At 42.2% G+C, this 48,117-nt stretch carries 39 protein-coding genes, 1 other RNA gene and 2 pseudogenes; 27 read left to right on the top strand and 15 right to left on the bottom strand.

The genetic code is table 11. The annotated features are described in order from the left end of the window. On the top strand, positions 1 to 281 hold a 281-nt coding region (locus E0D70_RS16765), incomplete at its 5' end, for an IS30 family transposase (protein ID WP_133013422.1). 122 nt (positions 282 to 403) lie between these two features. Here E0D70_RS16765 and E0D70_RS16760 read toward each other — a convergent pair. Continuing rightward, positions 404 to 754, bottom strand: a pseudogene (locus tag E0D70_RS16760) (IS66 family transposase); the annotation flags it as partial. 596 nt (positions 755 to 1,350) lie between these two features. Between E0D70_RS16760 and E0D70_RS16755 the strand changes: the two are divergent. From E0D70_RS16755 to E0D70_RS16735, 5 genes are all read left to right on the top strand, one after another. Continuing rightward, complete coding sequence (locus E0D70_RS16755; RefSeq protein WP_133013420.1) at positions 1,351 to 1,827, top strand: hypothetical protein; 477 nt, start codon at positions 1,351 to 1,353, stop codon at positions 1,825 to 1,827. Between the two features lie 45 nt (positions 1,828 to 1,872). Further along, complete coding sequence (locus E0D70_RS16750; protein ID WP_133013419.1) at positions 1,873 to 2,799, top strand: tripartite tricarboxylate transporter substrate binding protein; 927 nt, start codon at positions 1,873 to 1,875, stop codon at positions 2,797 to 2,799. Positions 2,800 to 2,882: 83 nt separating this feature from the next. After that, positions 2,883 to 3,350 (top strand): tripartite tricarboxylate transporter TctB family protein, encoded by a 468-nt coding sequence (locus E0D70_RS16745; protein WP_133013418.1) that lies wholly within the window; start codon positions 2,883 to 2,885, stop codon positions 3,348 to 3,350. Beyond that, positions 3,343 to 4,812, top strand: coding sequence for a tripartite tricarboxylate transporter permease (locus tag E0D70_RS16740; RefSeq protein WP_133013417.1), 1,470 nt, complete (start codon positions 3,343 to 3,345; stop codon positions 4,810 to 4,812). The genes E0D70_RS16745 and E0D70_RS16740 overlap by 8 nt, the downstream gene beginning before the upstream one ends. A gap of 430 nt (positions 4,813 to 5,242) precedes the next feature. Next, the gene (locus E0D70_RS16735; RefSeq protein WP_133013416.1) at positions 5,243 to 5,854 is read left to right on the top strand and encodes a uridine kinase family protein; all 612 of its coding nucleotides are present in this window, start codon (positions 5,243 to 5,245) and stop codon (positions 5,852 to 5,854) included. 35 nt (positions 5,855 to 5,889) lie between these two features. Here E0D70_RS16735 and dnaJ read toward each other — a convergent pair whose 3' ends face one another. The 3 genes from dnaJ to grpE form a co-directional block, all read right to left on the bottom strand. After that, complete coding sequence (dnaJ, locus tag E0D70_RS16730) at positions 5,890 to 7,023, bottom strand: molecular chaperone DnaJ (RefSeq protein ID WP_133013415.1); 1,134 nt, start codon at positions 7,021 to 7,023, stop codon at positions 5,890 to 5,892. 213 nt (positions 7,024 to 7,236) lie between these two features. Continuing rightward, positions 7,237 to 9,165, bottom strand: coding sequence for a molecular chaperone DnaK (gene dnaK / locus E0D70_RS16725; protein ID WP_133013414.1), 1,929 nt, complete (start codon positions 9,163 to 9,165; stop codon positions 7,237 to 7,239). 102 nt (positions 9,166 to 9,267) lie between these two features. Further along, the gene (gene grpE, locus E0D70_RS16720) at positions 9,268 to 9,834 is read right to left on the bottom strand and encodes a nucleotide exchange factor GrpE (protein ID WP_133013413.1); all 567 of its coding nucleotides are present in this window, start codon (positions 9,832 to 9,834) and stop codon (positions 9,268 to 9,270) included. Positions 9,835 to 10,019: 185 nt separating this feature from the next. On the opposite strand from grpE, the gene recN reads away from it, so the two are divergent. After that, complete coding sequence (gene recN, locus E0D70_RS16715; protein ID WP_133013412.1) at positions 10,020 to 11,690, top strand: DNA repair protein RecN; 1,671 nt, start codon at positions 10,020 to 10,022, stop codon at positions 11,688 to 11,690. A gap of 60 nt (positions 11,691 to 11,750) precedes the next feature. Here recN and fur read toward each other — a convergent pair whose 3' ends face one another. Continuing rightward, complete coding sequence (fur, locus tag E0D70_RS16710; protein WP_133013411.1) at positions 11,751 to 12,161, bottom strand: ferric iron uptake transcriptional regulator; 411 nt, start codon at positions 12,159 to 12,161, stop codon at positions 11,751 to 11,753. A gap of 69 nt (positions 12,162 to 12,230) precedes the next feature. Between fur and E0D70_RS16705 the strand changes: the two genes are divergently transcribed. Next, the gene (locus tag E0D70_RS16705; protein WP_133013410.1) at positions 12,231 to 12,548 is read left to right on the top strand and encodes an outer membrane protein assembly factor BamE; all 318 of its coding nucleotides are present in this window, start codon (positions 12,231 to 12,233) and stop codon (positions 12,546 to 12,548) included. Here the strand turns inward: E0D70_RS16705 and E0D70_RS16700 are convergent. From E0D70_RS16700 to E0D70_RS16690, 3 genes are read right to left on the bottom strand one after another with little or no spacing between them, the layout of a single operon-like run. Then, a complete protein-coding gene (locus E0D70_RS16700; RefSeq protein ID WP_240537179.1) occupies positions 12,545 to 12,838 on the bottom strand; it encodes an RnfH family protein in 294 nt (97 codons plus the stop codon). The genes E0D70_RS16705 and E0D70_RS16700 overlap by 4 nt on opposite strands. Continuing rightward, positions 12,831 to 13,262, bottom strand: coding sequence for a type II toxin-antitoxin system RatA family toxin (locus E0D70_RS16695; protein ID WP_133013408.1), 432 nt, complete (start codon positions 13,260 to 13,262; stop codon positions 12,831 to 12,833). The genes E0D70_RS16700 and E0D70_RS16695 overlap by 8 nt, the downstream gene beginning before the upstream one ends. Position 13,263: 1 nt before the next feature. Beyond that, positions 13,264 to 14,622: a sodium-dependent transporter gene (locus E0D70_RS16690; RefSeq protein WP_133013407.1), complete on the bottom strand. Its 1,359-nt coding sequence runs from the start codon at positions 14,620 to 14,622 to the stop codon at positions 13,264 to 13,266. A 182-nt stretch (positions 14,623 to 14,804) separates the two neighbouring features. On the opposite strand from E0D70_RS16690, the gene smpB reads away from it, so the two are divergent. From smpB to E0D70_RS16630, 12 genes and pseudogenes are all read left to right on the top strand, one after another. Next, positions 14,805 to 15,284: an SsrA-binding protein SmpB gene (gene smpB, locus E0D70_RS16685; protein WP_133013406.1), complete on the top strand. Its 480-nt coding sequence runs from the start codon at positions 14,805 to 14,807 to the stop codon at positions 15,282 to 15,284. A 90-nt stretch (positions 15,285 to 15,374) separates the two neighbouring features. Beyond that, positions 15,375 to 15,736, top strand: a transfer-messenger RNA (tmRNA) gene (ssrA, locus tag E0D70_RS16680). A gap of 414 nt (positions 15,737 to 16,150) precedes the next feature. Further along, positions 16,151 to 16,297: pseudogene (locus E0D70_RS16675) on the top strand (tyrosine-type recombinase/integrase); the annotation flags it as partial. Beyond that, complete coding sequence (locus E0D70_RS16670; RefSeq protein ID WP_133013405.1) at positions 16,290 to 17,078, top strand: DUF2971 domain-containing protein; 789 nt, start codon at positions 16,290 to 16,292, stop codon at positions 17,076 to 17,078. The pseudogene E0D70_RS16675 and the gene E0D70_RS16670, both read left to right, overlap by 8 nt. A gap of 643 nt (positions 17,079 to 17,721) precedes the next feature. Next, on the top strand, positions 17,722 to 18,366 hold the full coding sequence (locus E0D70_RS16665) for a hypothetical protein (RefSeq protein WP_133013404.1): 645 nt from the start codon (positions 17,722 to 17,724) through the stop codon (positions 18,364 to 18,366). Between the two features lie 131 nt (positions 18,367 to 18,497). After that, complete coding sequence (locus E0D70_RS16660) at positions 18,498 to 19,109, top strand: Yip1 family protein (RefSeq protein WP_133013403.1); 612 nt, start codon at positions 18,498 to 18,500, stop codon at positions 19,107 to 19,109. Positions 19,110 to 19,782: 673 nt separating this feature from the next. Then, positions 19,783 to 22,581: a monovalent cation/H+ antiporter subunit A gene (locus tag E0D70_RS16655; protein ID WP_133013402.1), complete on the top strand. Its 2,799-nt coding sequence runs from the start codon at positions 19,783 to 19,785 to the stop codon at positions 22,579 to 22,581. A 1-nt stretch (position 22,582) separates the two neighbouring features. Further along, positions 22,583 to 22,948 (top strand): Na+/H+ antiporter subunit C, encoded by a 366-nt coding sequence (locus E0D70_RS16650; protein WP_133013401.1) that lies wholly within the window; start codon positions 22,583 to 22,585, stop codon positions 22,946 to 22,948. Continuing rightward, on the top strand, positions 22,949 to 24,460 hold the full coding sequence (locus tag E0D70_RS16645; RefSeq protein ID WP_133013400.1) for a monovalent cation/H+ antiporter subunit D: 1,512 nt from the start codon (positions 22,949 to 22,951) through the stop codon (positions 24,458 to 24,460). Next, on the top strand, positions 24,457 to 24,942 hold the full coding sequence (locus tag E0D70_RS16640) for a Na+/H+ antiporter subunit E (protein WP_133013399.1): 486 nt from the start codon (positions 24,457 to 24,459) through the stop codon (positions 24,940 to 24,942). Before E0D70_RS16645 ends, E0D70_RS16640 begins: the two co-directional genes overlap by 4 nt. Continuing rightward, complete coding sequence (locus E0D70_RS16635) at positions 24,936 to 25,205, top strand: K+/H+ antiporter subunit F (RefSeq protein WP_133013398.1); 270 nt, start codon at positions 24,936 to 24,938, stop codon at positions 25,203 to 25,205. Before E0D70_RS16640 ends, E0D70_RS16635 begins: the two co-directional genes overlap by 7 nt. Positions 25,206 to 25,213: 8 nt before the next feature. Then, positions 25,214 to 25,576 carry a Na+/H+ antiporter subunit G gene (locus E0D70_RS16630; RefSeq protein WP_133013397.1) on the top strand — a complete coding sequence of 121 codons (363 nt, stop codon included), beginning with the start codon at positions 25,214 to 25,216 and terminating at the stop codon, positions 25,574 to 25,576. Positions 25,577 to 25,677: 101 nt separating this feature from the next. Here the strand turns inward: E0D70_RS16630 and E0D70_RS16625 are convergent, their stop codons facing one another. The 3 genes from E0D70_RS16625 to ppx all read right to left on the bottom strand — a co-directional run bounded on the left by E0D70_RS16625 (position 25,678) and on the right by ppx (position 32,971). Beyond that, positions 25,678 to 27,702, bottom strand: a complete 2,025-nt coding sequence (locus E0D70_RS16625) for an FtsZ/tubulin family protein (RefSeq protein ID WP_133013396.1) — start codon at positions 27,700 to 27,702, stop codon at positions 25,678 to 25,680. Between the two features lie 260 nt (positions 27,703 to 27,962). Further along, positions 27,963 to 31,013, bottom strand: a complete 3,051-nt coding sequence (gene amt / locus E0D70_RS16620; RefSeq protein WP_133013395.1) for an ammonium transporter — start codon at positions 31,011 to 31,013, stop codon at positions 27,963 to 27,965. 440 nt (positions 31,014 to 31,453) lie between these two features. Continuing rightward, positions 31,454 to 32,971 carry an exopolyphosphatase gene (ppx, locus tag E0D70_RS16615; RefSeq protein WP_133013394.1) on the bottom strand — a complete coding sequence of 506 codons (1,518 nt, stop codon included), beginning with the start codon at positions 32,969 to 32,971 and terminating at the stop codon, positions 31,454 to 31,456. Positions 32,972 to 33,480: 509 nt separating this feature from the next. On the opposite strand from ppx, the gene rho reads away from it, so the two are divergent. Then, complete coding sequence (gene rho / locus E0D70_RS16610) at positions 33,481 to 34,746, top strand: transcription termination factor Rho (RefSeq protein WP_133013424.1); 1,266 nt, start codon at positions 33,481 to 33,483, stop codon at positions 34,744 to 34,746. Positions 34,747 to 34,880: 134 nt separating this feature from the next. Then, on the top strand, positions 34,881 to 35,609 hold the full coding sequence (locus E0D70_RS16605; protein ID WP_133013393.1) for an NAD(P)H-flavin reductase: 729 nt from the start codon (positions 34,881 to 34,883) through the stop codon (positions 35,607 to 35,609). 78 nt (positions 35,610 to 35,687) lie between these two features. Here E0D70_RS16605 and E0D70_RS16600 read toward each other — a convergent pair whose 3' ends face one another. Next, positions 35,688 to 35,960, bottom strand: coding sequence for a hypothetical protein (locus tag E0D70_RS16600; RefSeq protein ID WP_133013392.1), 273 nt, complete (start codon positions 35,958 to 35,960; stop codon positions 35,688 to 35,690). Between the two features lie 85 nt (positions 35,961 to 36,045). After that, complete coding sequence (gene mqo, locus E0D70_RS16595; protein ID WP_240537178.1) at positions 36,046 to 37,524, bottom strand: malate dehydrogenase (quinone); 1,479 nt, start codon at positions 37,522 to 37,524, stop codon at positions 36,046 to 36,048. Between the two features lie 416 nt (positions 37,525 to 37,940). Between mqo and E0D70_RS16590 the strand changes: the two genes are divergently transcribed. Then, positions 37,941 to 38,342 carry a CBS domain-containing protein gene (locus E0D70_RS16590; RefSeq protein ID WP_133013391.1) on the top strand — a complete coding sequence of 134 codons (402 nt, stop codon included), beginning with the start codon at positions 37,941 to 37,943 and terminating at the stop codon, positions 38,340 to 38,342. A gap of 1 nt (position 38,343) precedes the next feature. Here the strand turns inward: E0D70_RS16590 and hslO are convergent, their stop codons facing one another. Next, the gene (hslO, locus tag E0D70_RS16585; protein WP_133013390.1) at positions 38,344 to 39,219 is read right to left on the bottom strand and encodes an Hsp33 family molecular chaperone HslO; all 876 of its coding nucleotides are present in this window, start codon (positions 39,217 to 39,219) and stop codon (positions 38,344 to 38,346) included. A gap of 232 nt (positions 39,220 to 39,451) precedes the next feature. Here hslO and E0D70_RS16580 point away from each other — a divergent pair, with 232 nt between their 5' ends. From E0D70_RS16580 to E0D70_RS16565, 4 genes are all read left to right on the top strand, one after another. Then, positions 39,452 to 41,377 carry an ABC-F family ATP-binding cassette domain-containing protein gene (locus tag E0D70_RS16580; RefSeq protein WP_133013389.1) on the top strand — a complete coding sequence of 642 codons (1,926 nt, stop codon included), beginning with the start codon at positions 39,452 to 39,454 and terminating at the stop codon, positions 41,375 to 41,377. 102 nt (positions 41,378 to 41,479) lie between these two features. After that, complete coding sequence (gene hemB, locus E0D70_RS16575) at positions 41,480 to 42,475, top strand: porphobilinogen synthase (RefSeq protein ID WP_133013388.1); 996 nt, start codon at positions 41,480 to 41,482, stop codon at positions 42,473 to 42,475. A 180-nt stretch (positions 42,476 to 42,655) separates the two neighbouring features. Beyond that, the gene (gene ppk1 / locus E0D70_RS16570) at positions 42,656 to 44,878 is read left to right on the top strand and encodes a polyphosphate kinase 1 (protein WP_133013387.1); all 2,223 of its coding nucleotides are present in this window, start codon (positions 42,656 to 42,658) and stop codon (positions 44,876 to 44,878) included. 346 nt (positions 44,879 to 45,224) lie between these two features. Further along, the gene (locus tag E0D70_RS16565; protein ID WP_133013386.1) at positions 45,225 to 46,463 is read left to right on the top strand and encodes a uracil-xanthine permease family protein; all 1,239 of its coding nucleotides are present in this window, start codon (positions 45,225 to 45,227) and stop codon (positions 46,461 to 46,463) included. 608 nt (positions 46,464 to 47,071) lie between these two features. Here E0D70_RS16565 and E0D70_RS16560 read toward each other — a convergent pair. Further along, a complete protein-coding gene (locus E0D70_RS16560) occupies positions 47,072 to 48,037 on the bottom strand; it encodes a transposase (RefSeq protein ID WP_133013385.1) in 966 nt (321 codons plus the stop codon). Positions 48,038 to 48,117 lie beyond the last annotated feature (80 nt).

The raw sequence follows: 48,117 nt of genomic DNA, 5'->3' as shown, positions 1-48,117 counted from the left end.
TCACAGCAGATAATGGTCGAGAGTTCGCGTATCACGCTGAGATAGCCGAAGCATTAGAAACGACAGTGTATTTTGCTCATCCATACAGTTCTTGGGAACGTGGAGCAAACGAAAATAGCAACGGACTCCTAAGGCAATATGTGCCCAAAGGTACTGATTTAAGGCGTGTTACAGAAGAGAGAATACACTTCGCAATGAGACGAATAAATAATCGTCCAAGGAAGTGTTTAGGGTTCAAGCAACCAGCCGTAGCATTTAAAGAAATGTGCTTAGTTGCTTGAAGTGAAAAGTGTCGCACTTCGGACTTGAATTCAGGTGTAATGCTGTCACAGATTGCCTGTATTAAGCCTTCAGGATGATCTCCGCGCGTCAAGGATACCCTAAAGAGTCCTTTTATTTGTCTCTATTTGATGTTCCATGGCAGTAAGCTGTCTATTTCTTTCTGGTCACTTTCATCAGCCAATAACGGCAGTTTTTCAAACAAGATCGCCAGATAGTCGTATGGGATCAGCCCATTCGCTTTGCCTGTCTCGATAATACTGTAAAGCATCGCGCTGGATCGGGGGCCATTGCCGGTGTTAGAGAACAACCAATTTTTACGGCCAATCACGAAGGGCTTGATCGCACGTTCTGCTCGGTTATTGTCGATATTAATTTCACCGTCTTGGAGATAAGTGGTGAGTTTGTCCCATTAATTCAGATTTAATTGGATCGCTTTTCCAAGCAAAGAGGTCAGCAGGACCTGTTGTGCAGATTTGTCTAACTATATTTTATAATCCGTCAGCACTTGGGAGCTTTTTTCTGTCGGATCTTAAAAGCGTGTCCATCAGCTATTAGAAGTGACCTTTTTTAAGTCACTTGTAATAAAGCCAAAAGCAATTATTTGACCATTGAAGAATCTTTCCTTTATTGAGAGTTCGGCCACAAAAGACAACAATCTGCTAGCTATATGACTCTTTTTCAAGATCATACGCGACGATATTACATAGACTGACAGAGGCTTAACACATATCCATAGGTCCACAGATCTGGGTGACATGGCTCTGAGAAGATGGTGTAAACATAAGTCTGATACTCCTATTGAGAAAACAACAGAGTCTATTGGATTTGGAAAATATTACTATGTAGGGGTTAACCAACTATTAAACCAACGGCTAATCTGCTAAAAGCCCTTTATTTGTAGTATTATATTATGCTAAATTGTAAATTCTTTAATCAACGGCTTAGTAAACACTAGCCTACTTAGAAAGAATCATTAGCGTAGCTCTCTAGAGTTTAAAACTCGGATATCTAACGAGAATATTGGCAATGAATGCGTTTTTTATGGTCGTCTAAGAATAGGAGTTTGGCATGGCGAGAAATCATAAACAGCTGGCTATAGATGCAATTGAATTGGTTAAACCAGCGATAGAAAAGTTGTTTGACCAAACCAATCGAAAAGAACTGCATATTGTAGTTATGGACCCCAGAATTAAACCTTGGGAGTCAACATTTGAAGACGCGATTTTATATCAAGAATCTATCAAGAATTTAGAATGGACTATCCCTTTCGAGGTTCTTGCTAGGAAAAAAGCAGCTCAAGCTTGGCGAGATCGAAGTTCTAATATTAATCATCAAGCAATACACCCTTCTTCACTACGTGATGAAGATGTTCTGTTCTATGGATCCTTTGTTTATGGCGATATTGTTGTAGCCTGCAGCGGTGTCCAACAATGGTTTGATATGTTGGTGAGCGGGTGGGTTGCTCTAGCATTTGAGCAATTGGCCATGAATGACTACCAACAATCTAAAATAGATACTCCTACTAAAGCTTACAAAAACAGTTAAAGAAGAAATAAATACAAAAATAAATACAAAAATAGGATTGATTTTATGAACAAGATAATTAAAAGTGTCATTTTTATGGCGGGGGTTTTAGCCTCTGTATCTGCTTTTTCCGCTGACTACCCCACCAAAAATATCCGTTTGATAGTGCCATTTGGTGCCGGTGGTGGCACAGATTCAGTTGCCCGTGCTATTGCAAACAGCGCAAAAGATATACTTGGAACAAGCATTTCAGTAATGAACCGGACTGGAGGCTCGGGCGCAGTAGGCATGAGCTACGGAGCACAACAGCGCGGAGATGGTTATACCTTAACCGTTGTCACTCGCGAAATCGCCTCGCTACCGCAAATGGGCTTGATGCAAAATGATGTAAATGACTTCAAATTAATTCGTATGATAAACCTAGATCCTGCTGTTGTTCTGGTAAACAAAGACAGCCCTTTCAATAACATTAATGACTTAATCACTGAGGCAAAAGCACATCCCGGTGAAGTAAAATTCGCATCAACAGCCGCTCCGAACTTTTATTTAATGGCGCTTGAAAAAAACCAAGGAATTAAATTGAATGCCATCCCCTATAATGGCTCTTCAGAAGCAATTCCGTCGGTATTAGGTGGACATACTGCTGTCACAATGGTTACTCCTGGAGAGGCAATTTCTCAACTTAGATCAGGGCAGTTAAAAGCCTTAGGCGTTATGTCTAAGAAACGTATTTCATACATTCCCAATGTCCCTACCCTAATAGAGCAAGGCGTTAACGTGACCACGGGGACATGGCGTGGCATTGCTGCACCCAAAAGCACTCCAGACAAGATCATTAAAACGTTAGGCAAAGCATTTGACCAAGCAATGGCGTCAGATAATTTTAAACACTTCATGACGAAAGGAGCGATGACTATTCATAATATGAACGCTGTCGAGTTTACTCAATTTGTTAAAGACGATACTAAATCTTTAAGCACATTGATTCAGTAATTACAAACTAGGTGGGGTCGTCTTCGCAATATAGTGACCCCTTGTCATTACTAGTTTTGTTTATCTCAAAAGGGTTTCATTATATGTTTAACAGAGGCGTCGTTTTCCCTGTATTAATGATTGTCGTCAGCGCGATAATCTTAGCAGTAATACCTCAATTCTCAGTACCTTCTTATGGTCAGCAAGATGCAAGTGTGGGGGCTAAATTCTTTCCTACTGTGTTAGCCATCGCTCAAATTTTAATTTGTATTGCATTACTAATACAACAAAGAGCAAAGAAGATCGAAGCGATTGAATCCGAAAAGATATTTTCAAAAATGTCATTGTTTGGCTTATGCTTCTTAATCACCTACGCAGTTCTTATTCACCTTCTTGGTTACCTCGTTGCTAGCTTAATAGCCTTCACGTTGTATTTGGCCTATTTGAAAACTAAGAAACCTTCTTACTATCTTTTTGCTTATGTTTTTGTTGTCGCTATCTATTACCTATTCGGCCATGTTTTTGTAATTTCACTCCCTGAAGGTGTTTTTTTTAGAGGCTTTTATGATTGATTATTTGTTAGGTGGCCTTGGTGCTGCGTTTAGTTTAAGCATATTTCCTGTACTCGTCTTTGGGGTTTTAGGCGGTATCATTCTCGGTGCCTTACCTGGTTTAACAGCCACTATGGGGGTTGCAATATTACTGCCTTTTACTTTTGGAATGGCGCCAATTGCAGCAATGGTTATGCTTATTGGGGTATATATTGGTGGTATATATGGCGGCTCTATCGCTGCCATATTATTAAAAACGCCTGGCACACCCGCTTCAGCAGCATCAGTTCTAGACGGCTATGCTCTGACGCTAAAGGGTGAAGCTGCTCGCGCATTAAGCATATCTGTTGTAGCCTCATTCATTGGTGGTTTAATTAGTACCATTGTTTTAATCGCCATAGCACCTATGCTAGCGAAGTTTGCGCTTCGATTTAGTGCACCAGAATATTTTGCACTAGCATTATTTGGTTTAACCATCATTGCAAGTGTGTCGTCAAATAACATATTGAAAGGGTTGTTGGCTGGCACTATTGGATTGCTGGTTTCTACAGTAGGTCTTGACCCTATAACCAGTGTACCTCGCTTCACATTTGGTATAATGGACCTTTACAATGGCATAAATGTCATACCAGTATTAATTGGATTATTTGCCATTTCAGAGGCCTTAAATCAATTAGAAAACCTAAACTTAAAAACAAAGGTGGCGGAGAAATTTAACAGTAAATTAATGAGTTTAAAAGATTTAAAAAATATCCTTCCCACTACAATAAAGAGCGCTTTACTTGGCACATCTATTGGAGCTGTTCCGGGGGCAGGTGCTGATATATCGGCCTTTGTTTGTTACAACGAAGCTAAGAGAGCATCTAAAAATCCTGAAGAATTTGGCAATGGATCTATTAAAGGACTCGCTGCAGCTGAATCTGGAAACAACGGGGTAACTGGCGGTTCATTAGTCCCCCTACTAACATTAGGTGTGCCAGGTGATGCCGTTTCAGCGGTACTATTAGGTGCATTGATTGTTCAAGGTTTAACACCTGGCCCCCTTCTATTCACTCAGAATCCAGAAATCGTCTACGGTATTTTCAGCTCCATGCTCGTTGCTAACATTGTCATGTTACTGATAGGTTTGTTTGGCATTAGATTTTTCTGCCAAATAACTAAAGTTCCAAAATTATTGATGATTCCCATTATTATTTTCTTGTCTATCGTTGGAGCCTATGCGATCAATAATTCTATGTTTGATGTTGGCATTGCCATAGTATTTGGGGTTTTAGGCTTTATTCTAGGTAAGTTAAAGATCCCAACCTCGCCAATCTTACTCGCTATCATACTGGGTCCTATGGCTGAAACAAACTTAAGAAGATCATTGCTTATGTATGATGGAAGTTGGTCATTTCTCTATGAAAGACCTATCGCATTAGCATTTATAGCCATGGCGATATTCTCACTTTGGTCAACGATAAGAAGAAACAAAAAAGGTTAAGTTGCGAGCGTTTAATTTAGATACCACAGCACCTAGCGAATCAAGGAAGGTATTTATAATTTCAGTGTGCAACTAAAAAACGCTTAGGATGGGAAGAAGCAACAGAAAGCTGCGTTTCTATATCTAGAATCGCGGCTTTTTCAACCCAATTTTCTTGAGTTATTCTAAACACAGTAGCGTGAGCTTTCTAGTTTTAGCTATTAAGCAGACTTAATTTAGGTAAATTGACTAATGAATTATCTGGTTTTGAATAACAATAAAAAGCAGTATGTACGTATCTAAACAGCAAAAAATTAAACAAAGAACCTTAGATGATACACCGAATTTTCTAGATTCAAGACAAGCAGAGGCTAGGAAAATCTGCTAATATCCTCCGCCATTCAAGCCTCTCATATTGAGAGGCGCATCAATTTATTGACTGAGGTAATACATGGCGCTTGTTATTGGCATCACAGGGGTATCTGGTAGTGGAAAAAGCCGACTTTGTTCACTATTAGCCGAAGGCCAAGGTGATAAAATCACTGTTTTATGCCAGGACAGTTTTTATAATGGATGCGGCAGTATAGACCCTGATGTCTACAATTTTGATGATTTAAGCTCATTGGACATAGAGAGCTTAACGTTAGCCATTCATAATTGCAAAAACCGACAGCAGCCAAATGAAATCCCTGAGTATGACCATTCACAGCACAAACGCGTAGGTTACCGAAACCTTGAGCCAACACATATCGTCCTCGTCGAAGGTCACATGATGTTCCAAGATGCAGGTATTCGTGATGCTGTAGACTATCTGTTTTATGTCGATACTGACATGGACATTGCCATTGTTCGTCGCCTTAAGCGTGACATCGCTGAGCGCGGTCGCAATGTAAATGAAGTGACAAGTCGCTATATGCGTCACGTCCGTCAAGCGTCATTAAAAACCATCGATATTCGGGGAAAAGCAGACTTTATTATTCCGAATAATAAAAGCTTCACCAATGCGGCTAACCTATTACGCAGTCATATCGATTTTTTACTCAAAGAAAAAGGCGCTAAATAAGCGCCTTTTTAATACTTTTAAGTAAGATCAAACCATTACTTTTTAATATCATCAAAGAAACGTTTTACACCATCAAACCAGCTCTTCTGCTTAGGAGAGTGATCCGTTTCATCGCCCATACTATCAGCAAGTTCAGTAAGTAATTCTTTCTGGCGTGCCGTCAAATTCACGGGCGTTTCCACTGCAACCTTACAAATCAAGTCACCTTGTGGACCACCACGAACAGGCTTAACACCTTTATTTCGCAGACGGAACAACTTCCCACTCTGACACTCAGCCGTCACTTTCAGTCGCACACGACCGTCTAAAGTAGGAACATCAATTTCGCCACCTAGTGCCGCTGTTGTAAAGCTAATCGGTACTTCGCAGTACAAGTTGGCACCATCGCGTTCAAAGATGCTATGCGGCTTAACAGAGACCTGAACAAACAAATCACCCGCTGGGCCACCATGTGCTCCGGCTTCTCCTTCTCCAGAAAGACGAATACGGTCACCCGTGTCAACACCCGCTGGAATTTTAACATTAAGCGTTTTGTATTCTTGAATACGACCTTGACCATGACACTCAGGACAAGGGTTAGAAATAACCTGACCTTGACCGTGACATTCAGGACAAGCCTGTTGTACAGAAAAGAAGCCTTGCGACATACGAACTTGACCAGCACCACCACAGGTATTACAGGTCTTCGGTTTCGAGCCCTTCTTGGCGCCAGAACCATCACAAGGTTTACAATTAACCAAAGTAGGAATACGAATTTTTTCATCGCAACCCCAAACGGCTTGCTCAAGATCCAACTCTAATGTGTAACGTAAATCGGAACCTCGACGTGTACGGCTTTGACCACCGCCACCGCCTCCTCCGCCAAAAATATCACCAAATACATCACCAAAAATATCACTAAAACCACCAGCGCCAGCACCACCACCGTAGCCGCCGCCTTGGCCATTCACGCCTTCATGACCAAAACGGTCATACGCTTCACGCTTATCATCAGACGATAAGATTTCGTAAGCTTCCGCGACTTCTTTAAATTTTTCTAATGATTCGGCATTGTCTGGGTTTTTATCTGGATGGTACTTATTCGCTAAAGAGCGATAAGCTTTTTTGATGTCTTTTTTATCCGCGCCTTTGGCCACCCCAAGAACGTCGTAATAGTCTCTTTTGCTCATCGCTGGCATTCCTGAATTGATAAAGTCTGAATTAAAAATTTGAAAGAAAAACTTGTCGTTAATAACTGGATAAAAGATTCTCAGTTAAAAGAGTCATAAAGCTTTTATAGACCTAACTTTATTCACTGGTTTACAAATAGCAAAACACGGTCCTAAAACCGTGTTCGCTATATCAACCCATAAAGTTAGGGTAACCAAAACAAGCGTTACGGCTTATTTTTTATCTTCTTTTACTTCTTCGAATTCAGCATCTACTGCATCGTCCTGAGCTTTACCAGAAGTAGCTTCTTCAGCACCTGGTTGAGCGCCAGCTTGAGCACCTTCAGCTTCTGCATACATCTTCTGAGCCAAAGAGCCAGACGCTTGAGTCAACGCATTGGTTTTCTCTTCGATTTTCTCTTTGTCGTTAGATGTTAATGCTTCTTCAAGTTCAGTAATCGCAGTTTCAATCGCTGTTTTCTCTTCTTCTGTTGCTTTATCGCCAGCATCAGTCAAAGTTTTGCGAGTTGCGTGAATCATACCATCAGCCGTGTTGCGAACTTGTACAAGCTCTTCAAACTTACGATCTTCTTCTGCGTTTGCTTCAGCATCCTGAACCATTTTTTCAACTTCTTCATCACTAAGACCTGAAGAAGATTTGATAACGATAGACTGCTCTTTACCCGTCGCTTTATCTTTCGCAGACACACTCAAGATACCATTGGCATCAAGGTCGAAGCTTACTTCGATTTGTGGCACGCCACGTGGAGCTGGCGGAATGTCAGCCAAGTCGAAACGACCTAGAGACTTATTCTGAGACGCTTGTTTACGCTCACCCTGCAATGCATGGATAGTTACTGCATTTTGATTGTCTTCAGCAGTAGAGAAAGTTTGCGATTTCTTAGTAGGAATCGTAGTGTTTTTCTCGATCAATGCCGTCATAACACCACCCATAGTCTCGATACCTAGAGACAATGGTGTAACGTCTAGAAGAAGAACGTCTTTTACATCACCAGAAAGTACCGCGCCTTGAATAGATGCGCCAATAGCAACCGCTTCATCAGGGTTCACGTCTTTACGTGGTTCTTTACCGAAGAACTCAGTCACTTTCGCTTGCACAAGAGGCATACGAGTTTGACCACCAACCAAGATAACTTCATCGATATCAGAAGCTTTCAGATCGGCATCTTTCAATGCTTGACGGCAAGGCTCAAGAGAGTTCATTACAAGCTCTTCAACCAAAGACTCCAACTTAGAACGAGTCAATTTAACGTTCAAGTGTTTAGGGCCTGATGCATCAGCAGTGATGTAAGGTAAGTTAACTTCTGTTTGAGAAGAAGAAGACAACTCAACTTTCGCTTTTTCACCCGCTTCTTTCAAACGTTGTAGCGCTAGTGGATCGTTGTGTAGATCAATACCAGACTGTTTCTTAAATTCAGAGGCTAAGAACTCGATAACACGCATATCGAAATCTTCACCACCTAGGAAAGTATCACCATTGGTAGACAATACTTCGAATTGTTTCTCACCATCTACATCAGCGATTTCGATGATAGAGATATCGAATGTACCACCACCAAGGTCATAGACAGCAATAGTAGAATCGCCAGTACTTTTGTCTAGGCCGTAAGCCAACGCAGCCGCTGTAGGCTCGTTAATAATACGTTTAACTTCTAGACCCGCAATTTTACCGGCATCTTTAGTTGCTTGACGCTGAGAATCGTTGAAGTAAGCAGGAACAGTGATAACTGCTTCTGTTACTTTCTCGCCTAGGTAATCTTCTGCTGTTTTCTTCATTTTCTTAAGAACTTCAGCAGAAATTTGTGGTGGCGCTTTCTTCTCGCCTTTTACTTCAACCCAAGCGTCGCCGTTATCGGCCGCTACGATTTTGTAAGGCACCATAGAGATATCTTTCTGAACAACCGCATCTTTAAATTTACGGCCGATCAAGCGCTTAACAGCAAACAATGTATTTGTTGGGTTAGTCACTGCTTGACGTTTAGCAGACTGACCAACTAGAACTTCACCATCTTCTGCAAAAGCAACGATGGACGGCGTGGTACGATCGCCTTCAGCATTTTCAATTACGCGAGCTTTCTCGCCATCTAGTACAGCAACACAAGAGTTTGTTGTACCTAAGTCAATACCAATGATTCTACCCATGGTTTGTATCTCCTATAAATTCGTTTATTACGATGATAATTCTGTATTTGGGTACGCTTCTGAGCTTTTCAAGCGCCTAGTGTCAAAAAAATGACAGTTAAATTAGGCCGCGCTTGAAACAACGACCATTGCTGGGCGTAGTAAGCGTCCATGAAGCGTGTAACCTTTTTGAACGACGTCCATAACCGTATTCGGTTCTAACTCAGGATTTGGCACCATAGTGATAGCTTGGTGCAATGCTGGGTTGAACGGTTCGCCATGTGGATCAACGGCTTTCACTTCAAAACGAGCCAATGTTTCTAACAAATCTTTAAGCGTTAACACGACACCTTCACGAACCGGGTCAGATTCGCCAGTATCAGGCGCTGATGTTAAAGCTCGCTCTAAATTGTCAGCAACATTAACAATCGACTTAGCAAATTTTTCTAAGCCAAATTTATGCGCTTTTTCAACGTCTAACTCAGCACGGCGACGAACATTCTGTGCGTCTGCTTGAGCGCGAAGTGCGGCTTCTTTATATTGCGCCGCTTCTTCTATGGCTTTTAAAAGCTCATCATTTTCTTCTAGAAGCTCTGCTTCAGGCTCTAAAAGCTCTTCTGGTGCTTGATTTTCTGCTTCGCTGTTCACATCTTGCTCCGCGTCTAAATTAGTTTTTTTCTGATCACTCATTTTATTACTCCAAATAACAGAAAGTATTCTCTAACTGTGTTGGCTATATGGGGCCAGCTTTTTACCTTTCAACACCAAAACCATATAAATTTAAAGGGAATTAAATATCTCCCCCCTACTTGTCAAAAAACAACCAAGTACTGTATAAATAACCATATAAATATTTTCCTTATGTGGAGCCCATTATGCTAACGAGCATCGCTATTTCCAATTTCGCTATTGTTGACGCCTTGGATTTAGAATTTAAAACAGGCATGACCGTGATTTCCGGTGAAACAGGCGCTGGCAAATCCATCATGGTTGACGCTCTATCACTCTGTTTGGGCAGCAGAACAGACGCGTCTGTGGTTCGTCATGGAGAAAAAAAGGCCGATATTAGCGCCACTTTCGACATCACTCAGTACCCTCATGTCTTCGAGTGGCTAGAAGAAAGAGACCTAGAACACGAACAACATTGCATTTTACGTCGAGTTATTAGCAAAGAAGGCCGATCTAAAGCCTATATTAATGGCCGCCCTTGTACGCTTGGGGACTTAAAAGAAGTCGGCAGCCATTTGGTTGATATTCATGGTCAGCACGAACATCAATCATTACTGAAAAAAAGCGCTCAACGTAAACAAGTAGACGAATTCGGCCAACTTACTGAACTATCAAAACAGGTCAGCCGACAATACAACGTTTGGCGCCAACTAAAAGACGAACTGGCCGCACAACAAAATCGCTCATCGGAGCAAGAAGCCAAAATTCAGCTTTTATCTTACCAGTCGCAGGAATTAGAGCAGTTAGATTTAAAAGAAGGAGAAATTGTCGAATTAGAAAATGAACAAGCTTTTTTATCTAATATCGCAGACTCTAAATACAAAGCCTATCAAGCCAGCGGTATCTTAATTGATAGTGACGAAAGCAATGTTTGCTCACTGTTAAACCAAGCACTACAAAATGCCAGCCAAATTAGCCCTGCTACTAAAGAGCTTGAAAATGCGCTGGAAATGATGAAAGCCGCGTTAATTCAAGCGCAAGAAGCCGCAGACAGCCTACATCATTACCAAGACACACTGGAGCAAAATCCAGAACGACTCAGTGAAATAGAGCAGCGCCTCACTGACATCTACGACACAGCTCGTAAACACAAAGTATTACCAGAAGCACTACTCATACTCAGAGAGTCCGTTGATACAGACCTTGATTCACTGCAAGGCAGCGAAGAAAGCATTGAACAACTAAAAGAAAACGAAGAGCGCGCCTACGAAATGCTGACGGCACTGGCAACCACATTGACAGAAAAGCGTATTGCCGCAAAAGATACGCTTGCCAAACAAGTAGAAGAACAAATTCATGGGCTAGGCATGCCCCATGCGCGTTTCTTTATTGACTGCCAACCTCTTAACCAAGTGTCGTCTAATGGCTTTGAAGAAATCGAATACATGATCGCTTCTAACCCAGGACAACCCGCTCAACCATTACGTAAGGTTGCCTCAGGCGGTGAATTATCTCGTATTAGTTTAGGGATTCAAGTTGTCACAGCTCATACCTCTATCATTCCGACATTGGTGTTTGATGAAGTCGATGTAGGTATCAGTGGCGGCATTGCCGAAGTTGTCGGTCGTATGCTGCGCAGTGTAGGGAAACGTGGACAAGTCTTCTGCGTTACCCATTTAGCGCAAGTTGCCGCACAGGGCGATCAGCATCTGCGCGTAAGCAAAGAAGTAGCAAACGATGCAACGTCTTCACAAGTGGCACAATTAAGAAATCAGGAACGCACTCAAGAAATTGCGCGTTTACTCGGTGGGTTAGAGCTAACGGATCAAACTCTGGCTCACGCCAAAGAAATGCTAGGAAATGTACAATTACAATAAACAAAAAAGTGGATAACCCAACAATGTTTAGGTTATCCACTTATCGTGTTGCGTTTACCGCTATTTCTTCTTTGGGCGCACATACATGATCAAGCTATGGTCTTCAATTTCAAAACCATGCTCTTCAGCAATTTCATGCTGACGCTTTTCAATCACAGGATCAACAAACTCAACCACTTTGCCTGTTTCCAAACAAATCATATGGTCATGATGATCCCCTTTTGCCAATTCGAAAACCGCGGTTCCCGCTTCAAAGTGATGACGCATTACCAAATCAGCCGATTCGAACTGAGTCAGAACTCGATACACTGTCGCTAAACCAACATCTTCACCTTGATCTAACAAGGTACGATAGACATCATCTGCGCTTAAGTGACGATCACCAGCACTCTCTAGAATTTGTAAAATCTTTACTCGGGGCAAGGTTACTTTGAGTCCGGCTTTCTTTAGTTCTTGATTTTCGCTAGTCATGAGTCATTCTCTATTCGAACTTGTTGATAATTACTTTATCATTAGCACACCTGAGTTAGGATAATACAAATGAAAAAATCAATATTAGTAATATGCGCCCTATTTTCTCTAAGCGCATGCAGTTTATTTCCACCTCCGTATAAAGCGCCAGTAACACAAGGCAACCTAATAACGAAGGATCAGCTATCTCAACTAAAAGTTGGCATGACTCAATCACAAGTCATCTATCTTCTAGGCACTCCAATGGTAAGAGACAGCTTTAAACCCAGCGAGTGGCACTATATCTACAAAGTAGAGTATGCAGCACCAGAGACGCCTAAAAGTGCTGTCAGCAACCTCACGTTGATGTTCAAAGGCAACAATCTAGCTGAAATTAAAAACGATTAAGCCTTAACCGTTTTTGCTGCACGGTTGGCCCTAGCTTGTTTAGGGTCAACTGTCAGTTCTCGATAAATTTCAACACGTTCGCCTTCTTTCAGCGCTTGTGTATCTGCATTTTTTACCGCTTTTCCAAAAATACCCACTTTCACGGCATCTAAATTTAACCCCGGAAAAAAGGTATTTATATTAGAGCGAAGTATTGCTTCTCTTACCGTGCAACCCTCTTCCACATCCAGTGCAATGATTTTTTGCTTTTCTGGCAATGCATACGCGACTTCTACTCGTATTTTACTCACCGTAAACCACCTTTGCTCGTTTACCAAATGCATCCACCATGGTGTTAGCAATTTGACTAAATACACTGCCAAAAGCAAATTTCAGCATACCACTTAATTCAAATTCAATACTGAGCGCTATTTTACAACGATTTGGCGACAGTTCAGTAAACGTCCATACGCCATGCAGCTTTTTAAATGGCCCCTTTACTAGGGTCATTTCGATCCGATTAGACTCTTGCAAAAAATTCTTCGTGGTAAAAGCCTGACGCACAGGTCCTTTACCCACCACTAAAGAGGCAACAATTTCGGTTGGCGTACGGGAAATCAAAGAAGAATCCAAGCAACCTGGAAGAAACTCTGGATAACCATCAATATCGTTTACCAATGCAAACATTTGCTCGCAACTGTATTCTACATGAGCAAAACGCTCTATATGACTCAAATCAAACTCCTATCCAGCCTGCAAGAGTAATAACAACTAATGCAGGAATACTGATATATTTCAATGTGTTATACCACAAACGAAAATGACTAGTTTGGCGAGTAATCATCTCATTTTGCAACATAGTTTTAGGGATAAACCACGCAACCAACACAGACAATAAAATAGCACCAACCGGCAACATAATTAACGAGGTCAGCTTATCAAGCAACTCAAAGAGGTTTAAATCGAACAGTACTTTTACATCCCAATGATTAAACGATAAAAGTACAGCGATACCAATAAACCAAGCCGCGCCACCCAGCAACAATGCAGCTTTAAAGCGGGCAATATAGAATTTTTCATGTAACCAGGCGACAAACAATTCAAGCATCGAAATCGAAGAGGTTAATGCCGCAATCACGAGCAACAAGAAAAAGAAACCTCCCACCAACTGCCCAGCCGGTAAATTACCAAAAATAATAGGCAAAGAAACAAAGGCTAAACTAGGACCAGAGTCCAAATTAATGTGGAATGCGAAAGCCAATGGAAAAATAACCAAGCAAGCCAACAAAGAAACAACTAAATCCACAGTGACTACCGCTGAGCAAGCTCGGGCAATAGACATCCGCTTACTCATATACGCACCATAAGCAAACATAGCGCCCATACCAATACTCAAGCTGAACAAAGCATGACCAACAGCAGCAAGCACCACATCAAAAGAAACATCTTGCCATGACCAACGGAATAAAAAATGGATCGCATCGGCCGCATCACCTGTTTTTAGAGAATATCCAGCTAACAACACCATCACAACAATTAACACAGGCAGTAAAATTCGTACCAAGGCAGCCAAACCACGAGTCACCGACTGACCTACCGTCAGCACCACTAACGCCATAAAAATCGAATGCCACAGCAGCATCTCGCCTGGTGATGCGAGTAAATGATTAAACATACCCGTCGCTTGCACCTGAGTAATGCCCACTAATTTACCTGACACTGCGCGCTCAAAATACGCAATCGACCAGCCAGCGATAACGCTATAAAAAGTTAGGATCAAAAAGCCAGCCAAACCAGCAATCCAAGGCACAACCACCCAAAATGAACTAATAACACGTCGTTCACTTAAATCATTAATAGTATCAATGGGGTTAGAGCGAACAGTACGACCTAACGCCACCTCAGCCATCAAAATTGGCAAACCAACTAATAATAAACAGGCACAGTAGATGACTAAAAAGGCACCACCGCCATTTTCGCCAATTAGGTAAGGGAATTTCCAAATATTTCCTAAACCAACAGCGGATCCGCTCGCGGCAAAAATAAATATCCACGGACTTGACCATATACCTTGTAAACATCTACTTTCGGGCATAAATTTACGCTCTCACTACTCAGTAGTGTTTTTAATAATTAAAGACGAAAAAAGAGACCAGATCGCAACTGAACTCTTTCGTCATGACAATTCATTTACTGAGGGTGAATTTTCTAACATTAAGACGCATACCTCAAGAAAAGCATAGGTTTTTACCTCTATCGACCGTATAATTTCCGACTATGAGTAAAGTAAAGAAAAAATCCAGTGGCACGGGCACTATAGCGCTTAATAAACGTGCAAAATTTGACTATTTCGTTGACCAGAAGTTTGAAGCCGGTTTGGTTTTGTCTGGTTGGGAAGTAAAAAGTCTGCGCGAAGGCAAAGCACAATTAGTAGACGCCTTCGTTATCATTCACCAAAACGAAGCTTGGCTTGTTGGCGCGCGTATTACGCCACTACTGAGTGCTTCAACACACGTTGTATGCGAGCCAATGCGCCAACGTAAACTGCTGTTGAACCGCAAAGAGCTCGATAAGATAATACAAATTACCGAGCAAAAAGGTAAAACCTGTGCAGCCATGGCGCTGTACTGGAAAGGCAACAAGATCAAATGTGAAGTGGCTTTGGTAACAGGTAAAAAAGACCACGACAAACGCGATACAGAAAGAGATCGTGATTGGTCGAGAGACAAAGAACGATTAATGAAGCACAGTACCTAACACTTGATAATATAATAGTGTAGATACTTAGCTTTTCAGCGTTATCTCTAGCGTAAGCACATTGTTTCCGTTAGAATTGAGTTACTTTTTGGGGACGACATGGTTTCGACGTCGGTTACAAACCCAAAGGTGCATGTCGAGAGTGATGCGTGATCTCGTTAATCCCCCGCATCAATTTTATAGTCGCAAACGACGAAAACTACGCTTTAGCAGCCTAAACCGCTGCTAGTGTGCTGCCCTCAGGTTGCTTGTAGCCCGAGACTCCGCAGTATCATAAATTACAGGATGCTAACCGATGCCCCGCCTAGGGATAAGGTTCTAAGACTAAGTAGGCTCGCCATTAACACCCTGTCCTTCGGGCGGTTCGTGGTCAAATAATAGAAGTGACTATGCATGTAGAGCCGATGGCAGCGGACTGACGGACGGGGGTTCGATCCCCCCCGTCTCCACCAATAATACGGTTGTCTTTTAGAGAGTTTGCACTTTGAAAGGGAACTGGATGCACGTATGAAGCATCAAAATTAGAACCACCTTCGGGTGGTTTTTTTTGGCCTGTAGAAAACAAACACCCTCTTGTCATAAGCAATTTAACCTGCCTAAAGAATAAATGTCAGATAAAAATAGAGATTTTAGGAAGCCAATAATACCATTATGATTCGTTAGTGATCGGCATGAAAACCAAAGACACCATGCCCAATGACCACGGCATGTATATTGCCATCAACTACCCCAGAGGATTATTTGCTAAGCGGTCATAAAAGCCGTTATATTTCCCTAATAACTAAGGTATCAGTATCAACCAGCGTACTTTTGGGTAAGAGCGAAAGGATGACAGAACCAAAGCCAAGCCGTGCACGTATTGCGTCATAATGAACGGCGGCAACATCTTGACCTTACAAAAGATACTCGGCCATAGTGACATAAAAATGACTATGCGCTACGCACACCTAGCCCCCGACTTCCTAGAAGAAGCCACGAGATTAAACCCGTTATCAGGATCACTAAATGTCTAGTAATACTCTTTTCAAATACTACCCTCCCGATTCTTTTGATTTCATAGTTACATCTAAAGGAATTAGCATAAGATTTTCCCAACCTGAATCACTAAACGATCCTTTTGAATCATTCCCCGTTCTAAAACATAGGTTTTACGGAGATAAACACCGTGGTTTTTCTAGTTTCTCTCCAATAGATGAATATAAACCTATTAATCAACCGGAAATAGATACTGATTATATAAGTGATTTTTACTCTGCAATAAATAACTCTATCGGTATTTTATCACTTAGCAAAAAAGGAGACTCTAGACCTATGTGGTCTTATTACTCCAAAGATCATACAGGCTTTGTAATCGAGTTTTCATATATAGAAGCAGGTCTAAAAGAAATAAAAACACCCAGCGGTTCATCAGGCAGTGTCGTATATAAAAAAGATAGGCCAGAAAGCCAAGAAGAATACACATCTACATCAATTTTTTCATCGGCCTTATATAAGGATGATCAATGGGAACACGAAGAGGAGTACCGTATCTTAGCTGAACTAAATTGTTTTTTACCATTTAATACCGATAAAAATGGTTTTCCATTGTTCACCTTAACTCTTCCTTATAAATATATAAAAAAAATAACCTTAGGAGTTAGAGCTACTAAAGAGCTTGAAAGAAAAGCGTTATTTTACATAAAAAATTATGCTCCTAATGCATCTTTGGACAGAAATACCCTTTGCCCTAAAAGTTACAATTTAAAGCCAATGACAATATGGAAAGGACGCACAACCGACACACCAAGCACCTAAAAAAAACCCAGTTAACTGTATAAATCAATAAATCAATAAATCACTGATTTTAAAGGTTTTTTACACAGGGCCCGCCCCCCCCCGTCTCCACCAATAATACGGCTATCATTTAGAGAATTTACACTTTGAAAGGGAGCTGAATGCGCGTACAAGAACTCGCCTTCGAGTGGTTTTTTTGATCTGTAGAATACAAACTCTCTCTCAGCAAAGGCTGTGGAATTTTGTGCATGCCGAAGCAAAATACTGAGTAGGCACAGATGCGGGGAGTTAATCGTTCAAAGAAAAAGGGTAACCGAATAAACGGCTACCCTTTAAAAATATGATCCCTAATCATCCATGGGCAATGAAGAAAGGTCGCACCCTGACACAGACACTTACTTATCTATGGGGTCCTTCCACAAGCTGTAGGCAGTAAGGCCAACTTGCTTCTCGCTTTCAGTATTAACATTAACACCAATAAAGACGCCTAACACTAGAAAATTTGGCTTATTGCTACACCATCATAACGCCTACTAACGACCTTCTAGAGTAAATATTTTGAACGGCTAATGTAACGATTCAACAATGTCTCGGTTCTGAGTCTGTTCTGTGCTTTTATTATGAGAAGTTAGTGTGTTGAAATAGGTGATAGAGGGCTAAAATCATGAAGAACTTATTTATATTAGTGCTATTTGCCACAATACTTTCCGGCTGCTCATCAAATGTAAAATTGTCCGGCCGTTATTTAAGTAATGTGGATCCAAGTGTGGATATTGCGAAAACGTCATCTATTCTTGTGGTATCAAACAGCAAAGGAGATCGGCTGACTAACAGGCGCTATATGCCTGATATTATTAGTGCTTTTAAAGCTCGCGGCTTTACTAACATCTCAGAAACAGCGAAAGATCCAGATTATAAATTGATTGTGAATTTTTCTTCTGAGGAACAAATTGAACAGCAGTCAATCCCTGTTTTTACGAATGAAAGAAGCATACCTTACACCACTTGCCATCAGAGAAAAGACAACGGACAACAAGTCTGTAGTACTCATTATTATTTTAGAACACCAACGTTACGCGGTTATCGCTCTGTGAACATTCCTACTGATGTCTATACTTTTCAGTTCACCTTAAAAGACAAGCAAAACAACGCTATTTTAGACTCTATCAGTACGGTCGTTCATCAAGATTGTTCACAGTGGAAAGTCTATAAATTCTTAGCATCGGATGCAATTGCTAGAACCAGTTTTAGCACCCCGGTAGACAAACAGTATTCAGTTAAAATGCCTAAAGACTACCGCTGCGAATAACAGAGTGAAGCTTTTGCTTTTACTGAATCTAGACCTATACTAAAAATTAAGTCGCGCAAAATATTGGGCGGCTTAATCGATAAGATGTTTTCCAAATCCAATGGCTTTTTTCGAAAAGCGAGGGGGAATCCATGATTAATCATGTATGGGGACTAATTCATCATCCAGAACGCGAATGGTCCGAAATAAACAAAGAACACGAATCCATTAGCCATTTATATACTCACCATGTTTTATGGCTATCGGCCGTACCTGTCATAAGTACTTTTATCGGTACCACGCAATTCGGCTGGACTTTCGGTGGTGATACCGCAGCCAAAATATCAATCATCAGCGGTGTCAGTCTTGGTATTCTATTTTATGCACTTATTTTAGCCGCTGTCGCTTTGGTAGGCAGCTTAATTCACTGGATGGCAGGCAGATATTCAAGCCGCCCTAGCCGTCCCGAATGTATTATCTTTGCGGGTTACATCGCAACACCCATGTTTTTGAGTGGCCTTTTTGCAATCTACCCTATCATCTGGCTATGCACACTCGCTTGCGTTGCTGGGGTTTGTTGCACAGGTTATTTACTCTATAAAGGAACGCCTAGCTTTTTAGGTATTAGCCACCAGCAAGGGTTTATCCTCTCCAGCACAACCCTTGGCATTGGTCTATTAATACTCGAAGTATTGTTAGCGGCGGTTGTTCTGCTGTGGAGCATGGGATCTGACAGCAGTATTATGTGGCAATTTTTCCAATAGCGTTGCAATAACAGGTCGAAGGTAAATAGCCAACAAGCAAATGAATTAAACCCATACTGTTGGCTATTCTACTTTCTACAATCTGAAGCGTATCGCGAGCGACTCAACATTATGATCATTATTTTTTGATCGTCTTATTTGGCGATTAATCGCTTATTTCAAGCCATATCGGACTCAAACTGACCCAGGTTGAGCCTCACGTTCACCTTCATTATTTCAATCGGTTTTTCAAGCCATTTTGCCTAGTCCTGATATTTGATGACGGCGTTGCTATCGCTCTGATCTTACCTGAACTTTTAATATTACTTCTGGTCTTACTAAGCTAACGTAACACTGATGTTACAACACCGCCTAAAGCTCTGTTAGAAAGCACTTTAGGCAAGGTGAGCTGATTCTATTTATTAGCCATTTTATCGCCAGTAACACATGATATTTTCAATTTTAAAAAGACTAATAACTGATCAATTTTATAAAACCCTGCTCAGTTGATTGATTTTTATCAGTATTAAATGACCTTATTGGCTCTTTTCCGAACAGAAGGGTAATCTCTAAACTATCTGTTAAGGTAAAGCTTCGTTATAGTACAAGTATGTAAATCTAAGGAATCCTGAACCGCTATGTCACACCCGGATGCGACCCGAATCAACAATAACGCAATAAGAGGCGCTAAACTTTGAACTCTTTGCTTTGGCTACCTTTTCTCCCATTACTTGGCACGTTTGTTCCTTTGTTAACCGCTCGTTATAGCCGAACAGCCTGCGCCTTCATGACCGCGGTATTACCGGCGGTGACATTATTTTTGATCTTATCCCATGCTAGCGACATTTTTAGCGGTAAACACTTCTTTGCTTCCGTACCTTGGGTTCCTGCAATAGGGTTAGAACTTGCTTTTCGTCTAGATGGCCTATCGTTACTTTTTTCTATTCTTATCTTAGGGATCGGCCTGTTGGTCATTCTGTATGCGCGATATTATTTATCCGCGCAAGATTCTATGGGGAAGTTTTACGCCTACTTAATTCTATTTATGTTCGCCATGCTGGGTGTGGTGCTTTCTGACAATTTGATCCAGCTGTGGTTTTTCTGGGAATTAACAAGTATTAGCTCCTTCTTGCTGATTAGTTTCTGGGGCCATAAATCCGAAGCACGTAAAGGTGCTCGCATGGCATTAACGGTGACGGGCGCAGGTGGTTTAGCCCTTTTAGCAGGACTTTTATTATTAGGTCACACCGTTGGGAGTTATAGTTTACAAACCGTGCTTGATAGCGGCGATTTGATCAAGGCCAGCGCCAGTTACCCAATCATTACGGTACTGATTCTTTTAGGCGCGTTTACCAAGTCCGCTCAATTTCCTTTTCATTTTTGGCTGCCTAATGCCATGGCAGCGCCGACACCGGTAAGTGCTTACTTACACTCTGCGACTATGGTGAAAGCAGGCATCTTTCTGATGGCGCGCTTTTACCCCTCTTTAGCTGGCACAGATTTATGGTTCTTGTTAGTCAGCTTAACTGGCTTGGCAACCTTCCTTACTGGCGCTTATGTCGCGCTTTTCCAACACGATTTGAAAGGCTTGCTGGCTAACTCGACTATCAGCCATTTAGGGCTTATTACGTTGTTGCTGGGTATGGGGACCGACTTAGCGGCTGTGGCTGCGATTTTCCATGTCATCAACCACGCTATCTTTAAAGCGTCCCTATTTATGGCTGCAGGAATTATTGACCATGAGTCTGGCTCGCGTGATATGAGACAGTTAAATGGACTCTGGAAGTACATGCCGTATACGGCGACTTTAGCCATGGTCGCCGCCTCCTCAATGGCTGGTGTGCCCTTGCTTAACGGTTTCTTATCTAAAGAAATGTTCTTCACTGAAACCTTACATCAAGCTTCTCTTGGCTCTTTATCTTGGATGATTCCGGTCTTGGCGACATTAGGTGGCGTATTTTCTGTCGCCTACTCCATGCGCTTCATCCATGATGTGTTCTTCAATGGGGAGCCCATTAATTTACCTAAAACGCCTCATGAACCTCCACGTTACATGCGAGTTCCCGTAGAAATTTTAGTGGCACTTTGCTTAATGGTGGGGATCTTCCCAACCATGATCGTTGGTAATTTACTCTATTCTGCCGCATCTGCAGTGCTTAATGGCGATGTGCCTCACTACAGTTTGGCCATTTGGCACGGTTTTACTTATCCTTTGCTGATGAGCTTTATTGCCATGACGGGCGGTTTGATAATTTATACAAATCGTCAACATTTCTTTAAATTCCATGCCCAATTTCCAACCAGTGATTCGAAACTTGTCTTTGAGCGCGTAATGCAAACACTCGCCAGTAAAGCCCATAAGTTTATTAGCTTTACTGAAAACGGCTCCTTACAGCGTTATATTTTCTTTACGCTGCTCTTAGCCATTGTCATGACAACGGTTCCCCTACTTCAGCTGAATACCACGGCGGGACAACGGCCAGAGATTCCTGTCGATGCTCTTTCTATCACCTGTGTCGTGCTCCTGTGTGTGGCTGGTGTTGCGACGGTTATTTGGCACAGACGTCGCTTAATCGCATTGTTAACGCTCTCTGTCGTTGGTTTGATCGTTTCTTTAGCCTTCGCTAAGTTCTCCGCACCCGATCTTGCATTAACGCAACTCTCGGTAGAAGTCGTAACCGTCATACTGCTGATCCTAGCCTTGTTCTTTTTACCTCAAAAAACACCGAAAGAGTCGTCCCCGCGTCGCGTCGTTCGCGATCTAGGGTTAGCCGCATTTGTCGGCGGCACAGTCGGTACAATTTGTTATGCCTTAATGACTCGCCCATTAGATACCATTTCTACGTTCTTTACTGAGAACAGTAAAACGGGCGGCGGTGGCACTAATATTGTAAACGTCATTCTAGTCGACTTTCGTGGCTTCGATACGTTAGGAGAAATTACCGTACTTGGCATTGCCGCTCTCGGTATCTATAAGTTAATTGCCAGAATGCGCTTATTTATGCCCTCTAGCGATGACAAAGGTAGACCTTGGTCAGAAGACAAATACCCTCTTTTACTGGCTGTGATTTCACAAAGTTTATTGCCACTCGCTCTTTTAGTTTCTGCGTATATTTTCTTACGTGGACACAATATGCCTGGAGGAGGCTTTATCGCTGGTCTTATCACCTCTGTGGCCATCATTCAGCAATACATTGCTCACGGTGTCGACTGGATCAAACAGCGACTGAAGCTGGATTATCAAATCATGATCGGCAGCGGTATTGGTATCGCGACACTCAGCGGACTAGGCAGTTGGTTATTCAGCCGTCCATTCTTAACGTCTTGGTTTGATTACTTTTACTTACCCGTTATTGGCAAATTCGAACTGGCTAGTGCGATGATGTTTGATCTCGGCGTATTTTTAACTGTCGTTGGTGCCACAATGTTAATTTTGGCTAACCTTGGTCAGCTCACCACCAGCGAACGCGCTACGCAAAAGGAACATGAATAATATGGAAGGCATGTACGCATTCTGCGTTGGATTACTTACCGCCTGCGGTGTGTTTTTAACACTAAGAGGCCGCAGTTTTTCTGTGGTAGTTGGACTCACACTCCTTTCTTACGCAGTGAACTTATTTCTGTTCGCCAGTGGTCGCTTAAAACTAGACGCTGCTGCTGTGTTAGGGCAATCAAAAAGCATTGGCGACCCGCTCCCTCAAGCTCTCGTTTTAACCGCAATCGTTATCGGCTTTGCGATGACGGCTTTTGCTGTGATTCTAGCCATGCGCGCCAGAGCAGATTTAGGGAATGATCATGTTGACGGTCAAATACCTCAACCGAGACATGGCATTAACCAAAAAACAGGAGGGGCAAAGTAAATGCAGCATTTGAGCATTTTGCCTATTCTTATTCCTTTGATTGTTGGCGCGGCACTACTATTGCCTCCGCTGTCTAAGAACATTCAAAGACAAAGAGTCGCCGCCCTTTTTGGTCTTTTTTCACTGATGATTTCTGCTTTCTATTTGCTCTATCAAGTACAAATGGAAGGCGTTCACCTTTACGCGTTAGGGGATTGGCAGCCGCCTTTTGGCATTGTTTTAGTCGCTGATCCAGTATCGGTATTACTCGTCGCACTAACCTCTTTCCTTGCGTTTGCGGTCATGCTTTATGCTGTTAATGGACAAGATAGAGGCGGGGCGTATTTTCACCCTCTCTTTATGTTTCAAGTTATGGGCATTAATGGCGCGTTTTTAACGGGCGATATTTTCAACTTATTCGTTTTCTTCGAAGTGTTGTTAATTGCTTCTTATGCCTTACTCGTTCATGGCGGAGGCAAACAGAGAACCCAAGCGACGTTGCATTACGTCATTCTCAACCTAGTGGGCTCTAGCCTCTTCTTATTTGGCCTAGGCATTATCTACGGTACGCTTGGCACATTGAATATGGCGGATCTTGCAGTCAAAGTCAGCAGCTTGCATGCGGAGAATGCCACACTCGCAAAAACTGGTGCGCTCTTACTGTTAGTGGTGTTTGGACTAAAAGCAGCGATGCTACCATTGCATTTTTGGCTGCCAAAAACCTACGCTAGCGCCAGTGCCCCCGTGGCAGCCTTGTTTGCCATTATGACCAAGGTCGGAATTTATAGTATTTTCCGTGTTTATACGGTTATTTTTGGGGATCACGCTGGAGAATTAGCAAATATAGCCACACCATGGCTTTGGCCTCTGGCGTTGCTCACTATTGTCGTTGGTACGATTGGAATCTTGGCCAGCCCTGGTTTAAAAACTCTCATCGGCAACTTAGTTGTTCTGTCTAGTGGTACTCTCCTTGCCTGTGCAGCGATCAATTCTGAAGCGGCCACGTCTGCAGCGCTTTATTATCTGGTGCACAGTACGTTAGCTTCGGCAGGGCTTTTCTTACTTGCCGACATGATTGCAAGACAGCGAGGCCAAGCAGAAGACCGATTTGTCCATTCACGACCATTAATGCAACCTAGGCTGCTGGCTATTCTGTTTTCAGTTGGTGCCTTAGCTATGATAGGAATGCCCCCTCTTTCAGGCTTCATTGGTAAGATCATGATTTTACAATCGACCCAATCTGTCGCGGAATCATTATGGTTGTGGCCGTTGGTATTATTAGGAAGTTTGGCAGCATTAATTACCTTTTCGCGGGGTGGGACAACGCTATTTTGGCGCCATAATGGAAATGTCTCAACAGAAGGCGAAGCGGCAAAACCATTAGAAATCACCGCGGTTATTCTGTTATTTCTCGCGTCTCCGGTCATGGTTATCTTTGGGGGGGATATGACAATCTATACCCAACACGCTGCCCATTATTTACATGACTTCCAATCTTCAGCTTATGACTTACTGCCAGGAATAATGCAATGAGATTTTTCCCTATGCCCTTCCACAGCATGATGCTGTTTGTGGTTTGGTTGCTACTCAATAATTCTATTAGTGCTGGTCAAATAGTTCTGGCGGCCTTTTTTGCGATCACCATCCCTTGGCTGGTTAAAGATATGCGTGACGAGCATCCCAAAATTCGCCGACCTTTTTTGGCTATTCGCTATGTTTTGATGGTGATGAAAGACATCGTTGTGGCCAATGTAGAAGTCGCTCTTTTAATTATTGGACCCATTAAAAAACTTCAGCCTGGCTTTGTTGCCATCCCTATTAATCTGTCATCAGATTTAGGAATCACCATACTAGCAAGCACGGTTTCGTTAACACCTGGAACCGTCAGCGCTGAGATATCAAAAGATAAAACTTGGCTTTATATTCACTCACTTCATCTTGATGATGAACAAGCCTTAATTGCCGAGATTAAAACTCGCTATGAAGCCCCTATCAAGGAGATCTTCGGATGCTAATCTGGACCATTACTATTGTTGCAATATGCATCTGTATTGCACTGATATTAAATCTATGGCGCTTAATTCAGGGACCAACTATATCTGACCGGATCTTAGCGCTGGATACCATGTACATAAATACCATTGCCTTGATTCTACTGTACGGCATGTACATAGGAAGTGGCTTGTACTTTGAAGCGGCATTACTTATTGCCATGTTAGGGTTTGTTAGTACCGCAGCACTATGCAAGTACTTACTTCGTGGCGACATCATAGAATAGGACTAATTATGCCTTTATATCTCGAAATTATTGTTTGTGTTCTGTTATTAATCGGTGGCATTTTTCTACTGGTTGGTTCTTATGGTCTTGCGCGTTTGCCCGATATTTATATGCGCTTACACAGCCCAACCAAAGCCTCAACGCTTGGCATCACAGGTGTCTTATTGGCTTCTATGATTTTGCAAAGTTACCTGCAAGATTTTGTGTCTATAAAAGAGCTGCTGATTACCTTATTTTTGCTAATCACCGCTCCTGTTGCGGCCAATATGATCGCTAAAACAGCGATTCACCATGGCATCAAACCTTTAGAAAAAACACGCGGGAAAAGTTTGATAGAAAAAATGCGTCACCGTAATAACCCACCAGAATAAGCCTTTTACTTTTAGAGCATGAAAGTAGATAGCTAAAAAAGCCCTTCTAACAGAAGTTAGAAGGGCTTTTTATTTTAAGGCGCGTTACGATATCTAAGTAACTAGTTAAGAGACAAAATATTCGTTTTACTAATGCGGTGGCGATAAATTTCACGCAAATATTTGATCGCATTTTTCACATTTTTCACATCAAGACGAATATCATTAATTGAAACAAAACGATCGGAATCTTCAATTAGCTCGCGATATTTCTTCTCGTACATTGGTTTAATTGCATACCAGTTAGTATCAAGAATTTTGGCTGGATTTTCATACTCCATAAAATACTTATCGACCATATCTTCATCAAAATCCTCACATTGAATAAATTCAATGACAGCTTTATCAATCTCGTCCGTATAGCGATATTCATCACGAGCGAAACAACGCTTCATGTAAGCAACCATTAAGGTCAAGAAGTCATCACTCAAACATGGGCTTTTTGCCACTAGAGTAGTTAACGACAAATTAGCAGATGCGCCAATAACTAAGGCATAACGCTTAAGCGTAGTATTTGGAAAAAGACGATTCAAATGTACTTTCAAGCGATTCATCGCCGTAAAAGATAATTTGAATTCACGTGGCACCGAGATGATTGAAACAATTGAAGAACAGTTCTTGAAGAAATGAAGGTGATTCAACTTATTCGCATCGTAATCACTCTTACGATAATCTACGATTGATTGTCGATAGCGTTCAGACTCTACTGGTAATACGCTGATCCCTTCAATAGCAGAAGTGTCGCCATTAAAATGTGGCAATTCAATAGAACGACAAAAGAGATCATCTATATCAACCTCACTGTTAGAGCCTTTTGTGTTTACTACACTTTCAGCGTAAGCAACTGCGACAGGACCAGCGAGACTCATAAACAAGTCATTAGCGTCCAGACGAATCGTTTCAGAAATATCAATACCAGCCCGACGGAAATAGTCTTCATCGTAATCTGTAGTTACGGCTTGAGCAGTAAGAATATTGAATATCTGCTGTGATATATATTGGTTTGCGTATTTTTCCATTGTATTAATATCGATGTCATCGATATCATTGCCATTTTCTTCTTCCGCATAACGCATAATATCGTTTGAAATCAACATCATGGAGTTCCAGGGACGGATGCGTTTCATCACATTTTCTGGCGCCTCATCATTGTCGCGCTCTTCGTTGTAAGAAAAGTCCCATTCCTCAGATACATATTTAGTCAACAAACGGCCGGCATTGATATGCAAGGCTTCAGAGATATCAATACTTTTGCCTGAAATATTCGGTAGGATACAAATACCAGAGGTAAAAATAGGCTCAAATACAAAACTATGACGTTTATCTACTGCCGTTTTTTCTTCGACACGGTAATCGAATGTCTTACTTAAATAAGAAAATTGTTGGGCTAGACCAAACTCAGAAGCCATCCCAGAACCAGTACCACCACCAGCACTGAAAATATAGAAATAAAGACGCGATTGGTTTGCTTTGATGCCACAAGAGTCAACTAAGTAAGAGTGCAAATGACGCCAACTCTCATTTTTAAAACTGGAGGTGTCTTTATTAAGAATAATTTTTGCTAAGTATTGACCAAGAATTGGGGCATTACCTGCACCACCCGCATGCACTTCGGAAAGATCCATAATCTGAAGTTTACGATACGCTTCTAAAAAACGAGCTCGACCAGCTTGATTAGAAAAACGAATACGCCCTTCAATATCTTTGTCTAAATCCCCAAGTAAAACAATGGGCTCAATCAAAAAAACAGGCGTAGAATTGGATTTTTTATCCATCGGCAAATGCTTGCGAATCCAACGCAATGGTTTATGTTCACTTTCAAGCATCTGCTTTTCATGGTACTCCACCTCATTCAGATAACTCGTGCGAGCGTTATATACTAGCGTCGCTACTTCTAAAGCAATATTAGAACCACAACGACCCAATCCAACCAAGCAAACAGAAGGAAAGTCCTGCTCTGAATGAGTATCACCATCAGACACAACAGGATTTATCTGCTGACGAATCACATCTAAGTTATCTAGAATTTTTTCTAAACTGGGTTCAGTATAAAAGAAGTGTTCAATCGGAAGAATTTCTCGGCTCATAAAAATGTCCCTGTAAAAATCACTGAAGGATTACGTAAGCGTAGCCAGCATTTTTCATAATCTTAATAATTTTATATGTACGATACCACCGTTGTTGATTTCGTACATATAAAATAGATAAGCTCTACACTAACAACCATTTAGGACAATATCACTATTTAAAGACAAAGTAAGCATTAAGAAAGAATATCCAAATTGGATGTTCTGCAACAATTTTTAAATTTCAAGCGATTGTTTTAATTGATAAAACTAAAAACCACTCACATTTCTCCTAATAGCACAGAAACAGCTGAGCTCGGCATTGGTTTATAAAAGTAATAGCCCTGATATATTTGGCATCCCATATCTTTTAACAACTCTGCTTGTTGGCGAGTCTCAACCCCTTCTGCAACCGTAATAAGCCCCAAGTTACGCGCTAAGTGAATAATTGTTTCACAGATGGTTGTGTCTTCCGAGTGCTTCCCACACTCATCTACAAATGACTGGTCAATTTTTAAAACATCCAAAGGCAAACGTTTTAGATAATTAAGCGACGAATAACCAGTGCCAAAATCATCGACTGAGATTTTTATCTTGAGCGCTTTAAGCTCTGCCATAACAGCAATACAACACTCAATATCTTGAAGTAGAACACCTTCTGTAATTTCAATTTCTAGCAGTTCACCAGAGATCGAATAAAACGCTAACTTTTCCGAAATATAGGAAACAAAGTTGTTTAACGTAAGGTGACGGCCTGAAATATTTACCGACACAGGAACAAGCGTTAGGCCTTTCTTCCGCCATTCAGACTGCTGCTTTAAGGCGCGATCAACGACCCATTCTCCTATTTTCACAATGAGGCTGGACTCTTCCGCGATTGGAATAAAATCACCGGGAGAAATAAGTCCTTTTGATGGGTGATTCCAACGAATAAGCGCTTCTAAACCAACGATATGATCCTTATCTATAAAAACTTTGGGCTGATAAACCAAACTAAATTGATCAAGCATAAGTGCTTCATGCATCTCCTGCTCAAATCCAAACTTTTTCGTAACAGCAAAGGCCATTTCTGGCTGAAAAAATTGTGCATTGTCGCGACCTTTTTCTTTTGCCCAATACATGGCGATATCTGCCTGCTGGATCAGTTTATCGGCATCTACTTTGGCATCACAAGAAAGAGTAATGCCAACGCTAGTGGGAATATTTAACAACTGTCCTCTTAAGCTAACAGGTTCTCGCATAACCTCTAGAACCTGTTGAGCACGCTGTTTTATGGTTTTTTCTGATACGTCTTTCGTCATCATTAAAATAAATTCATCACCGCCCCAACGAGCAATAATGTCAGAGTCATCAGACACTTGAGCTAATCGTCCAGCCACTTCACACAGCAGCTCATCTCCCGCTTTATGACCTAAGGTGTCATTAATCGTTTTGAATTTATCTAGGTCTAAGAAAAGCAAGCCTACCGATGTGTTTTGCTTTGACGCAAAGAGCAAGGCTCCTACCAACTTATCCATTAAGTAGGTACGGTTATACAAACTAGTCAATGGGTCACTGTAGGCCAGAAAACGAAGCCTTTCTTGCAACTTGAATTGCCGGGTAACGTCTCTTATATGTAAAGTAAACTCTTCTAGGCTTACAGATGTATTGTCCACTTTTGTTCGAGTAATCGAAATCTCAGCGGGGAAGAAATTATGGAGATCTCTTCGTAAACGAAATGCGTTTCGTCGATTAAGAACCAATCCTTTAGAAGAAGAAAAACCTACGTTTAAACTCCCTAAGATGACATCTCGATCTTCCTCAAGAATAAAACTGTCGATGAAGCTTTTACCTTTCACCTGTTTTTTGAGGCAACCAAACGTTCTCTCTGCAGCAGGGTTAAATTCGATCACTGCACCTTGTTGATCTATAGTAACAATGCAATCCATAGATGAATTAAGAATGGCGGTTTTACGCATTTCACTTTCTTTAAAACGTGATAGCGCCTCGTCACGCTGTGCAATTTCTTCATTTACTCGGCCTATCACTTGATTATATTTACGAGCAATTTGCCCTACCTCGGTAAACGGCTCTTCAAGAACTGGCGCAGAAAAATCAACATTGTTTTGTTGATATTGCATGGATACTAATAAGTCAAAAAGCTCTGTCGTTGCACGATGCTCAGAGACATTCAGACCTTGTTCTTCCTCTTCTATTGTTACTCTCAACGGCATAATTTTATTTAGTAGCCGCATAGAGACATAGCCCACCACAAAACAATACGCACCGATTGACACAATCCCTAATGCTTGAACACTCAGCTGCTGGATAAAACTTAACCCTGTGCCTATTTTTTCAGGGTCGCCAAACAGCGCCACGCTCAAAGTGCCCCAAATTCCAGCAAAGAGATGCGCAGGAACGACGTCGAGTGCATCATCTAGGTGCAATCGTTCCATTAAAAGACTGCCATAATAGACCACGACACCAGATACGGCTCCAATAATGGCCGCTGATGCTGGTGAAACCACGTGACAAGACGCCGTTATACCAACAAGCCCAGCAATAACACCATTTAAAATAAAGCTAACATCGACAAAACCGTCTCTAAAATAATTAATTAATGCTGCTATTAGCCCGCCCCATACAGCAGAAAGAAAGGTATTCAAAATAATAATAGGTACATCATTTGTGAGCGACAATGTACTGCCGCCATTAAAACCAATCCAACCAAACCAAATCAGTAAAACACCAAGGGCCGAAAGAGGTAAATTATTCCCTGGCGGCAAACGAATACCCTGTTCAAACCGACCGAGTCTTGGTCCAATAATTATAATCGCTGCGAGAGCCACCCAACCGCCGACAGAATGAACTACGGTTGAACCAGCAAAATCGATAAAACCCATGGATTCTAGCCAACCTTGCTGGCCTGTTCCTCCATAGGCTCCAGACCAAGCCCAATGGCCTGTAATCGGATAAATAATCGCCATTAGAATCACTGTGACCGCCAAATACCCTATAAAAGACATGCGCTCAGCAACCGCGCCAGAGGTCAAAGTAGCCGCCGTGCCACAGAACATCATTTGAAAAAGGAAAAAGCTGATTTGCCAAGGTGTATTATGGTCGCCGAACACAAACTCAGTGGAACCAAACATGCCCCAGACAGAATCACCGAACATAATACCAAAGCCAAATAGCCAAAATATTGCGGTAGAAATAACAAAGTCAGAGATGTTTTTGGCTGCTACATTAATACTGTTTTTACTTCGAATACGGCCACTTTCCAAGCATAAGAAACCAGCTTGCATCATAAACACCAGTGCTGATGCCACTAGCAACCAATAAAAATCTGACATAAATATCCTCTGTAGATACACTCATCCCTAGTAAGAGAGGCATCATAATGACCGCCTCACCACGCTCGATTATCAGAGCCGCTCTGCAAATACGACACAGTGCCAGTACTAGTCCATTCAATACTCACGCCAACTTGGTTTTTTTAAGCAATGTTTGATAAACCTCTGATATAGAAGATTTAATTTTCTAATGGAAATACTCACAGAAAACACAGGTTGAATACATGATTCGCTAGGAAGAGAATGAAAATAAATGGCCGAAGACGGCGAAGACAGTAGAAGAAACATCAAGAAAAGAGGTGTAGATCAAATATATTTATATAAAAAAGCTCAGCCTTGATAGCTCAACCTGACTATCAGGACTGAATTATTAAGGCTGAGCAATAAAACGCAGTCGTTTTGTATCGCGATTCGTTGTTTGGAAAAAAGTCCAAAAACGTTTAGCTAAAAGTCAGAATATAATTATCTGCAGCAAGGTAATCCGCTTCTCGCTGTAAGTTAGCAAGCGTCAATGGCCTGTTGTCTAGCCAATCGGGTAAGAACTCCGCATGTAGACTCTTATCGCCTGCTTTCAAAGTGAAAATAGGCATGTCACCCTCTTTACGGTCATTGTGTAGCAAGATAGACAGTCGTAAAAGTATCGCGAGTCGATCCAAGTCTTGTTGATCACTTTTTGTAAATTTGTAATCCAAAGACTGAGTGAACTTCCGACGGTGACGTAAAATAAGATTAGCCAATGCTTGCTGTTCCTGTTGGGAAAAGCCCGGCATATCTGATTCACTGATGATATAGGCGCCATGCTTATGGTATCGGCTATGCGATATTCCGACGCCTACTTCATGAAGAAGACCTGCCCAACGCAGCAAATCTTCGCTGGAAATACTCTTTACTTCCCAGTCATCTTTTACTTGAGCCAATGCTGACAACGCAGTATGAGTAACCAGTTTCGCCTGTTCTGTATCGATGTGATATTGGTTGAGCATATAGTTAACGGTACGCTCACGAATATCTGATTCTGCATAACGTCCCATAATGTCATACAAGACCCCTTCTCGTAGGGCACCGGTCGAAAAGTCCATCTGCTTGATATCAAAACATTCAAATACCGCGGTAAGAATAGCGATACCTGCAGCAAAGGTACCTTTGCGCTCCGGCTTTAAGCCTGGAAGGTCAATATTATCCGCATGCCCTGCTTCTAATAACGCTTTTTGAATTTGCTTGAGCGTTTTTGGCGTGATGCCTTTTTTGCTCCAGTTATTCTCTTTAATAATGTTAAAAGCGGCTTTTATTGTTCCCGATGAACCAATGGCAACATCCCATTGTTCATCCAAGTAATCGTCTTGAATACTCAATAGCTCTAAGCGAGCTGCGGTCACTGCCTTTTGGAAATTCGACTTAGTAATGGAGCCATCTTCAAAGAAACGCTGACGAAAACCCACACATCCCATATGCAAGCTTTCTGTGAGTATCGGTTCTAGCTGCTGGCCGATAATAAATTCTGTACTACCGCCGCCGATATCAACAACAAGTCGCTTTAGCTCACCATGATCCATGGTTTTCGAAACACCGACATAAATCAGTCGAGCTTCTTCTCGTCCTGCAATAATTTCGACTGGGTGGCTCATGATATCCATGGCTTTGCCAATAAAATCATAACGATTTTTCGCCACACGCAGCGCATTAGTTCCAACAACACGCACCGAGCCTGGAGGCATGTCTTCGATTACTTGCGCAAATTGTGCGAGGCAATCCAATCCTCTTTGCTGAGATTCTTCATCAAGAATCCCATTATGTAAACCCGCTGCAAGCTGTACTTTTTCACCAAACTCGCTAGTAATGCGTAATTGTCCATGGGTAACTTGAGCAATTACCATATGGAAACTGTTCGAGCCTAGGTCAATAGCCGCAATTTTTTCAAAGGGAAAGTCATGAGATTGTTGCAGGAAGAGTGATTGCATCCAGAACGCCTTAAGTCATGGTCTTGATCAATAGAGTATATCAGGTGTCCTCCATAAAAATAAGAAAACCAACAGCGATGAGGCGTGAATTCTACGCGCTATTTAAAAACATCCGCGACGATGAAAAGAAATACAATTAAGAATTGTAAATTTGAAAATGAATGCATAAAAAATCAGTGAGTTCGATCAAAAAATTAACAAAAAGTGCCTTTTTAGCCCTTTTCACTATAGACCTTGCGTTTAAGTCCCACTATAGTAGGGACGGTCTTAATAAAAGTTTGGTTATTTTCACAGATTTTTTAGGACTCCAATCAAATTGTTTCACGCTGTATTGGCTTTGCCCCAACTGGGCTCATTTAGTAACCTTAGTAGAGAATAAATCTTTTTCAGGTTTCTTGATGCCAAATAGCTGATATATTGTTAAATACTTCCAGACATTGATTAGTGTTCATATTAAAACCTGATCCCGTCAATTTTCCTCTTAAGATGAGCTAATGCAAAACCCGTTTATGAACCTTACCGAATTAAAACAGAAATCAGTACACGAACTCTTAGATATCGCAGCTGAGATGGGCTTAGACAATATGGCCCGCTCTCGTAAGCAAGATGTCATCTTTTCTATCCTTAAGCGACATGCTAAAGGCGGCGAAGATATATATGGCGACGGTATCCTAGAGATTCTGCAAGACGGCTTTGGCTTCCTACGATCCCCTGATAGCTCTTATTTAGCAGGGCCTGACGATATATATGTATCACCTAGCCAAATTCGTCGCTTTAATTTACGAACTGGCGATACTATTGCCGGAAAAATTCGACCACCTAAAGATGGCGAGCGTTATTTCGCATTATTAAAAGTTAGCGAAATCAACTTCGACAAACCTGAAAGTGTTCGTAATAAAATTCTTTTCGAAAACTTAACACCTCTTTTCCCTGATGAACGCCTATTAATGGAAGCGGGTAATGGCTCAACAGAAGACATTACTTCACGCATCATTGATCTTGTTGCGCCTATGGGTAAAGGGCAGCGCGCCTTGGTTGTTTCTCCGCCAAAAGCGGGTAAAACCTTCATGCTGCAAAATATAGCCAACGCGATTACCCGTAACAGCCCAGAATGTCATTTGATCGTTTTATTGATCGATGAACGTCCTGAGGAAGTAACAGAAATGTCACGTACTGTTCGTGGTGAAGTTGTTGCATCTACATTCGATGAGCCACCAACTCGTCACGTGCAAGTTGCTGAAATGGTGCTTGAAAAAGCCAAACGTCTTGTTGAACACAAACGCGACGTTGTCATCCTACTAGATTCTATTACTCGTCTTGCTCGTGCTTACAACACGGTGATCCCTTCTTCCGGTAAAGTATTAACCGGTGGTGTTGATGCTAACGCCCTAGAACGTCCAAAACGATTCTTCGGTGCAGCACGTAACATTGAAGAAGGTGGCAGTTTGACCATTATTGCAACAGCATTGGTTGATACTGGCTCTAAAATGGATGAAGTAATCTTCGAAGAATTTAAAGGAACAGGTAACTCAGAGTTACACCTTGATCGTAAGATTGCTGAAAAACGCACCTTCCCGGCAATCAACATTCGCCGTTCAGGTACTCGTCGTGAAGACCTTCTTACTTCTGAAGACGAACTACAGCGTATGTGGATTTTACGTAAGTTGTTGAATCCAATGGAAGATGTTGCTGCAACAGAATTCTTGATCGATCGCTTACGCGTAACCAAAACAAATGACGAATTTTTTGAGTCCATGAAGGGCAAAAATAAATAATTCTGTCTGACTAAATTAAAAAACCACTTTTAGTAAGTGGTTTTTTTTTACCTAAATTGTCAGTATAACCAATCATTCGTTTGAGAGATTTTTATACTTACTGAAGCAAGTGAGACTTGCAACGGAGCAGCAAAGTGAAAAACGTAACCGCAAAAGTTAGTTCAGTTGAACGTATTAATAAAAATGTCTACGAAGTGACACTTAAAATAGACAATACGTCATTTATTGCGGGACAATATTTGATGGTTGTTTTGCCTACAGGCGAACAAGTTCCGTATTCTATTGGCAGCGCACCTCACGTTCTACCCAATATTACTTTGTTTATTCTTGTCTCTGATTCAAATTCTTTAGCGAACAAGGTCATCGAATACATCAGTGCAAATGACCACATTGACATTAAAATGCCTGGTGGTGACAGCCACCTTGAAAGCGGTGCTTTTGTAGAAAGCGCAGAGCACATTCTTTTAATTGCCGGCGGTACTGGTTTTTCTCAAATGAAAAGCCTTTACGACAGCCTGATCAAGCGACAGTTTAAAGGACATGTTTCTTTGTATTGGGGCTTAAGAACGCCAGATGATATTTTCATGCAGGATTGGATCAAGCAAGCACAAGATGAGCACACCTTCTCACTAGATGTGGTTGTTAATGACGCTGATGAAAGTTGGCAAGGAAGGACTGGTTGGCTATATGAAGCCGTATTAGAAGATCATCCTGACCTCAGCAATAGCATCGCCTTTATCAGTGGCTCGGTAGGAATGGTGTACGGTACATTAGATCAACTCGAAACAAGAGGTATCAGCAAAGAACATTGCTTCTCTGACGTTTTCGCTTATGCACCTCACCCGAGCAAGCCCGCACAATAAAAGATAACGGGGACAAATAATCATAAAAAAGCGAGACAGGTGCTCGCTTTTTTATGATTTAAAAACATCTATTTTAGGTTATGCGACACTAAGACAAGTCTGTTGCCACAATCCAAGAATGCTTTTTTGATCCTCTTCCGTCATGCCTTCTGCTTCAAGCGTATCTCTAAGCGTTCCTTCAAACGCCTCATCAAACAACGCTTTACCTTCACCTTCAGCACTACTATGAAGACCTAAAAGACCTAAAAGATAAGCACAGTAAAATAGCTGATCCCCTTCTTCCGCTGTATGTTCAATATCGCGTAGCGCGTCGCTAAGCTGGTCCGCTCGTTCTGCAAAAGTCATTGCCATGTTTTGTCTCTTTTCAGTTTTTAACACACACTACAAATAAAAAAGCTGAGGACGAATCCTCAGCTTTTCATTCTATCTGTATATTTTATGGTTTTAGCTTTAATGTCGTCAACGTTCGTTCACGAATAGACAGAAGTAAGTCGGTATTTTCTATTAGAGACTCACCATAAGAAGGCACCATTTCTTTCATTTTAGATTGCCATTCTTTAGACGCTATTTTTTCTGGGAAGCAACGTTCCAAAATTTTGATCATGGTATCTACTGTGGTTGAAGCACCCGGTGACGCACCTAATAAAGCCGCCAATGAACCATCTTTTGTAGTAATGGCTTCGGTACCAAACTCTAGTTTACCGCCTACTTTTTTGTCTTTCTTGATGATCTGAACACGTTGTCCAGCATACGCTAATTTCCAGTCTTCATCTTTCGCATCAGGGAAGAAATTACGTAAAGAATCACAACGATCTTTATGCGATTTTTTCACTTCGCTAATCAAGTATTTGGTCAAATCCATGTTGTTTTTACCAACAGATAGAATTGGCTTCAAATTATTGCAACGCATGCTCATTGGAAAATCTAGTATTGATCCCGACTTCAAAAACTTCGTTGTAAAGCCGGCAAAGGGGCCAAACAAGATGGCTTTTTTGCCATCGATGATACGAGTATCTAAATGAGGGACAGACATTGGTGGCGCACCAATAGGAGCCGCACCGTATACTTTCGCAAAGTGTTGTTCAACGATTTCAGGTTTTTCACAAACCAGCCACTGACCACTTACTGGAAATCCACCGTAGCCTTTACCTTCCTCAACACCAGATTTTTGCAGCAATGGTAATGCTCCACCACCAGCACCAAGAAAGAGAAATTTCGTGTTGAATCGTTGTGTGGTGCCATTGTGATGTACTAACACATCCCAAGAACCATTTTGGTTTTTACTGATGCTTTTTACTTCTGCATTCACATGTAACTCGAAGTTATCCATGCTCTGCAGATTTTTCGTCATATTACGAGCAATTGAACCAAAGTTCACATCAGAACCATGTTCTACACGAGTCACTGCTAACGGCTCACCACTAGCTCGATGATTCATAATAAGCGGCATCCATTCTTGCATTTTTTCACGATCTTCAGTGAACTGCATTTCTTTAAAGGCAGGATGAGCACTCATTGCTTCATAACGGGCTTTTAGCTTTCTAACATTCTCTTCACCCCAAACAAAACTTTGGTGAGGAACGCGGTGTATAAATTCTTGAGGGGCAGGAAGTTTGCCTTGATCAACAAGGTAAGACCAAAATTGAAGGCTAACCTCAAAAGCTGCGTTAATCTTGATGGCTTTATCAAGGTTGATACTGCCATCTGCATTTTCTGAAGTATAATTCAGTTCACAATACGCTGCATGGCCAGTTCCTGCATTGTTCCAGCCATCAGTACTTTCTTGGGCAATACTATCCAAACGCTCGACCATGGTAATGGAAAGGCTTGGATCTAATTGCTTGAGTAACATGCCTAGAGTGGTGCTCATCGCACCGCCTCCGACTAATAAAACATCTACAGAGTTTAAGGTCATATCATTTCGCCGTGTCATCGCCAATTTGGATTTGAGAGTGATGATAAAAGAAGGCTTGTGGCCAGCAGTGATGTAAATTAAGGAGGAACTGCGGTACTTTCTCGTCACTCTTCTCAGTACGCTTTTATTTGCAATAGGGAGCGCAAAGCCTAAAAACGAACAACCTAGCTAGGATTCTGAGTAGGTATCATTTAATTATACGGATTTTACCAATAATGTCTTGAGACCTTAGTCGAAGATAATACTTACCTCCTCGACTTTAATATAACTAATAAGAATTTTATCTACTTTTAGTATCGTTTTCTGTGGTTTTCGCTGCATATAATTAGCAGTTTGATTGTGTTTTTCTGCTATATTTAAAAAACGATAGTGAGTATAAATAGAATCAATTATCTATGATGTAGCGGAGGTGTCGTATGAAAGCTCAAGATATCATGGTTCGCGATGTAATTTGCGTTAACATTGATGCACGATTACCAGAAGTAAAAGCCGTTATGCAAAAAAATGGCTTCCATCATTTGCCTGTTATAGAAAATGACATCTTAGTTGGCATTATTTCTGATCGAGATTTATTACGCATGATCAGCCCGTTTATTGATAGTCTCTCTGAACAACAAAGAGACCTTGAAACACTCAATCACGCTGCACATCAAATCATGACTCGCCAACCAATTGCCGTAAAAGCCGACTCGCCAATCGAGAAAATTGTGAATTGGATGATGCAAGCCAGTATTTCTTGCATCCCTGTAATCGATGAAGATCAACACGTTCTTGGCATTATTACTTGGCGTGATTTGTTAAAACACGCCAAGTTCTAACTCAATGTGTTTGTGCTTGATCGCCTAGCTGGTCTGCTAAGTCTTCTTTCGTGAATATGTATTGCTCAGCACAAAACTGGCAATCCACTTTAATTGAGCCTTGTTCAATCAACAGCTGACGCACTTCATCAGCTCCAATCGAAATAACGGCATCCAATGTACGCTGGCGAGAACAAGAACAACCAAACTGCATGGCTTTAGTATCGTAAAGACGGACTTCTTCTTCATGATATAAACGGTGCAATAACGTCTCTGTATCTAGAGTCAGTAACTCTTCGTCTTTTACGGTTGATGCTAGGTGTGTAAAACGCTCCCAACCATCTTCATCGCCCTCTTCTGCTTGTTCAGCGGGAAGTCGTTGTAAAAACAAACCAGCACATTGAGCGCCATTTGCCGCCAACCAAACTCGACTCGGTAGCTGCTCAGATTGATAAAAGTATTGCTCAAGACACTCTGCTAACGTATCTCCAACAATTTCAACAATCCCTTGGTAACGCTGACCGTTACGAGGACTAATGGTAATAACTAAATAACCGCCCTCTAAGACCTCTTTTAACGAAATCGTCTCAGGCACCACTTGCGATTCGTCCCATTGGGCAATACCGCGCAAGTTTTGCAACTCATCACACTCGGTCATTACCGCAGACAAAAAGCCATTACCCTTCGCTTGAATAGACAGTACACCATCAATTTTGATGATATCCCTAAGCAGTGCAATTGCCGCCACAAATTCACCTAATAGCTTTTCAATCGCTAGTGGGTAGTTTTTGCGTTTAATAATTTCTTGATAAGCACTATTCAATACAACATGCTCACCGCGCACATTCGTATTATCAAAAGAAAAGCGCTGAATTTCATTAGTCGTTAAATCGTTCACAAATCACACCTTGTGCTAATTAACAGCACGAGTAAAAGTTCAAATGGATATTGCCGCGCATTTTACCCTTGAGCGTTAAAATCATCCACTTTAAACAGTGTATAAACAGGGAATCTTTGTCGCCCCTATTTCGTTTACCTCTGTGTCGCTCTAAAATACTAACCATTACTTTTAAGTTAAACAGCTTATGCTTAGCACCTAATCATCGACTCCAAAGAGATTTCTTGTTCTTATGATTCAGTTTACCGAAGTCAGTCTACAACGTGGTACCCAGTTCCTTCTTGAGGACACCGATCTCACTATTTTTGAAGGTCAAAAAGTCGGTTTAATTGGCGCCAACGGAGCAGGAAAATCCTCATTATTTGCCATGATCAAAGGCGACTTAAACGCCGACACTGGCAGTGTTGTTTTGCCTGGAAATCGTCGATTAGCCTTTATGGCGCAAGAAGTGGGCGAAACACAGCGTAGCGCTGTGGATTATTGCCTAGACGGTGACGAGCAACTAAGAATAATTGAAAGCAATATTGCCCGAGCACAAGCACAAGAAAATAATCACGACCATGCCCATTGGTTAGGTGAATATGAAACAGCTCATGGCTACTCCGCTCAATCTCGCGCCGAAACACTGCTGCAAGGTTTAGGGTTCAAAATGGCCGACATGCAGAGACCTGTCTCAGACTTTTCTGGCGGCTGGCGAATACGACTTAACCTAGCGAAAGCGTTAATGAGTCCATCTGATGTTTTATTACTCGATGAGCCGACCAACCATTTGGACTTAGACGCGGTTATGTGGCTGGAAAACTGGTTACGCCAATATCCGGGCACCCTAGTGCTTATTTCCCATGACCGAGACTTCTTAGACGGTATCTGTAGTCACATAGTCCATCTTTACCAAAAGAAACTTGTTCTTTATAAAGGTAACTACTCGAACTACGAGCGTCAGCGAGCGGAACATTTAGCGCAACAACAAGCCAACCATGAGCGCCAACAAGCCAAGCGCGCTCACATGCAAGAGTATGTAAACCGGTTTCGCTATAAAGCAGATAAGGCGAAGCAAGCACAAAGCCGTCTGCGCATGCTTGAGAAGATGGAGATCATTGGCCCTGCTCACATCGACTCTCAGTTTGAGTTCTCGATTCCGGTGGCTGAAAAAACCTCTCAGTTACTCATTAATTTATCGCAAGCAAACTTAGGCTACACCTTAGAATCTGGCGCTAAAGTGGTTCAACTTGGCGACACCAACTTTGCCATCCGAGACGGCCAGCGTATTGGTCTACTTGGCCCCAATGGTGCGGGTAAATCCACGCTAATTAAATCCATTGTAGGCGAGTTAACACTGCTGTCGGGAGAGCGAATTACCGGCGAGAACCTTAAAATTGGTTACTTCTCTCAACATCAGCTAAGTGCGCTCGACCTTGAAGCCTCACCTCTTCTGCATATTCAGCGTCTGTCTCCGAAGATACTCGAAAGCGACATTCGCCGTTATTTAGGTGGTTTTGGCTTTACTGGGGATGACGCACTAAGAGCCGTGAAAGGCTTCTCTGGTGGCGAGAAGGCGAGACTCGCGCTGTCACTCATCGCTTGGACTCGCCCTAACTTATTGGTACTCGATGAGCCAACTAACCACTTAGACATCGACATGCGTCAAGCCTTAACAGAAGCACTGCAAGAGTTTCCAGGCGCCATCTTAGTGGTATCCCACGATCGTCACTTACTCAACAGCACCGTCGATGAGTTTTGCTTGGTTGCGGATAATCAGATACAAGCCTTCGATGGCGACTTGAGTGCTTACCATGCTTGGCTACAAGCTCGACAAGCTAACTCCGCTCAAGCAGAGAAAAGCGAAGCCACACAAGACAAGGTAGAAAAAGTCGATCGTAAAGAAGAGCGTCGCAAAGCCGCCGAGCTGCGCGAAAAGCTACGTCCATTGCGCAAGCAAGTCGAGAAATATGAAAAAGCCGTACAAACGGCGCAAACACACCTAGACACAATTTCTGAATCCATGGCGGATGCCTCACTTTATAACGCCGACCAAAGAGAAAAGTTACAAGCACTGCTAAGCGACGAAGCAAAGTGGAAAAAGTCATTGGAAGAAAACGAAGAAGCCTGGTTTGAGCTACAAGAAGAACTCGAAGAGGCCGAGGCCAATCTCGCCTAAGAAGCGTATTTAAGGCCAGAAACAACGGCGTATTAGACTGTATGACTTATATCTGTCACACAAGTTAAGTACATTAACGAACAGCAAGACAGGAGCTAATGGATGACATTTCCATACACTCGCATGCGACGCATGCGCAAAAATGATTTCTCTCGCCGTCTTATGCGTGAAAACCGCCTAAGTACAGACGATTTAATCTACCCAATGTTTGTCGTAGAGGGGAACAATGTTCGTGAAACAGTCGCCTCTATGCCCGGCATTGAACGCGTGTCGATTGACCTTTTATTAAAAGAAGCGCAAGAACTGGTCACGCTTGGCATCCCTATGGTGGCACTTTTCCCTGTTGTCGCGGCAGATAAAAAGTCACTCATGGCAGAAGAGTCTTACAATCCTAATGGCTTAGCTCAACGTGCTGTTCGTGCATTAAAAGAGTCTTTTCCTGAATTGGGCGTGATGACAGATGTGGCACTTGATCCGTTCACGACTCATGGCCAAGATGGCATCATTGATGACTCAGGTTACGTCCTCAACGACACCACCATTGAAGTACTCGTGAAACAAGCCTTATCCCATGCTAAAGCTGGTGCCGATGTGATCGCACCATCCGACATGATGGATGGCCGCATTGGTGAAATCCGAGAAGAGCTCGAAACAGAAGGCTTTATCAACACCATGATCATGGCGTATTCCGCTAAATATGCTTCCGCGTACTACGGCCCTTTTCGCGATGCAGTGGGCTCAAGCGGTAATCTTGGTAAGAGTAATAAATCCACTTACCAGATGGACCCGGCAAATTCTGACGAAGCCATTCGTGAAGTCATACTAGACCTAGACGAAGGCGCAGATATGGTAATGGTAAAACCAGGCATGCCATATTTGGATCTGGTACGCCGCGTTAAGCACGAGTTAGAAGTGCCTACATTTGTCTATCAAGTGAGTGGTGAATACGCCATGCACATGGCCGCTTTTCAAAATGGCTGGCTCGACAAAGATTCGATCATTATGGAATCTCTATTGGCCTTTAAACGTGCTGGCGCCGACGGCATTTTAACCTATTTTGCGAAAGACGCAGCACGCATACTAAAGGCCCAGCAATAACGCTAAGTCCTTCTCATGCAATGTCAAAATACTCCTATTAGGATGTAAATAAGATTAAAGAGACGGTGACCTTCTGGCTGTGTTGGTGTAATTTGTAAGTTAATGCCCACTCATTTACGAACGGGCATTAGTTCAATACCAATAATATAAAACGACGGTATTTGGGAGTGATAAAAAGGCATGTCAGAACAGTCAGTAAATGAAGTGGATAAAAAAGAAATCGCCCCTATGCCCACCAAAGAAATAGGTGGAGAAGAGCTGGTACTGGAACCTATTCCAGAGCAGCCGCAGGACCCTAGCAAAGTTTCTTTAGAAGAACGTTTGCCTGAGGAGATTGACCTTGCAGACCCCGAGCTTTATTTCAACCGTGAATTGAGTCATTTGCAGTTCAATGCGCGTGTACTTGAACAAGCCATGGATGAAAACCACCCCATTCTGAACCGTCTAACGTTCTTGTGTATCTTTAGCTCAAACATGGATGAATTTTTTGAAATTCGTGTTGCGGGATTAAAAAGCCAGTTAGAGTACAGCCGTGAGAAGAATGGCCCTGACGGCATGCACCCGAAAAAAGTCCTTAGTTTGATCAGTGAACAAGCTCACAAACTAGTACGCCGCCAATACCGTATTCTCAATGACATCATCTTTCCAAAATTGGCCGCCGAAGATGTTAAGTTTATTCGCCGTTCCGTTTGGAACGAAAAACAAGCGACATGGGCTAAACGATATTTTCGCGACAATGTGCTGCCCATTATAAGTCCAATAGGACTTGATCCAGCACACCCTTTTCCTCGACTCGCCAACAAAACCTTTAACTTTGTCGTCGAGCTAGAAGGACGCGATGCCTTTGGCCGAGAAAATGGTCTCGCTATTGTACCAGCACCAAGCTCTCTGCCACGCCTTGTCAAAATGCCTGACGATGTGTCTGAAGGAGGCGATAACCTCGTCTTCCTATCTTCTATTATTCACGCGCATGCCGATCAATTATTCCCTGGCATGACGGTAAAAGGCTGTTTCCAATTCCGCCTCACACGAAACGCAGACTTAGAAGTGGACTCAGATGACATCGGCGTCGATTTGGCCGGTGCGCTAAGAACTGAATTACAAAGCCGCCATTACGGCAGCTCGGTACGTCTTGAGATTGCCGACAACTGCCCAACGCACATCATCGACTCCTTACTTAAGCAGTTTGATTTAGAAACCCAAGATCTCTACAAAACAGACGGTCCGGTCAATCTAAGTCGTTTAATGGCCGTGCTTGAATTAGTCGATCGCCCCGATCTTATGTACCCTCCTTTTTCGCCAGGTTTACCAAGAAAACTGGCTAGCTCAGGCGGAATATTCGAAGCGATTCGACAACGTGATTACCTCTTAATGCACCCTTTTGAGAGCTTTGCGCCAGTCATCGATTTTCTAAGTGACGCAGCCAAAGACCCTTATGTTGTTGCCATTCGTCAAACGCTATACCGTACCGGCGCCCGCTCCCCTATTGCTAACGCATTAGTAGAGGCAGCTCGAAATGGCAAAGAAGTCACCGTGGTCATTGAACTACGAGCACGTTTCGATGAAGCCGAAAACTTAGCCTTAGCAAGCCGTCTACAAGATGCTGGTGCGATCGTGGTTTATGGTGTTGTCCGTCATAAAACTCACGCTAAAATGATCCTTATCGTGCGTAGAGAAGGAACAGAGCTGACACGTTACGTTCACCTCGGCACTGGCAACTACCACGCAGGCAACGCTCGTCTTTATACCGATTACAGCTTCCTAACCTGTGACAAAGAAATCGGCGACGATGTTCATCGCGTGTTTCAACAATTAACGGGAATGAGCAAAGAGTTGAAAGTGAAAAAGCTATTACACGCGCCTTTCACATTACGCGATCGCTTGCTGGATATGATTAACCGCGAAGCGGAAAACGCCCAAAAAGGCGATCCGTCTCGAATCATCATCAAAGTAAACTCGCTTACTGAGCAACGCTTAGTACAAGCTCTGTATAAAGCCTCCCAAGCTGGCGTAAAAATCGACTTGATCGTTCGAGGTATTTGTACCCTGCGCCCTGGTATTAAAGGCATCTCCTCTAATATCCGTGTACGCAGCATTATTGGTCGTTTCTTAGAACATACTCGTGTGTATTACTTCTACAACAACCGCAACCCTCAGGTTTACCTGTCCAGTGCGGATGGCATGGATCGTAACTTGAACAACCGTATTGAAGTTGCCTTCCCGCTACAGGATCTAAAACTGTCTCGTCGTGTGAAAAAAGAGCTGGAACTTTACCTTGCGGATAATACCCAGAGTTGGGTGTTACAAAGCGATGGCTCATACCAGTTGTCTAAACCACGAAAAGGCGAATATCGCAGCGCTCAGCGCACCTTACTGAGCGATCTCGCTGATAGCACGCGCTAACCAGTACACTCAGTCACTATTTATACACAAAGCCCAGCGAATGCTGGGCTTTTTTTGTGAATAACCACCCTACTTATCCCCCGAATTAAGTGTGCCCTAGATATCACAACATTATCGCCACAACGAGTAATACAGCATTAAAGATCGGGGTTTCGCACTTAAGTACCGACAAAAAGTGCATTTTTTGTTGGTGTGTTTGCTGATTACATTTAGAATCCCTCCCCTTAAATGTCTAATAATGTAAGTAGTTGAATAATAGACTGCTTTTTAGCAGTTCTGAGCCTATTAGCACGCTATTACAAATAGATAAAACTTTGAGCGCTTAATCATAAAAAAGGAAGACCCAATGAAAAACGCCATATTAGGCGTCCAAATGTTATTCGTTGCATTTGGCGCTTTAGTATTAGTCCCCTTACTGACAGGCCTTGATCCAAATGTTGCTTTATTTGGTGCCGGTATGGGGACTTTGCTTTTTCAAGTTGTCACACGTCGCACTGTGCCTATTTTTCTAGCGTCTTCATTTGCGTTTATCGCACCAATTCTATACGGCATCCAAACTTGGGGATTAGCGTCTACCATGGGTGGATTAATTGCGGCTGGATTCGTTTATGTCATTCTAGGGGCGCTTATTAAATTAAAAGGCCCTGGCTTTATTCACCGCTTATTACCACCGGTTGTCATTGGGCCTATTATTATGGTTATTGGCTTAGGCTTAGCTCCAACGGCTGTCAATATGGCAATGGGCAAAAGTGGAGATGGCTCTGCTCAGTTAATTAATGCTGACATCTCTATTTGGATTGCTCTTGCCTCTTTATTAACCACTATTTTTATTAGCGTCTTTAGTAAAGGTATTTTTAAACTACTGCCTATTTTTGGCGGCATTATCGTTGGCTACTCACTAAGCTTAATATTCGGCATCGTTAACTTCGACGCAGTACATCAAGCCGCTTGGTTTGTTATGCCAAACTTCACTGCGCCTGAGTTTAATATCAATGCCATTTTATTTATGATTCCAGTCGCCATCGCACCTGCCATAGAACATGTTGGCGATATACTTTCTATCTCCAGTGTCACTGGCAAAGATTACTTAAAAAAACCAGGCTTGCATCGTACTATCGCGGGAGATGGGATCGCTACTATGGCAGCAGCAATGGTAGGCGCGCCACCAAATACAACCTACAGTGAAGTCACTGGCGCTGTCATGCTTACTAAAGCTTTTAATCCCGTCATAATGACATGGGCAGCGATTGCCGCGATTATTCTTGCTTGGGTTGGCAAACTAGGCGCCTTATTACAAACTATTCCCCTACCTGTTATGGGGGGGATTATGATTTTATTATTTGGCTCCATAGCCGCTGTTGGCCTCAACACGCTAATTAAAAACCAAGTAGACCTTCATAAATCACGTAACCTTGTTATTGTCGGCGTTACATTAGTCTTCGGCATTGGCGGAATGGCCTTCGGCATTGGCAAATTCAACTTACAAGGCATCAGCCTATGCGGCATCGTTGCTATTCTTCTTAACCTAGTGCTACCAAAAGACATTGGCGATAACCATATTGTTGACAACGCACAAATAGAATAAGTTTTTACGCACACCAAAAAAGTAAAAACAAAAAACCTCCAATAATGGCACTGCCTTATTGGAGGTTTTTTTATAATCAGGAAAAGACACAGAGTAATGTGATGTTAAAAGTTCTGGACTTCCCAAGGTTGAATAGCGGTATAACGTTAAGGTAATAGACTACGATTTTAGTTGTTTAGTCACAGGCGTGTATTGGCCATTGGACACACTTCTTGGACAGTATGGATAAGGTCAGTGTGAGAGGTTCTTGTTTTGCCGTACCTTTTAGAGAGCCGCTAACGCGTCGAGGTACGGCTCTTTAGACAGTGAGGGCGCATAAGCACGAGAGCGTTGGGCGCTAACGAGTTCAGTGGTTACGACGAGGGTCAGAGCCCTTAAACGACGATTAACAAAACAAAGACAGGCATCTTATATAGTTAATAAAAACAATATATTGGGCACACTGCTGAAATCACTCATCACTAATAAATCAAAATATACAGGATAAAAATAAGTGTGCGAGAGGGAGTATCACACTATTCTTCAATAACAATGCTGCTTGACCTTTTTTAGTCACAAAAAGATCTCAGCCAGAAGTTGATCCACTGTATTCTAATCGACTATTTTCGTTAAATAAGTAACTGACTACTTTTACGATACCGCTTCCTATGGTGGGATTCACAGTAATGATCTATGGATAATTCTTGCCCGACGACCCGGCCTGTTCTCGCCTCAAATTCAGTAGCAATACAAAGCCAGTTTTCAGAGGAGATATTCAACCTCTGCAAGATGGGAAGCAAGGAGGCATCAATCGAGCCTTTTTTGCTTTCTCTCACAATGCGCCCCGTCATATCGACTAATTCTAAGTAATCTGCGAGTTTAAAAGGCAATCCATTAGGCATATCGTGTTTTGAATTCCCAACAAAAGCATACAGCGCTTTAGGTTGGCTGTTCTCTTTCACGGCTGCTACTCGTTTCTTAATGCTGGTGAAATCTGATTCTTCTGGTGTGTCGCTGATGCCTGACCTTACTGGATTTAAATCCACGTAGGCCATGCAAGCGATCAGGGCGGCTTCATCCAATAAAGCCTGGGATTTAAAGCGCCCTTCCCAAAAGTGCCCAGTGCATTCGTCTTCTAGGTTAGCTCGCCGAGCGATGGGTTCGTTGAGCTCTTTCATAAACCAGCTTAGGTCTGTTAAGCGTTCTCGGTAAGTTTCTGCCGCCGCTTCTGCTAGCGCAATCACATACGCAGGCAGTGTGCCACCAAGCAGATATCGTTGAGTAAAGGTCGTGCCTTTATGGAGCCTATGCCACCGCTCCAACACCTCAACAACAGACCAGCTTTTCACTTTTTCTGAGTCGATATGCAGCACCACATGCAGATGATTGCTCATTACCGCATAAGCACACACATCGATGGAAAACACACTGGCGAGAAACAACAAACGGCGCTCGACCCAATCTCGTCGATGCTCGTAGCTTGTTCCTGTATTCGGGTCTTCACCGCATAAAAAGGCACGACGTACACATCGAGCCACACAATGGTAATACGGAGTATCGTCTAAGCAAACTTGCTGACTTCTAGGCATTGGCATAATCCGTTCCTCTTCCTTGAGAAAACAAACACTAAGTATAGAAGAGATACGGGGGAATAAACCGAATAAGACCTGAAGCC

The organism is Marinomonas flavescens, from assembly GCF_004352835.1.
Lineage (GTDB): Bacteria > Pseudomonadota > Gammaproteobacteria > Pseudomonadales > Marinomonadaceae > Marinomonas > Marinomonas flavescens.
Note: the sequence above shows the minus strand (reverse complement) of the source record. Positions and strands in the feature narration are given on the sequence as shown.

Bases quoted from the DNA above. Each gene is read 5' to 3' on its own strand.
- E0D70_RS16755 (WP_133013420.1), top strand. From the start codon at position 1,351: ATGGCGAGAAATCATAAACAGCTGGCTATAGATGCAATTGAATTGGTT.
- E0D70_RS16750 (WP_133013419.1), top strand. From the start codon at position 1,873: ATGAACAAGATAATTAAAAGTGTCATTTTTATGGCGGGGGTTTTAGCC.
- E0D70_RS16745 (WP_133013418.1), top strand. From the start codon at position 2,883: ATGTTTAACAGAGGCGTCGTTTTCCCTGTATTAATGATTGTCGTCAGC.
- E0D70_RS16740 (WP_133013417.1), top strand. From the start codon at position 3,343: ATGATTGATTATTTGTTAGGTGGCCTTGGTGCTGCGTTTAGTTTAAGC.
- E0D70_RS16735 (WP_133013416.1), top strand. From the start codon at position 5,243: ATGGCGCTTGTTATTGGCATCACAGGGGTATCTGGTAGTGGAAAAAGC.
- dnaJ (WP_133013415.1), bottom strand. From the start codon at position 7,023: ATGAGCAAAAGAGACTATTACGACGTTCTTGGGGTGGCCAAAGGCGCG.
- dnaK (WP_133013414.1), bottom strand. From the start codon at position 9,165: ATGGGTAGAATCATTGGTATTGACTTAGGTACAACAAACTCTTGTGTT.
- grpE (WP_133013413.1), bottom strand. From the start codon at position 9,834: ATGAGTGATCAGAAAAAAACTAATTTAGACGCGGAGCAAGATGTGAAC.
- recN (WP_133013412.1), top strand. From the start codon at position 10,020: ATGCTAACGAGCATCGCTATTTCCAATTTCGCTATTGTTGACGCCTTG.
- fur (WP_133013411.1), bottom strand. From the start codon at position 12,161: ATGACTAGCGAAAATCAAGAACTAAAGAAAGCCGGACTCAAAGTAACC.
- E0D70_RS16705 (WP_133013410.1), top strand. From the start codon at position 12,231: ATGAAAAAATCAATATTAGTAATATGCGCCCTATTTTCTCTAAGCGCA.
- E0D70_RS16690 (WP_133013407.1), bottom strand. From the start codon at position 14,622: ATGCCCGAAAGTAGATGTTTACAAGGTATATGGTCAAGTCCGTGGATA.
- smpB (WP_133013406.1), top strand. From the start codon at position 14,805: ATGAGTAAAGTAAAGAAAAAATCCAGTGGCACGGGCACTATAGCGCTT.
- E0D70_RS16670 (WP_133013405.1), top strand. From the start codon at position 16,290: ATGTCTAGTAATACTCTTTTCAAATACTACCCTCCCGATTCTTTTGAT.
- E0D70_RS16665 (WP_133013404.1), top strand. From the start codon at position 17,722: ATGAAGAACTTATTTATATTAGTGCTATTTGCCACAATACTTTCCGGC.
- E0D70_RS16660 (WP_133013403.1), top strand. From the start codon at position 18,498: ATGATTAATCATGTATGGGGACTAATTCATCATCCAGAACGCGAATGG.
- E0D70_RS16650 (WP_133013401.1), top strand. From the start codon at position 22,583: ATGGAAGGCATGTACGCATTCTGCGTTGGATTACTTACCGCCTGCGGT.
- E0D70_RS16645 (WP_133013400.1), top strand. From the start codon at position 22,949: ATGCAGCATTTGAGCATTTTGCCTATTCTTATTCCTTTGATTGTTGGC.
- E0D70_RS16640 (WP_133013399.1), top strand. From the start codon at position 24,457: ATGAGATTTTTCCCTATGCCCTTCCACAGCATGATGCTGTTTGTGGTT.
- E0D70_RS16635 (WP_133013398.1), top strand. From the start codon at position 24,936: ATGCTAATCTGGACCATTACTATTGTTGCAATATGCATCTGTATTGCA.
- E0D70_RS16630 (WP_133013397.1), top strand. From the start codon at position 25,214: ATGCCTTTATATCTCGAAATTATTGTTTGTGTTCTGTTATTAATCGGT.
- E0D70_RS16625 (WP_133013396.1), bottom strand. From the start codon at position 27,702: ATGAGCCGAGAAATTCTTCCGATTGAACACTTCTTTTATACTGAACCC.
- amt (WP_133013395.1), bottom strand. From the start codon at position 31,013: ATGTCAGATTTTTATTGGTTGCTAGTGGCATCAGCACTGGTGTTTATG.
- ppx (WP_133013394.1), bottom strand. From the start codon at position 32,971: ATGCAATCACTCTTCCTGCAACAATCTCATGACTTTCCCTTTGAAAAA.
- rho (WP_133013424.1), top strand. From the start codon at position 33,481: ATGAACCTTACCGAATTAAAACAGAAATCAGTACACGAACTCTTAGAT.
- E0D70_RS16600 (WP_133013392.1), bottom strand. From the start codon at position 35,960: ATGGCAATGACTTTTGCAGAACGAGCGGACCAGCTTAGCGACGCGCTA.
- mqo (WP_240537178.1), bottom strand. From the start codon at position 37,524: ATGACCTTAAACTCTGTAGATGTTTTATTAGTCGGAGGCGGTGCGATG.
- E0D70_RS16590 (WP_133013391.1), top strand. From the start codon at position 37,941: ATGAAAGCTCAAGATATCATGGTTCGCGATGTAATTTGCGTTAACATT.
- E0D70_RS16580 (WP_133013389.1), top strand. From the start codon at position 39,452: ATGATTCAGTTTACCGAAGTCAGTCTACAACGTGGTACCCAGTTCCTT.
- hemB (WP_133013388.1), top strand. From the start codon at position 41,480: ATGACATTTCCATACACTCGCATGCGACGCATGCGCAAAAATGATTTC.
- ppk1 (WP_133013387.1), top strand. From the start codon at position 42,656: ATGTCAGAACAGTCAGTAAATGAAGTGGATAAAAAAGAAATCGCCCCT.
- E0D70_RS16565 (WP_133013386.1), top strand. From the start codon at position 45,225: ATGAAAAACGCCATATTAGGCGTCCAAATGTTATTCGTTGCATTTGGC.
- E0D70_RS16560 (WP_133013385.1), bottom strand. From the start codon at position 48,037: ATGCCAATGCCTAGAAGTCAGCAAGTTTGCTTAGACGATACTCCGTAT.